The 56,438-nt window shown below is 73.2% G+C and carries 49 protein-coding genes, 2 tRNA genes and 2 pseudogenes (2 of these 53 cut by a window edge); 24 read left to right on the top strand and 29 right to left on the bottom strand.

Annotated features, from left to right (window positions below; translation table 11 throughout):
• Together OG617_RS23270 and OG617_RS23265 are read right to left on the bottom strand one after the other, a co-directional pair.
• Positions 1 to 1,185, bottom strand: partial view of a helix-turn-helix domain-containing protein gene (locus OG617_RS23270; protein ID WP_405095104.1) — the 5' portion only. It extends 18 nt beyond the left edge of the window; 1,185 of the gene's 1,203 nt are visible here — the first part of the coding sequence; its start codon is at positions 1,183 to 1,185; the stop codon falls past the left edge of the window.
• 336 nt (positions 1,186 to 1,521) lie between these two features.
• A complete protein-coding gene (locus tag OG617_RS23265) occupies positions 1,522 to 2,670 on the bottom strand; it encodes a helix-turn-helix domain-containing protein (RefSeq protein ID WP_405103916.1) in 1,149 nt (382 codons plus the stop codon).
• Positions 2,671 to 3,621: 951 nt separating this feature from the next.
• Between OG617_RS23265 and OG617_RS23260 the strand changes: the two genes are divergently transcribed.
• From OG617_RS23260 to OG617_RS23245, 4 genes and pseudogenes are all read left to right on the top strand, one after another.
• Positions 3,622 to 4,833, top strand: a complete 1,212-nt coding sequence (locus tag OG617_RS23260; RefSeq protein ID WP_405095103.1) for a low temperature requirement protein A — start codon at positions 3,622 to 3,624, stop codon at positions 4,831 to 4,833.
• Between the two features lie 1,172 nt (positions 4,834 to 6,005).
• A pseudogene (locus tag OG617_RS23255) lies at positions 6,006 to 7,567 on the top strand (replication initiator).
• On the top strand, positions 7,564 to 7,761 hold the full coding sequence (locus OG617_RS23250; RefSeq protein ID WP_405095102.1) for an excisionase family DNA-binding protein: 198 nt from the start codon (positions 7,564 to 7,566) through the stop codon (positions 7,759 to 7,761). The pseudogene OG617_RS23255 and the gene OG617_RS23250 overlap by 4 nt, the downstream one beginning before the upstream one ends.
• Complete coding sequence (locus OG617_RS23245; RefSeq protein ID WP_405095101.1) at positions 7,761 to 8,981, top strand: tyrosine-type recombinase/integrase; 1,221 nt, start codon at positions 7,761 to 7,763, stop codon at positions 8,979 to 8,981. Before OG617_RS23250 ends, OG617_RS23245 begins: the two co-directional genes overlap by 1 nt.
• Positions 8,982 to 9,058: 77 nt before the next feature.
• Here OG617_RS23245 and OG617_RS23240 read toward each other — a convergent pair.
• Both OG617_RS23240 and OG617_RS23235 read right to left on the bottom strand, forming a co-directional pair.
• Positions 9,059 to 9,130, bottom strand: a tRNA-Val gene (locus OG617_RS23240).
• Positions 9,131 to 9,180: 50 nt separating this feature from the next.
• The gene (locus tag OG617_RS23235; RefSeq protein ID WP_405095100.1) at positions 9,181 to 9,756 is read right to left on the bottom strand and encodes a TIGR02611 family protein; all 576 of its coding nucleotides are present in this window, start codon (positions 9,754 to 9,756) and stop codon (positions 9,181 to 9,183) included.
• Positions 9,757 to 10,030: 274 nt separating this feature from the next.
• Between OG617_RS23235 and OG617_RS23230 the strand changes: the two genes are divergently transcribed.
• A complete protein-coding gene (locus OG617_RS23230) occupies positions 10,031 to 10,462 on the top strand; it encodes an SsgA family sporulation/cell division regulator (protein WP_007457244.1) in 432 nt (143 codons plus the stop codon).
• Positions 10,463 to 10,531: 69 nt separating this feature from the next.
• Here OG617_RS23230 and OG617_RS23225 read toward each other — a convergent pair whose 3' ends face one another.
• The gene (locus OG617_RS23225; protein ID WP_405095099.1) at positions 10,532 to 11,308 is read right to left on the bottom strand and encodes a glucose 1-dehydrogenase; all 777 of its coding nucleotides are present in this window, start codon (positions 11,306 to 11,308) and stop codon (positions 10,532 to 10,534) included.
• A gap of 134 nt (positions 11,309 to 11,442) precedes the next feature.
• On the opposite strand from OG617_RS23225, the pseudogene OG617_RS23220 reads away from it, so the two are divergent.
• Together OG617_RS23220 and OG617_RS23215 are read left to right on the top strand one after the other, a co-directional pair.
• Positions 11,443 to 12,465 (top strand): annotated as a pseudogene (locus OG617_RS23220) (helix-turn-helix transcriptional regulator); the annotation flags it as partial.
• A gap of 277 nt (positions 12,466 to 12,742) precedes the next feature.
• Positions 12,743 to 13,198 (top strand): RrF2 family transcriptional regulator, encoded by a 456-nt coding sequence (locus OG617_RS23215; protein ID WP_405095098.1) that lies wholly within the window; start codon positions 12,743 to 12,745, stop codon positions 13,196 to 13,198.
• 85 nt (positions 13,199 to 13,283) lie between these two features.
• Here OG617_RS23215 and OG617_RS23210 read toward each other — a convergent pair whose 3' ends face one another.
• Positions 13,284 to 13,838: a flavin reductase family protein gene (locus OG617_RS23210; protein ID WP_405103915.1), complete on the bottom strand. Its 555-nt coding sequence runs from the start codon at positions 13,836 to 13,838 to the stop codon at positions 13,284 to 13,286.
• 206 nt (positions 13,839 to 14,044) lie between these two features.
• Positions 14,045 to 14,122, bottom strand: a complete 78-nt coding sequence (locus tag OG617_RS23205; RefSeq protein WP_405103913.1) for a putative leader peptide — start codon at positions 14,120 to 14,122, stop codon at positions 14,045 to 14,047.
• A gap of 249 nt (positions 14,123 to 14,371) precedes the next feature.
• On the opposite strand from OG617_RS23205, the gene OG617_RS23200 reads away from it, so the two are divergent.
• The gene (locus OG617_RS23200; RefSeq protein ID WP_007075522.1) at positions 14,372 to 14,551 is read left to right on the top strand and encodes a DUF4236 domain-containing protein; all 180 of its coding nucleotides are present in this window, start codon (positions 14,372 to 14,374) and stop codon (positions 14,549 to 14,551) included.
• Between the two features lie 248 nt (positions 14,552 to 14,799).
• On the opposite strand, the gene OG617_RS23195 is transcribed toward OG617_RS23200, so the two are convergent.
• Together OG617_RS23195 and OG617_RS23190 are read right to left on the bottom strand one after the other, a co-directional pair.
• On the bottom strand, positions 14,800 to 15,813 hold the full coding sequence (locus OG617_RS23195; protein ID WP_405095097.1) for a hypothetical protein: 1,014 nt from the start codon (positions 15,811 to 15,813) through the stop codon (positions 14,800 to 14,802).
• A 49-nt stretch (positions 15,814 to 15,862) separates the two neighbouring features.
• Entirely contained in the window at positions 15,863 to 16,384 is a 522-nt protein-coding gene (locus OG617_RS23190; RefSeq protein WP_405095096.1) for a VOC family protein, read from the bottom strand.
• A 58-nt stretch (positions 16,385 to 16,442) separates the two neighbouring features.
• On the opposite strand from OG617_RS23190, the gene OG617_RS23185 reads away from it, so the two are divergent.
• Positions 16,443 to 16,892, top strand: coding sequence for a MarR family winged helix-turn-helix transcriptional regulator (locus OG617_RS23185; RefSeq protein WP_405095095.1), 450 nt, complete (start codon positions 16,443 to 16,445; stop codon positions 16,890 to 16,892).
• A 60-nt stretch (positions 16,893 to 16,952) separates the two neighbouring features.
• The gene (locus OG617_RS23180) at positions 16,953 to 18,782 is read left to right on the top strand and encodes a tetratricopeptide repeat protein (protein ID WP_405095094.1); all 1,830 of its coding nucleotides are present in this window, start codon (positions 16,953 to 16,955) and stop codon (positions 18,780 to 18,782) included.
• A gap of 65 nt (positions 18,783 to 18,847) precedes the next feature.
• Here the strand turns inward: OG617_RS23180 and OG617_RS23175 are convergent, their stop codons facing one another.
• Positions 18,848 to 19,474 (bottom strand): SGNH/GDSL hydrolase family protein, encoded by a 627-nt coding sequence (locus OG617_RS23175; RefSeq protein WP_405095093.1) that lies wholly within the window; start codon positions 19,472 to 19,474, stop codon positions 18,848 to 18,850.
• A 224-nt stretch (positions 19,475 to 19,698) separates the two neighbouring features.
• On the opposite strand from OG617_RS23175, the gene OG617_RS23170 reads away from it, so the two are divergent.
• A complete protein-coding gene (locus tag OG617_RS23170; protein WP_405103911.1) occupies positions 19,699 to 21,915 on the top strand; it encodes a HelD family protein in 2,217 nt (738 codons plus the stop codon).
• 102 nt (positions 21,916 to 22,017) lie between these two features.
• Here the strand turns inward: OG617_RS23170 and OG617_RS23165 are convergent, their stop codons facing one another.
• Complete coding sequence (locus OG617_RS23165; protein ID WP_405095092.1) at positions 22,018 to 22,425, bottom strand: hypothetical protein; 408 nt, start codon at positions 22,423 to 22,425, stop codon at positions 22,018 to 22,020.
• A 367-nt stretch (positions 22,426 to 22,792) separates the two neighbouring features.
• Between OG617_RS23165 and OG617_RS23160 the strand changes: the two genes are divergently transcribed.
• Positions 22,793 to 23,188: a hypothetical protein gene (locus tag OG617_RS23160; protein ID WP_405095091.1), complete on the top strand. Its 396-nt coding sequence runs from the start codon at positions 22,793 to 22,795 to the stop codon at positions 23,186 to 23,188.
• Positions 23,189 to 23,259: 71 nt separating this feature from the next.
• On the opposite strand, the gene OG617_RS23155 is transcribed toward OG617_RS23160, so the two are convergent.
• Positions 23,260 to 24,276 carry a sporulation protein gene (locus OG617_RS23155; protein ID WP_405095090.1) on the bottom strand — a complete coding sequence of 339 codons (1,017 nt, stop codon included), beginning with the start codon at positions 24,274 to 24,276 and terminating at the stop codon, positions 23,260 to 23,262.
• A 191-nt stretch (positions 24,277 to 24,467) separates the two neighbouring features.
• Between OG617_RS23155 and OG617_RS23150 the strand changes: the two genes are divergently transcribed.
• The gene (locus OG617_RS23150; RefSeq protein WP_405095089.1) at positions 24,468 to 24,641 is read left to right on the top strand and encodes a hypothetical protein; all 174 of its coding nucleotides are present in this window, start codon (positions 24,468 to 24,470) and stop codon (positions 24,639 to 24,641) included.
• A gap of 646 nt (positions 24,642 to 25,287) precedes the next feature.
• Here the strand turns inward: OG617_RS23150 and OG617_RS23145 are convergent.
• Both OG617_RS23145 and OG617_RS23140 read right to left on the bottom strand, forming a co-directional pair.
• On the bottom strand, positions 25,288 to 25,506 hold the full coding sequence (locus OG617_RS23145; protein WP_405095088.1) for a DUF397 domain-containing protein: 219 nt from the start codon (positions 25,504 to 25,506) through the stop codon (positions 25,288 to 25,290).
• Positions 25,503 to 26,189 (bottom strand): DUF5753 domain-containing protein, encoded by a 687-nt coding sequence (locus OG617_RS23140; protein ID WP_405095087.1) that lies wholly within the window; start codon positions 26,187 to 26,189, stop codon positions 25,503 to 25,505. The genes OG617_RS23145 and OG617_RS23140 overlap by 4 nt, the downstream gene beginning before the upstream one ends.
• Positions 26,190 to 26,544: 355 nt before the next feature.
• Here OG617_RS23140 and OG617_RS23135 point away from each other — a divergent pair, with 355 nt between their 5' ends.
• Entirely contained in the window at positions 26,545 to 28,683 is a 2,139-nt protein-coding gene (locus OG617_RS23135) for an alpha-galactosidase (protein ID WP_405095086.1), read from the top strand.
• A gap of 81 nt (positions 28,684 to 28,764) precedes the next feature.
• On the opposite strand, the gene OG617_RS23130 is transcribed toward OG617_RS23135, so the two are convergent.
• Together OG617_RS23130 and OG617_RS23125 are read right to left on the bottom strand one after the other, a co-directional pair.
• A complete protein-coding gene (locus OG617_RS23130) occupies positions 28,765 to 29,523 on the bottom strand; it encodes an SDR family NAD(P)-dependent oxidoreductase (RefSeq protein WP_405095085.1) in 759 nt (252 codons plus the stop codon).
• Positions 29,524 to 29,689: 166 nt separating this feature from the next.
• Positions 29,690 to 29,839, bottom strand: coding sequence for a hypothetical protein (locus OG617_RS23125; protein WP_405095084.1), 150 nt, complete (start codon positions 29,837 to 29,839; stop codon positions 29,690 to 29,692).
• A 158-nt stretch (positions 29,840 to 29,997) separates the two neighbouring features.
• On the opposite strand from OG617_RS23125, the gene OG617_RS23120 reads away from it, so the two are divergent.
• Both OG617_RS23120 and OG617_RS23115 read left to right on the top strand, forming a co-directional pair.
• Complete coding sequence (locus OG617_RS23120) at positions 29,998 to 30,390, top strand: YciI family protein (RefSeq protein ID WP_405103909.1); 393 nt, start codon at positions 29,998 to 30,000, stop codon at positions 30,388 to 30,390.
• A gap of 3 nt (positions 30,391 to 30,393) precedes the next feature.
• On the top strand, positions 30,394 to 31,650 hold the full coding sequence (locus OG617_RS23115; protein WP_405103907.1) for an RNA polymerase sigma factor: 1,257 nt from the start codon (positions 30,394 to 30,396) through the stop codon (positions 31,648 to 31,650).
• A 75-nt stretch (positions 31,651 to 31,725) separates the two neighbouring features.
• On the opposite strand, the gene OG617_RS23110 is transcribed toward OG617_RS23115, so the two are convergent.
• Positions 31,726 to 33,099 (bottom strand): cellulase family glycosylhydrolase, encoded by a 1,374-nt coding sequence (locus OG617_RS23110; RefSeq protein ID WP_405095083.1) that lies wholly within the window; start codon positions 33,097 to 33,099, stop codon positions 31,726 to 31,728.
• A 544-nt stretch (positions 33,100 to 33,643) separates the two neighbouring features.
• Between OG617_RS23110 and OG617_RS23105 the strand changes: the two genes are divergently transcribed.
• Positions 33,644 to 34,606 carry a TIGR03557 family F420-dependent LLM class oxidoreductase gene (locus OG617_RS23105; protein WP_405095082.1) on the top strand — a complete coding sequence of 321 codons (963 nt, stop codon included), beginning with the start codon at positions 33,644 to 33,646 and terminating at the stop codon, positions 34,604 to 34,606.
• A 612-nt stretch (positions 34,607 to 35,218) separates the two neighbouring features.
• Here OG617_RS23105 and OG617_RS23100 read toward each other — a convergent pair.
• The 7 genes from OG617_RS23100 to OG617_RS23070 all read right to left on the bottom strand — a co-directional run bounded on the left by OG617_RS23100 (position 35,219) and on the right by OG617_RS23070 (position 41,367).
• A complete protein-coding gene (locus OG617_RS23100) occupies positions 35,219 to 35,947 on the bottom strand; it encodes a hypothetical protein (RefSeq protein WP_405095081.1) in 729 nt (242 codons plus the stop codon).
• Positions 35,948 to 36,035: 88 nt separating this feature from the next.
• Positions 36,036 to 36,839, bottom strand: a complete 804-nt coding sequence (locus OG617_RS23095) for an endonuclease/exonuclease/phosphatase family protein (protein WP_405095080.1) — start codon at positions 36,837 to 36,839, stop codon at positions 36,036 to 36,038.
• An 8-nt stretch (positions 36,840 to 36,847) separates the two neighbouring features.
• A complete protein-coding gene (locus OG617_RS23090; protein WP_405095079.1) occupies positions 36,848 to 38,338 on the bottom strand; it encodes a phosphatase PAP2 family protein in 1,491 nt (496 codons plus the stop codon).
• An 80-nt stretch (positions 38,339 to 38,418) separates the two neighbouring features.
• Positions 38,419 to 39,420 carry a YihY/virulence factor BrkB family protein gene (locus tag OG617_RS23085; protein WP_405095078.1) on the bottom strand — a complete coding sequence of 334 codons (1,002 nt, stop codon included), beginning with the start codon at positions 39,418 to 39,420 and terminating at the stop codon, positions 38,419 to 38,421.
• A complete protein-coding gene (locus OG617_RS23080; protein ID WP_405095077.1) occupies positions 39,417 to 40,418 on the bottom strand; it encodes a diacylglycerol/lipid kinase family protein in 1,002 nt (333 codons plus the stop codon). The genes OG617_RS23085 and OG617_RS23080 overlap by 4 nt, the downstream gene beginning before the upstream one ends.
• 134 nt (positions 40,419 to 40,552) lie before the next feature.
• Entirely contained in the window at positions 40,553 to 41,131 is a 579-nt protein-coding gene (locus tag OG617_RS23075) for a Clp protease N-terminal domain-containing protein (RefSeq protein ID WP_405095076.1), read from the bottom strand.
• Positions 41,131 to 41,367, bottom strand: a complete 237-nt coding sequence (locus tag OG617_RS23070) for a helix-turn-helix domain-containing protein (protein ID WP_387024892.1) — start codon at positions 41,365 to 41,367, stop codon at positions 41,131 to 41,133. The genes OG617_RS23075 and OG617_RS23070 overlap by 1 nt, the downstream gene beginning before the upstream one ends.
• A gap of 73 nt (positions 41,368 to 41,440) precedes the next feature.
• Between OG617_RS23070 and OG617_RS23065 the strand changes: the two genes are divergently transcribed.
• From OG617_RS23065 to OG617_RS23050, 4 genes are all read left to right on the top strand, one after another.
• Positions 41,441 to 41,635, top strand: a complete 195-nt coding sequence (locus OG617_RS23065) for a hypothetical protein (RefSeq protein WP_405095075.1) — start codon at positions 41,441 to 41,443, stop codon at positions 41,633 to 41,635.
• 6 nt (positions 41,636 to 41,641) lie between these two features.
• The gene (locus OG617_RS23060; protein ID WP_405095074.1) at positions 41,642 to 42,502 is read left to right on the top strand and encodes a universal stress protein; all 861 of its coding nucleotides are present in this window, start codon (positions 41,642 to 41,644) and stop codon (positions 42,500 to 42,502) included.
• 121 nt (positions 42,503 to 42,623) lie between these two features.
• Positions 42,624 to 45,044, top strand: a complete 2,421-nt coding sequence (locus OG617_RS23055; RefSeq protein ID WP_405095073.1) for a phosphoketolase — start codon at positions 42,624 to 42,626, stop codon at positions 45,042 to 45,044.
• A gap of 39 nt (positions 45,045 to 45,083) precedes the next feature.
• Positions 45,084 to 45,959, top strand: coding sequence for a universal stress protein (locus OG617_RS23050; RefSeq protein WP_405095072.1), 876 nt, complete (start codon positions 45,084 to 45,086; stop codon positions 45,957 to 45,959).
• Here OG617_RS23050 and OG617_RS23045 read toward each other — a convergent pair.
• A complete protein-coding gene (locus OG617_RS23045; RefSeq protein WP_405095071.1) occupies positions 45,938 to 48,259 on the bottom strand; it encodes a heavy metal translocating P-type ATPase in 2,322 nt (773 codons plus the stop codon). The genes OG617_RS23050 and OG617_RS23045 overlap by 22 nt on opposite strands.
• Before the next feature lie 211 nt (positions 48,260 to 48,470).
• Here OG617_RS23045 and OG617_RS23040 point away from each other — a divergent pair, with 211 nt between their 5' ends.
• Together OG617_RS23040 and OG617_RS23035 are read left to right on the top strand one after the other, a co-directional pair.
• Complete coding sequence (locus OG617_RS23040) at positions 48,471 to 49,475, top strand: Acg family FMN-binding oxidoreductase (protein ID WP_405095070.1); 1,005 nt, start codon at positions 48,471 to 48,473, stop codon at positions 49,473 to 49,475.
• Between the two features lie 76 nt (positions 49,476 to 49,551).
• Positions 49,552 to 51,255: a GAF domain-containing protein gene (locus OG617_RS23035; protein WP_405103905.1), complete on the top strand. Its 1,704-nt coding sequence runs from the start codon at positions 49,552 to 49,554 to the stop codon at positions 51,253 to 51,255.
• A 202-nt stretch (positions 51,256 to 51,457) separates the two neighbouring features.
• Here OG617_RS23035 and OG617_RS23030 read toward each other — a convergent pair whose 3' ends face one another.
• Positions 51,458 to 52,096: a response regulator gene (locus OG617_RS23030; RefSeq protein WP_405095069.1), complete on the bottom strand. Its 639-nt coding sequence runs from the start codon at positions 52,094 to 52,096 to the stop codon at positions 51,458 to 51,460.
• Positions 52,097 to 52,283: 187 nt separating this feature from the next.
• On the opposite strand from OG617_RS23030, the gene OG617_RS23025 reads away from it, so the two are divergent.
• Complete coding sequence (locus OG617_RS23025) at positions 52,284 to 53,258, top strand: Acg family FMN-binding oxidoreductase (protein WP_405095068.1); 975 nt, start codon at positions 52,284 to 52,286, stop codon at positions 53,256 to 53,258.
• Positions 53,259 to 53,317: 59 nt separating this feature from the next.
• Here the strand turns inward: OG617_RS23025 and OG617_RS23020 are convergent, their stop codons facing one another.
• The 3 genes from OG617_RS23020 to OG617_RS23010 all read right to left on the bottom strand — a co-directional run.
• Entirely contained in the window at positions 53,318 to 54,316 is a 999-nt protein-coding gene (locus OG617_RS23020; RefSeq protein ID WP_405095067.1) for an NAD-dependent epimerase/dehydratase family protein, read from the bottom strand.
• A 98-nt stretch (positions 54,317 to 54,414) separates the two neighbouring features.
• Complete coding sequence (gene recQ, locus OG617_RS23015; protein ID WP_405095066.1) at positions 54,415 to 56,250, bottom strand: DNA helicase RecQ; 1,836 nt, start codon at positions 56,248 to 56,250, stop codon at positions 54,415 to 54,417.
• 132 nt (positions 56,251 to 56,382) lie between these two features.
• Positions 56,383 to 56,438: transfer RNA gene (locus tag OG617_RS23010), tRNA-Val, on the bottom strand (it continues 19 nt past the right edge of the window).

The raw sequence follows: 56,438 nt of genomic DNA, 5'->3' as shown, positions 1-56,438 counted from the left end.
GGCTGCGAGTTGGATGATCGTGGCTGAGGCGTGCGGGTCGCGGGCCACCTGGGCGAGCACCTCCCGGCCGGCGGGGCGCTGGCGTACCTCGGCCGGTGCCGTGCGGTCGGCGTCGACCAGGACCCGGCCGGCGTTGATCGGGTCGTCGGCTTGGAGGTAGGCGCGGGCGGCGTCGAGCAGGTGGGCGGCGCGGTGTCCGGCGGGCAGCCACCGCCAGGCGTTCCGCTCGGTGGCCTTCTCGTGCCAGGCGACCGCGTCGCTGGCGTTGCCCAGGTCGAGGGCTGCGGCGACCCGGGCCAGGCCCACCGCTGTCGGCCCGAACGCGGTGTGGTGGTGGTCGTGGCCGTCTCCTACCCGGGTCGCCATGTCGGCGGCCTCGCCGATGAGTTCGGCGGTGGCGTGGTCGTCGCCGTGGCGGGCTGCCGCCAGAGCGGCCTGGATGAGCAGGGTCCCGCACAGCGACAGCTCGGGTGCTCGCCCTTCGTCGGGGTCAGGCGGGGCGATCCGGTAGGCAGCGGCCAGTGTCGCCGACATGGCGGCCCGCGCCCGCCCGCAGGCGCGGAGCGCCTGGCCGAGTTGCACGGTGGCGGCGGCCACCAACATGGGGTCGCCGGTGGCGGTGGCCATGGCCCGGTCGGCGGCCAGCCAGCCCAGGTCGGCCTCGCCGAGCTTCACCAGCAGCGACGCGGTCACCCGGTACGCCTCCACCAGCAGTGGACGGCCCCACCCGGGATCGTCGGCGTGGACGCGCTGCGCGCCGGCCAGCAGGTCCGGCACCAGGGCGATCACCTGCGGGTACCGGGCGTGCTCGAACATGATCCACGCGTGTTCGACGTTGCGGACCAACCGGTCGGCCGGCAGCAGGACGCGGCGGGCCGCCGGCCGGCACAGGGCGATCTCGTACGCCGACAGGGCCTCCCCAATCCGCTCGACACCCTCGACCCGCTCGGTCACCGCAGCGGGGCGGGCGTCCCGGCCGAGCAGCACGGTGGTGTCGATGCGCAGGACGGCGGCGATGCCCTGGAGCGTGGACACCTTGTCGAGGGACCGGACTCCCCGCTCGACCTTGTCGACCCAACTCTTCGACTTACCGAGCCGGTCGGCGAACACCTGCTGCGACAGCTTCCGCCGCCCCCGCCAGTACGCCACCCGCCGACCGACCGGCAACAGCTCAAGGCTGTTCACGACGCCATCGCCGGTCCGGCACCGCTCGGGTCGTCTCCTCGACCGGTATCCGCTCTGCCTCGGCCTGCGCGAGAAGCCGCCGCCTGGCCGCTTCCCGCTCCTCCGCTTCCGCCTGCTCGCCCCGGCTCGGCCCTGGATCGCGCTGCGTATCGCCCACCTGCAACCCCTTCAGAAAGGGGCGCGGCGGTGGGCTCTGGGAAGGACCGCCACCGCCGCGCCGGCTCAGGGCTGCGGCGGCAGTCGTACCCGTACAGATTCGTGCAGCCGCGCCCGTGATCAGGACACTACGGACAGCACATGTGATCGCTGGAACGCTTACGCACCACTACCAACCGACTACTGCACGGTCATGCTCATCCGCTCGCAAAGGCCACGCAGCTCTGCCGAGGTCGCACCCCCGCGCAGCAGCGACCGCACCGTCTCCCGGGCCGACGTCGACGACCGGGCATGCTGCGGGCCGACCCGTTCCGCCGCGAGCAACATCCGCACCGCGTCCCGGCCCCGACCAACAGCCTCAGCGGCCCGGCCCATGTCGAGCCAGAAGTACACCTGCCGCACCGCCGGCAGCCCGGTCAGCTCCACACCCGCGGCCGTCTGCATCGCCGCCTCCGGACGACCCGTGTCGAGCTGAAAAGCCATCCGCCACAGCGCCACGTTCCGTGGACCCCAGGCAAGATCCCAGCTCTCCGTCTCCCCGGTGTGCGCGGCGATCCGCGCCGCCTCGGCAAGATGCTCCTCGGCGCTCGCCTGGTCACGTAGGCCGGCAAGATGATGCGCCCGCGCCAGATGCAGGAAGCCGAGCACGTCCAGAGCGCCATCCGCCCCGCTGCCCGCGAGGTCGGCACCCGCCGCGTCACACAGCGCCCGCGCCGGCCCGTACGCCCCCGAGTAGGCAGACGCCCGGGCCCGGTTGGCCGCCGCCACCCCCGCCGCCACCGAATCGTCGAGCAACCCGGCCGCCTCCGCACAGCGCTCCGCCGCGAGCCACGCGTGAGCCGGATAACTGACGTTGAGCAGGGAACCCATCGCCACGCCGTACACCGGCACCATCTCCACCAACGCCGCACGCCGGTCGGTCAAACTGTGCAACGCCGGCACCAGGTCGACGAGCCGACGCAGGGCACCCGCGTAGTCACACCGCCCGTACAGAACGCGCACGAGCCCGGCCTCCCGACGCACCTGCTCGACGGTGGCCGGCACCTCCCGCCGGGCAGCCATCGGCGTGTCCATCATGATCCGCCACACCCGCTCCGCGTCGATCCGAGCAGCATCGAGCTGCCGATCGGCAGGCGTGTACGGCTGCCCGGTCAGATCGACCACCGAGCACTCAAGAGCAGCGGCCAGGTCCACGACCATGTACCGGTCCGTACGCTGCTGGCCGCGCTCGATACGCGACCAGGACGTGTGGGAGATGCCGGCGCGACTGGCGGCATGCCGGATGCTCCAACCGCGCAGTTCACGACGAGCCCGAATGCGCTCACCGATCGACGGGTCAGCAGGTATGGGGCGACGAGACATCAGCAGCGCTCCCAGGTAGAGGGCTGGTTGGCGTCCTCGTCGACCTCTACCCGACGAGCCGCCAGTTCGGACGGTACACCTGGGCCCACTCACAGTAGTAACCGCTACGCCTGCAAGCGGTATTGCTACCAAGAGCGTCCCTACCCTCGACCCCTCGCTTGTAAGTTCTGGGCGCCCTGTCCGGGCGCGTCCGTGTACGTCTATGACGTCGGGCGCTGATCCATAGCCCTCCGTCGCTGGCCCCTGACGTCCGGCCCTGTTGCTGTCACCGTTGCTGTCGACAGCAACAGGGCCACTTGCGTCCGGGGACGCACTGTCAGCTTGGGAATCGGATTGATCACGGTGGTGCGTGTTCGTGCCACCTGGCTGTCGAGCATGGGAGGGACCGGTCGATGTCATGCGACAGGCCGTTGTTGCCCCCTGCTGACCGCTCCATCGGGCACGGCTCGGGCACGGCGGCGCGTGGACTTGAACCCCTAAGCCGCCAGCCGGTTGGCAAATCCACCGAAAGTGGACCCGTCAGCCCTCTGGTCTGGCTCGCGCTCCTCGGTGTCTCTCGACCGTTCGCATACGTTTTCGGTGTCGACTGTGCCGGATCTGTGCCCGATGATCTTCGGACGCCCACGTACCTCCGACGGCCGATCGTTAGCTTGCGGGCAGCCCTGGGCGCATCGCGCGTACGAGTCAGGGTGCTGCCGGAAGAGGCGACGGCAGCTTCGATCGCTTCACCGGCCGCGCTGATGCGCCGGTCCAGGCGTCGGATCTCGGCGACGACGTCGGCCGCGATCAGTGATTCAAGCATTTTCGGTGTGGCCGGCTGGCACACTTTGTCCTGTGGAGGACGGGGCGTCCGATGGCAGGTCAGCGCGAGCGCCGCGCGGCGTTCGACCGCTACGCGAGGGCATCGGCGTAACCAGCGTGGAGCTCTTCTTCGATCTGGTGTTCGTCCTCGCGTTCATCCAGGTCGTTGCGTTGATGGAAGACGACTTCACCAGTCACGGCGTGCTGAACGGAATGCTTGCGCTGGCCCTGTTGTGGTCGACGTGGTCCATCTATGCCTGGTTGGGCAACAGCCTCCAAGCTCGGGTCGGGCTGATCCGGATCGCGCTGCTGTTTGTAACGATGGTCACCCTTGTAATGGCGGTAGCGGTCCGGCAGGCATTCACCGACCTCCGGGGCGCGGCTCTCTCCGGCCCGATGGTGTTCGTCGCATGCTTCGTGGTCGTTCGGCTGGTGCATCTGGCGCTGCGCTGGTACGCCATTCCAGACACGAGGCCGCGCATCGTCCTGCTGATCGCCGCGCCACTGTTTGTCGCCTCCGTCCTTCTGTTCTCCGCCGCCGTCCTGCCGCAGCGACTGTTCCACGACCCGTGGCTGGTCAAGGCGAGCCAGACCGGGCTCTGGATGCTTGCCATCATCATCGACTACGGACGCGCCCTGGTGATGCGGTCGTGGGGGTGGCACATCATCTCGGCCCGACACTGGGCGGAGCGGCATGGCCTCATCGTGCTCGTCGCCCTTGGCGAGTCGCTCACAGCGGTTGGCCTGATCAGTAGCAGCGTGCCGATGACTGGATCGCTCATCGCGGCCCTCGTCTTCGCCATCGTCATCGCCGCCGCATTGGGCTGGACCTATTTCGACGTCGTCGCGATCGCCGCCGAGCGGACGCTGAACCAGAACCCCGCCCAGCGCCGGGTTGCCTACGCCCGCGACGCCTACAGCTATCTGCACCTGCCGATGATCGCCGGCATCATGCTGCTCGCCCTCGGGCTGCACAAAGTGGTGACGATCATCAAAGACAACGAACTGCACCATTCGGCCGCGCGACTGGAGAGCCTGGGCCTCCACGCCCTCTACGGTGGAGCAGCCCTGTTCCTGCTCTCCCACGTCGGCTTCCAACTGCGGATCACGCGCCTGCTCAGACGGGTCATCTGGCCGCGACTGATTACCGCAGCGCTGCTGGTGGCGCTCATCCCGGCCGCCGGCCAACTTTCGGCGGTGGTAGCGCTCGGCCTGCTGGCGGCTGTCTGTGTCAGCCTGGTCATCACGGAGGTCCTCGTCGCCAGCGGGCAGCGTAAAGAACTGCGCGAGGCCGCTCTAGCCGGGGGCTTTCGGCCAGAGGGCCCCTAGACCAGGCCGGCGGGCACGCCCACAAGCTGCGCGCTGTTGCCATCCCGTCTGCCGCCGACCCGCCCGTCTGGGGAGCGGGCCGCCGCCCGGCTGCCACGTCAAGCGGACCTTGACGGCTCGTGCGGGCGCTGCCGAAACAGACTGAGTCGGCTCTCGTGTTACGGACCGCGCCCACGGCGGACACCGCCACAGTGGCGCAGTTGACCCAACCTCGCCCGGCAAGGACCCGGCTCCCGGGGTCGGAGCTGGCCACCGGCGACCACCCCTCCCCCTCCCAGGTGAGCGGTTGACCTGACCCTGAGTGGCGGTGGAGCCGGCTCCTGGACGACCGGCATGCCGCCCCGTGCGGACACCGCCCCCATGCTTGGGGCTTGCCGCGCGGACCCGGCGCGCCCTCCCTGCGCCGCGCTGCTCAGGCGCGGCCGGCTGCCGGCGGCGGACCTCCACCACTCTCTGAACTACCCCGTCTGCGGCGGCCCCTCCGGGCTTTCCGCTCTCCGCGCCAGCCGCCGGGCGTGTTGCGTGGCCGGAGTCGGAGCGCCAGCGCAGCGACGGACGCGCGCCCAGGCGGCGGCGCGTGCGGCCCGTTCAGGGCCGCCTTGATAGACGTACAGAAAGTCCTCCCACACCGGCCGGCAGCCGGCCCGGATCAGCCCGGCACCGGGATCACGGCGGGTTGACGTGTCGGTACCCGGTGCTACTCTGGCCTTCGTCGAACACGCCAGCGCGGCCTTCCTGCCGGATCGCTGGACTCGACTCCGGAGATGCTGAGCGGCCTTCCCGCCGCTGATGCGGGCCACGTCCCGCCGGCTCTCGATCGCACCGGCCGCTGTGTAGCCGGCCACCAGAATCCGCTGAGCGGCCCAGCACGGCCTTCCCTGCCGTCCACGATGGCCCGGATTCGTTTCCCTCGACGGGTGGGGATCGCCTGCGGCAACTTCCCGGATGCCGACGACCAGGCACCCCACCCGTCCCGGCATCACACACCGTCCAGCAACCGGAAAGACGCATCCCAGCGGCGGTCGGTGGCCGATAGCCATGCTTCCGCCCTCCGGCGTCAGCCGCCCTCTCCGGCGGTGCCAGGAGACACCACGAACACCACCGACGGACACCGCTCCGGCGTCCGGTGGCAGTTCGTCGTCCGTCCCTGCCACCCGCCTTGAGGAGAATCCGTGTCCGCCCTGCCCACCCTGCACCGCCCCGGCGTCGCCGCCGGCCGTGACGCCCAGGCCCTGTACCGGGCCACCGCGCCGGACTTCTTCGGCTGGCTGGAGCACACCCGCGCCGCCGGAGGCTGCACCCGCCCGATCCGCCTGACCGGCACCCTCACCGCCGTCGAGACCGACACCGGCCGCGTCGTGGAGCAGCGGCACACCGACGAACTGCCCGACCGGACGCTGTACAAGGCGTGCGGCAACCGACGTGCCGCCCAGTGCCCCGACTGCGCCTGGGTCTACGCCGGAGATGCCTTCCAAGTCGTCCGCTGCGGCCTCACCGGCGGCAAGACCGTCCCCGCCGCCGTCGCCACGCATCCGGTCGTCTTCGCCACCTTCACCGCCCCGTCCTTCGGCCCGGTCCACCACCGGCACATCCCCCGCCACACCTGCACCGACCGGCGACGCTGCGACTGCCGCCCGGCACCCTGCCACGCCCGCCGCACCGCCGTCACCTGCCCACACGGGCAGGCCGCGGCCTGCTTCACCCGCCACGACAGCGATGATCCGCAGCTCGGCCGGCCGCTGTGCCTCGACTGCTACGACCACGACCACCAGGTCGTCTGGAACGCCTTCTCCGGCGAGCTGTGGCGACGCACCAAACAGGCCATCGAACGCCACCTCACCGCCCTGTGCCGCCAACGCGGCATCGGTCACGTCCAGGTCGCCACGGACACCGGCCGAATCCGCCGGGTGCCTCCGGTGCGGGTGTCACACGGCAAGGTAGCCGAGATGCAGCGCCGGGGCGCGGTGCACTTTCACGCCCTGCTGCGCCTCGACGGCGTCGACCCCCACGACCGGCACGCCCTGGTGCCGCCGCCGGCCGGCATCACCGCCGACGACCTCGACGCCGCCGTCCACGCCGCCGCCCGGCAGATCACGATCACCACCCCGCCGCACCCGACCGGCCGCAAGGCTGGCCGATCGCCTGGGGTGAGCAGGTCGACGTACGCCGCATCGGCACCAGCGACGGGGACGTGACCGACGGGAAGGTCGCCGCCTACCTCGCCAAGTACGCCACCAAGGCCACCGAGGTCACCGGCCACTGCTCCACCCGCCTCACCCCCGACACCATCGACGCCTACGCCGACCCGCAAGGCGACCACCTCGCCCGCCTCATCGACGCCTGCTGGCGACTCGGACGCCCCACCCACCGCCACACCACCCGCACCGCCACCCCGGCCGGCGAGCGTCAAGGCGACCTTGACACCACACCCAACGCCTACGCCGGGCTGCGTCGATGGGCGCACATGCTCGGCTACGGCGGTCATCTCCTCACCAAGGGCCGCCGCTACTCGGTCACCTTCGGCATGCTCCGCGACACCCGCGCCACCTACCGCCGAGCCGAGGAAGACACCGCCGACACCATCACCGTCGGCACTCTCACCTTTACCGGCTCCGGCTGGCTGACCGACGGGGATGCCCTGCTCGCCAACACCGCCGCCGCCCAACACCGGGAACGCAGACGCATCGGCCGGGAGGAACTCGCCCACGAGGCGTGGTCGGGGGTGGCGGCTTGAGCAGGAACCTCACCCCGCGCTGGTACTCCCCCGCCGAGGTCGCCGTACTGCTCGGCTTCGGCCTGTCCAAGGTCAAGATGAAGATCGCCACCGGCGAGCTGCGCTCCATCAAGGACGGCAAGTACCGCCGCATCCTCCCCGAATGGGTCGACGACTACATCCGCGAACAGGTCGAACGGCAGGAGGCCGCCTGATGCCCGCCCGCGCACGAGCCAACGGCGAAGGCTCGATCTACGCCTACCGCAACGGCTTCGCCGCGTACGTCTGGGTCACCAAGCCCGACGGCAAGCGCACCCGCAAGTACGTCTACGGCCCCACCCGCGAGATCGTCCACGACAAGTGGATCAAGCTGCACCAGCAGGCCAAGGCCGGGCCGGTGGCGACCACCGTCCCGACGGTCGGCAGCTTCCTCACCTACTGGCTGACCGAGATCATCGAGCCGAACAGGGCACCGCTGACCTACGCGACCTACGAGACGTTCGTCCGCCGCTACATCGCCCCCGGCCTCGGGGCCAAGCGGCTCGACCGGCTCCAGCCGCGGGACGTGCAGACCTGGATCAACCAGGTGGCCCGCACCTGCCAGTGCTGCGCCCAGGGCAAGGACGCCGCCCGCCGCAAGGACAAGCGCCGCTGCTGCGCCGTCGGCCGCTGCTGCCAGGCCGTCCCCTCGACGCGGACGGTCAGCGACATCCGGGCCGCGCTACGGGCCGCCCTCACCCACGCTCAGGCCGAAGACCTCATCACCAAGAACCCGGCCGTGCCGGTCACCCTCGCCACGGTCCGCCGCCGACGCGGCAAGTCCTGGTCGAGCGACGAGGCCCGCAGGTTCCTCGAATCGGCTCGCGCCGACCAGGACCCGCTCTACGCCGCCTACGCCCTGGTCCTCGTCACCGGCCTCCGCAAGGGCGAGGCGCTGGGACTCACCTGGGATGACATCGACCTCGATTCCGGAGAGCTGACCATCGGCCGGCAACTGCAACGCGTACGGGGAAAGCTGCTCCACCGCGACACCAAGACTCAGGCGTCCGACGCCACTCTCCCGCTCCCGGACATCTGCGTGACCGCACTCAGGCTGCGGAGCGAACAACGCGACGAAACGCGATCAGCCGCCGGAAAGGCGTGGCAGGAATCCGGCCTCGTATTCACCACCCGCCATGGCACACCCATCGAGCCGCGCAACTTCCAACGCTCCTGGCAGAACCGGTGCGACAAGGCGGGAGTCAAGCCGATCACCGTCCACGACGCCCGCCGCACCTGCGCCACCCTGCTCGCCGACCTCGACGTACACCCGAGAGTCGCCATGCAGATCCTCCGGCACGCCCGTTTCTCCGTGACAATGGAGATCTACACGCAGGTCTCGTCGAAGGCGACCCGGGAAGCTCTCAAGCGTCTCGGCGACTCCCTCGGCCGCTGACGCCGTTGCTGTACTTCGCTGCTGTACGACAGCAGAAAGGCCACCTCCCGTTTCCGGGAAGTGGCCTTTGACCTGCGTGGGCGATGCTGGTATCGAACCAGCGACCTCTTCGGTGTGAACGAAGCGCTCTCCCACTGAGCTAATCGCCCTCAGCGGCGTTGACTCTACCCGATCGAGGGACCGGACCGCGAATCCGGGGTCAGTGCGTCGCGAGGTAGTGCAGCAGCCGGGCCAGCAGGTCGATGCCGAGGCTGTACTTGAGCGAGAGCCAGACCACCACGGCGACGAAGACCAGCCCCACGGACCCGAGCACGAACCGCACCGCCAGGGACCGGCTGGTGACCCAACGGGTCCAGCCCTGCACGTGCCGGCGGGTGAAGTCGAGCAGCCGGCGGGCCCAGTGGAACTCCACGGCCCAGATGCCCAGCCCGGCGATCACCAGCAGCCAGCCGGGGCCGGGCAGCGGGATCAGGGCGATACCGAGGGTGACGACGAGGGCGCCGGCGACGGAGATGAATATCTTGAGGGTGACCCGGCCGGTGGGGTTGGCGCGGATCAGGTCGAGGGTGGTGCCCACCCGCCGCCGGAAGCGCCCACGGCGCCGCTCGGCGACCGCCGTCCCGCCCCCGGATTCCGGGCCGTCGGGGCCACCCCGGCCGCGCCGGTCGCGCTGATCCTTCGGCACTGCGTACCCCCGCCTTTCGGCTGCTCGGACCCCTCCTTTCGGGGGGCCGGACCAAGCCGGCACATCCACTGAGGATCGGTTCGTGGCCATTTCGCCCTCCAGTGTCGCTCCGGCCCGTCACTCCATCGGACCACTGGACGTTACCGGAGTAAGTCGACGTCTGAACCACCCCGATGCCGGGCGGGATCACGCACTGGGCAGAACCGGATATCGTACAAGAATTTTCACATTCTAGCGGCGTTTCCGACCCCCTTCCCACCACTGGGTGAAGTCAGCGTATGGCGGAGCGTAGCCAGGAGTAGCACCTGAGTATGGGAAAAGCGGGACACGCGCGTTCCGCAGCGGTGCCGGGGGGAGAACGTCCATGAGTGTCATCCGACCGACGACCGTAGAGGTCGAGACGTCGCTAAGGCTCGTCGCGCCTGACGCCACCGCATTGCCGGTGCGTGCCAGCCTGCGTTACGACCCTGCTGATCCGTATGCGGTCCATGTCCTGTTCCATGCCGAATCCGCCGGCGGTGAGGCGGTGAGCTGGTCGTTCGCCCGCGAACTGCTGGTCACCGGCCTGGACGAGCCGGCCGGCATCGGTGACGTGCGGGTCTGGCCGTGGGCCACCCCGCGCGGCGACTTCGTCGCGCTGGCGCTGTCGTCGCCGGACGGCAACGCCCTGTTCGAGGTGCCGCGCAGCGTCCTGGTGCGCTTCCTGCGGCGGACCTACGTCGTCGTCCCGCGCGGCCGGGAGGCCGAGCACCTGGACGTCGACACGGCGGTGAACCGGCTCCTCGCCGGTCGCTGACACGACGCCGGCCGGGGCCGCGCGGATCTGCCGAGTCCGCGCGGCCCCGGCCGCTGTGTGGGTACGCGCTCAGCCGTGCGTCGTGATCCCGCCGTCGACGGGGATGACCGCGCCGGTCAGGTACGCCCCCGCCCGCGACGACAGGTAGATCGCGGTGCCGGCCATGTCCTCCGGGCGCCCGATCCGGCCGAGCGGGACCTGCTGCTCGATCGCCGACCGGGCCGCCGGGTCCTCCAGCGCGAAGGCCAACATCTTGGTCTCGAACGGCCCCGGCGCGATCGCGTTCACGGTGATCCGCTCGCCGGCGAGCTGGTGGGCGAGGCCACGGGTGAGCATGTGCACGGCCGCCTTGGTGGCCGAGTACGCGTACACCTCCATGGACGGCACCCGGATGCCGTCGATCGAGCCGATGTTGATCACCCGGGCCGGGTCGTCGTCGGTGGCCGCGGCGCGCAGCGCCGGCAGCAGGGCGGTGGTGAGCCGGAAGACGGCCTTGACGTTGACCGCCCAGAGCTTGTCGAACGCGCTCTCCGGGTACGACTCCAGCGGCGCTCCCCAGGTGGCCCCGGCGTTGTTGACCAGCACGTCGAGCCGGTCCACCCGCTCCCGGACGGCTGCGGCCAGGCCCTCGGCCCCCGCGTCGTGGCCCAGGTCGGCGGGGATCGCCGCGCAGCGCCCCTCGGCGGACAGTTCCTCGGCGACCGCCTCGCAGACGTCCGCCTTGCGGGAAGAGATGATCACGTCTGCGCCGGCCCGCACGAAGCCCTGGGCGATCATCAGCCCGATGCCCCGTGAGCCGCCCGTGACCAGGACCGTCTTGCCTTCGACCGAGAACAGATCCGTCATGCCCATCCCATCGCCGTTCGGGGCCGCCGGTGGTCCGCCGGACCCGGCGCTACCGATCGGTAACCTATCCGGGTCGCCGTGCCCCGACAAGCCGCCGGGCCGGCGTGGGACAGGGTGACCCGGGCCGTGTCGGGATGCGGCCTGCTCGGCCCCGGGTTACCGTCGCAGCGATGGTCCCCTCCGGTCAGCCCTCCCCGGCACCCCCCACCGACCAGGCGTCGACCCGCCCCGACCTGGCGTCGACCCGCCCCGCCCCGGCGACGGCCCGTCCCGCCCCCGCGCCCCGCGCCGAGGCCGCCGCCCGGTCCGCCGGCATCGCCGCCCTCTCCCTCGGCGACCTCGCCCCGGACCCCGAGTGGCGGCGCCCCGTCCTGCTCGACGCGGACCTCGTGGTCCTCGTCACCGGCGGCCACGGCACCGCCGAGCTGGACTTCCGGCCGCTGCCCTGCCGCACCGGAACCCTGCTGCGGGTACGCCCCGGCCAGGCGCTGCGCTGCACCGGGAGGCAGCTCGACGCCGTGGTGCTGCGCTGGACGCCCGCCGCCCTGCTGCGGGACCCGGACCTCGACGGCGACGACGTGCCGGCGCACCGGCAGCTCACCGGGGAGGACGAGGACGCGGTGCTCAACGAGGTCACCCAGCTCGTGGTGGACCTGCGGCGGCAACCTGACGTGCCCGCCGCCCGCGCACTGCTCCGTCACCAGCTCGCCGTGCTGCTGCTGCGGCTCACGCTGCTGGCCACCGACCCGGCGGACCCGGCGCAGGCCGGGCGGCACGCCGAGAGCCCCACGTTCGGGCGGCTCCGCCAGGAGGTCGAGCGCGGCTACCAGCACACCCGCCGGGTGGAGGACTACGCGGCCCGGATCGGCTGCTCGGTGCGTACCCTCACCCGGGCCTGCCTCGCGGTGACCGGGCGCAGCGCGAAGCAGGTGATCGACGAGCGGGTGGCCCTCCAGGCCAGCCGGCTGCTCGCCGCCACCGACGAGCCGATCGCCCGGATCGGCCACCGGCTCGGCTTCCCGGAGCCGACCAACTTCGGCCGGTTCTTCACCCGCGAGGCGGGGGTGAGCCCCGGCGCGTTCCGGGCGGCCCGTGGCCGGCCGACGCCCGCCGGGCCATCGCAGCCGGGCCCTGAGGGCCGCGAGCCGGCGCCGCCCCATCGAGACCGGGAGCAGGCGTCGTACCACAACGGCCGGGAGCAGCCGCCGGCCGCGCGCGCGGGCGGCGGCCGGCGGCCGGACGCCCCGAGCGGGTCGAGCGGGTCGAGCGGGTCGAGCGGGTCGGCGCGAAACAGCCGGGAGCGTGCGGCGGCGGGCGGGCGGGAGCGTCCAACGGGCCACGGCGGCGGGCGGGACGGGGCGGCGGCGGGTCGGATCGTCCGGCCTCGGCCGCCCACCGATCCGACCGGCCGGGCGGGGCGGGCATGATGAGGGGGTGCAGATCTCCGCGCGCGGTGACTACGCGGTACGGGCGGCGCTGAGCCTCGCCACCGCGTACCCCTCCCTGCTGTCCACCCAGGCCATCGCGACGGAACAGGACATGCCGCGCAAGTTCCTGGAGGCGGTCCTGGCCGACCTGCGCCGAGCCGGGCTGGTTCGGGCCCAGCGCGGCGCCGAGGGCGGCTACACGCTGGCCCGGCCGCCGAAGGAGGTCACCATCGGGGCGATCCTGCGGGCCGTCGACGGCCCGCTGGCCGGAGTGCGCGGGATGCGCCCCGAGGAGACCAGCTACGAGGGGGCGGCGGAGAACCTGCCCCGGCTCTGGGTGGCCGTCCGGGCGGCGGTGCGGCAGGTGGTCGACGAGGTGAGCCTGTCCGAGCTGACCAGCGGCCGGCTGCCGGGCCACGTGCGGCGGCTGATCGCCCGGCCGGACGCCTGGGAACCCCGCTGACCGCCGCCCGCAGGCGGCAACGACGCGGGCCGGGCAGGCGGTTGGTCGGCCCGGGCGCCTGACCCCTCGGTACGGGCCGGCGCGCTCAGCCGGAGATGTCCCACGGGTCGACGGTGGTGGTGAAGCCGGCCCGGTGGTGCACCAACGGGTTGCTGTCCTCCCCTGACCCGAGAGCCAGTGGCTCGGCGATGACGATGGTGTGGTCGCCTGCGGTCACCCGGTGCACCACCCGGCAGAGCAGCACCGCGAGCGCCCCGTCGACCAGCGGCACCCCGAACGGACCGGCCGTCCATCCCCGGTGCTCAGCGAAGCGGTCGATGCCGCTGGTGGCAAAGGTGCGGGCCACCTGCTGCTGCCCGGCCGCGAGCAGATTCACGGCCACGTGCTCCGCGCGTTCGAGGGTCGGCCAGCTCGACGACGCCCGGGCGAGGCAGAACGACACCAGCGGCGGCTCCAGCGACACCGAGGTGAACGAGGTGGCGGTGAACCCGGCGGGCGGCAGCGGCGGGCGTCCCCGGCCGGCGGAGGCTCCCGGCGCGGTGACCACGGTGACCGTGGCCGCCTGCCGGCGCAGCAGGGCGCGGAGCAGGTTGGTGTCGACGGGGCACAGCTCGACGGTGCCGGCCCCGGGCCGGTCCACGGTGGGTGCGGCGGGCGCGACGGGGGTGGTCGGCAGCGGTCGCGGGGATGGGGACACGGTTGTCTCCTGATCTGTCCACGGAGGAGGTGGGTCCACGATCGGTGGGGCGCGCCCCGGCGGGCGGGACGCGGCGGAACGCCGCCCCGCGGTGAGCGGACGGGCGTGCGGGACGTGGTGACGGGGGCCGGGCCGGCCGACCGGTCAGCTCAACAGAGCGCGCTCGCGTGCCGGACCAGGTCGACGTGCACGCGGGCGGTGAGGAGAGGCTCGTCCCGCTGCGACATGTGCTCATCGTGCCGTCGTCCCGCGCCGCCGGTCAACGCCCTTCCACACGTTGAGATCAGCGTCTCCCGAGCCGACGCCCATCGCTTCCACCAGCACTTGTCACCTCGAAACACCCATCCGTTGAGTAGAGATTGTCGCGCCGGGCGGTGACGCGGTCCAGTAGGGACCCGGGGAGGTTTCGCGAATCGTCGTTTCGGGCATGTTCGATCTCGACACGGCAGACGATTGGTGACGAAGGGAGCCCCGCGATGGGCCTCATGTTCCGTAAGCGCAAGAAGTACGGCCCGATCATCCTGAACTTCACCGAGAACGGCTTCTCCTCGTGGAGCATCAAGATCGGCCGATGGTCCTGGAACTCGCGGGCCAAGGCGCACCGCGTCGACCTGCCCGGTCCGCTGTCGTGGAAGCAGGACAAGTCCCGGGCCTGACCTCCCGGATTCGAGCGGGGCGCCGACGATATCGTCGGCGCCCCGCTCGACGTCCCGGCCACGCTCCGGTGACGTCACCGGCTACGCCCCGGCCTTGCTCCGGCAACGTCCCGAGCACGCCCCGGCCGGTGACGTTTCGGCAGCGTTCCGGCCCTCGACGTTTCGGCGGGGTTCCCGGCCGGCCCGTCACCCGGCACCGTCCGCCTCCGGGACGGTGCTCCGCGGCTACGGCAGGGCGTCCGGCGTGCTCAGGCAGCCGGGCGGCCACCCGGCGCTGCGGTGATCAGCACGTCCCCGCCGAGCCGGCCGTGTTCCGGGTCGCGGGTCGCCGCCCCCGAGTCGAGCAGGCCCGTCACCGCCCGGGTCGCGTCGGCAGCCCGGTAGGGCGTGGCGGTGAGTGCGTGCCGGCGCAGCTCGGTGACCGTACCCGGGCCGTGGCGGTCGAGCTCGGCGAGCAGTTCCCGGGCCAGCGGGTCAGGGTCCGGCTCCGCGACGACGTCGAGGGGCCGCCCCCGGGGGTCGGCCGGGTCGCACAGGCTCATCCCGGAGGCGACCGCCCAGAGCGCGTCCTTGAACGCCTGGAGGCTGCGGTCCGACGAGGTCGCGAACGCCACCCGCCACCCGTCGGACGGCGGCACGCCGACCACCGCACCGGCCGCGCCCGCCGGCTCCCCGGCCCCACCCACCGGCTGCGCCGGGATGGTGGCCGGCCGAGCCTCCCCCGCGCCCGTCGTCGGTCCCGTCGGGGCGGTCGCCGCGACCAGGTCGACCTCGGTGACCAGCGGGAAACCGGCCGCGTCCAGCGCCGGCCGCAGGGGCGCTCCGGGGCCGGTGACCAGCAGCAGGTCTGCCGGGCGGCCGGCCCGCGCGGCGGCCAGCAGGGCCGGCGTCGGGTCCGCGCCGTGGGCCACGGTCAGCAGCGGGGCGCCCACCGCCCCGGCCGCCTTGAGCGCCACCGGCAGCCGCCCCGGGTCGCCGGGCATGACGTGCACGGCCACCTCGGCGGGCAGGGTCGCCTCGATCGCGCCCAACCGGGCCGGCAGCGCCTGGTCGCCGTCGGCCAGCACCAGGATGGTCAGCCGGAACCCGCGCAGCCGGTCGGCGAGGTCCGCCACCGCCCGCAGCGCGGCGTCCGCGCCCCCTGCGTCGGTCCCGGCGTACGCCAGGGCGAGGGTGGCCCGCCGGGCGCGTTGCAGCGCCGCGGGCAACCAGGCTTCGAGCTGTCGGGCGAGCAGCTCGCGCAGTACGGTGTCGGTCGGCATGCTGTCGTTCTACCCCACCGGCCCGGGACGCGGCTCCCCACCCCGGCGGTCAGGCCGGAACGGAGATGCCCACCCCACCGCGGGTCTGACCGCCGTAGCGCTGCCGCTCGCGGTCCAGGTCGAGGCGGCCGATCCGCTTGCGGGCGGCCAGGGCGTCGTCGTCGAGTTGGTCGGCCGGGATCAGCCAGACGATCTCGAACTCCAGCCCGTCCGGGTCCTGCCCGTAGAGGCTCTTGGTGGTGCCGTGGTCGGAGCTGCCGACCAGGGCGCCGGCGGCGGCCAGCCGCTCGGCGGTGACGGCCAGCTCGTCGAGGGTGTCGACCTCCCAGGCCAGGTGGTAGAGGCCGACGGTGGCCCGGCCTGCGGTGGAGCGGCCGGCGGCCCGGCCGAGCTCGAACAGGCCGAGGTCGTGGTCGTTGGTGGAGCCGGAGGCCTGGAGGAAGGCCGCGCCCCGGAACCCGTCGGGGGTCATCGGGATGACCCGGAAGCCCAGCACGTCGCGGTAGAAGGCGACGCTGCGGGCCAGGTCGGAGACGTAGAGGACGGCGTGGTTGAGGCGGTGGATTCCCATGCCGCCCAGGCTAGCGCGATTTGGTTGAGCGTTCAACAAGTTCGGTTATGCTGGGGCCATGACCCGCTGGCTGGACCCTGACGAGCAACGCACCTGGCGGGCGTACCTCGCCGCCTCCCGGGCGCTGATGGACACGCTCGACCGCGAGCTGCAACGCGACGCGGGCATGCCGCACGCGTACTACGAGATCCTGGTCCGGCTCTCCGAGGCGCCCGACCGGCGGCTGCGGATGGGCGACCTGGCCGACGCGACCGGCTCCTCGCGCAGCCGGCTTTCGCACGCCGCCGCGCGGCTGGAGGCGTCCGGCTGGATCCGGCGGGAGGACTGCCCGACCGACCGGCGCGGGCAGGTCGCCACGCTCACCGCCGCCGGGCACGCCGCGCTCGCCGCCGCCGCGCCCGGCCACGTCGAGGGGGTGCGCCGGCACCTCTTCGACGCGCTCAGCCCCGCCCAGGTGGACCAGCTTCGCCGGATCAGCGAGACGCTATCCGACCACCTGACCGGATGATGACCGAATCGCGATAGTCGGGGGGTTGTACATATTGTCGCGGGACGGCCACGATGGGGCGTGTCCTCCGCCTTCGGTGATTTGACCGGCCAGGCGCACCACCTGGTGTCCGCCGGCGACCTGGCCGGCGCGCAACAGCTGCTCTCCGACGCGCTGAGCGACGCCGATCCGCGCCCCGACCACGCCTCCCCCGAGCTGGCCGACGCCGCCGGCCTCCAGGCTCGGGTGCTGGTCGCGCTAGGCGAGCCCCATTCGGCACGCGGCTGGGCCGCTTTCGCGTACGCGGCCACGAGCCGGCTGTACAGCCCCTCCGACCCGCGTACGGTCTCGGCGGCGGCGACCCTCGCCGCGGTGCTGCACCGGGTCGGCAGCTACGCCCGCGCCGCCCGGCTCTACTCCGACGTCATCATCGAGCTGACCGCCTCCGACGGCCCGGAGTCGCTGCGGGTGTTGGCCGCCCACGCCGACCTGGCCACCGTCGAGTACGCCCGCGGCCAGTGCGAGGTGGCCCGGGAACGCCTGCAGGACGCCTGGGAGCTGCACCGGGAGGTGTACGGGGACGGCCACCCCAGCGGCATCAAGATGCTGGCCCGGCTCGGGGCGATGCAGCGCGACTGCGGGGAGTTCGCCGAGGCGCACGACCACCTGGCCCTGGCCCGGGAGCTGTGCCGGCAGCACCTCGCCGTGGACGACCCGCTCGCCGTCCAGGTGGCGGGCCTGGCCCGGGCCGCTGCCAACCCCGACCACGTCTGCGCGCGGACGCCCCCAGCCGACCGGGAGGGGCCGGCGGAGGCACCCGTGGTCCCGGCGGCCCGCGTCCCGCCGGCCGCCGAGGGGCCACCGACGTACCAGACGGCGTGGCCGCCGGACGACGACCCGCACCCGCCGGCCGTGCCCGCACCCCGGACGCCCCCGGACGGAACGACCCACCACGCCGACGCAGGGACCCCCGCGCACGCCGGGCGCGACGACGGCTGGCCCCGTGAGGTCACCGGCCTCCCGGTCGACAGCGACCCGTGGATCCGGGAACACGTCGACCCCGAGACTGCCGGGGACGATCCGTGGGTCAGGGAACACGCCGCACCCGGCGCCCCGGCCCGCGCCGCCGACGACGACCGGTGGGTCCCGGACGGCGACGCGCGGGACATCCGGCCGTACCCGGAGGACGACCGGCGGGTCCCGGACGGCGACGCGCGGGGCGCCCGGCCGTACCCGGAGGACGACGACCGGTGGCCGGACGAGCCGGGATGGCCGGCCGCGAGTTCGCTGCCCCCGACGGTCGTCGGCCTGGCCGGTGCCGCCGACGAGCCGGCCGGGGTGCGGGCCGTGCGCCCGCCCGTGACCCGGGAGGACCGGTCCCGGCTGCTCCCGGTGCTGGTCCCCCGCCCGCCCGCGCCCCCGCCGCGCCGGCTCACCCCGCTCGTGGTGCTCGGCGGGGTGACCGTGGTGGTGCTCGGCACGGCGGCGGTGATCGCCGGGGTCGCCCGGGTGGGCGGCCCGGCACCCGGCCCGTCGCCCTCGGTCACCGCCCCGCCGGGCTCCGGCGCCCCGGGCGGCGGCCCGTCCGGCGCCGCGCCGTCCGCCGGAGCGTCGGCCAGCCCCCGGGCCGCCGCCTCACCCGGTACCCCGCCGGGCGGGTTCACCGTGCGGGACAACCGGGACAACATCGCGCTGCGCTGGACGTACCCGGCCGGCGCGAGCGGTCCGGTGGTGCTCGCCAGGGGCCAGTCCGGGCAACAGCCGCGCGCGTTCGAGACCCTCCCGCCGGGCAGCACGAGTTTGCTGGTCTACGACCTGGACCGGGCCAACGACTACTGCTTCACCGTCGCGGTGGTGTGGTCGGTGGAGACGGTCGGCCGGACCAGCCAGGTCTGCACGAACCGCCGCTGACCGGGATGCGCGGCCGGCGGACCGGGCGCCGGGGCCGGTACGTCGCCGGGCGGGGCCGGTGGGCCTCAGGCTGCCAGGGCGGTCAGGAAGGCGTCCGCGATGACCGCGTGGCCGGGCAGCCCCGGGTGCACCCGGTCGTCGGCCCAGCGGCTCGACGGGCTGTGCCGCAGCACCCGGTCGAAGGCGGCCTGGGTGGCCACGTGCACCGCCTCGAAGTCCTTGGCGAGGGCGGCCACCACGGCGGCGTACCGGTCGGTCTCGGCGCGCTGCGGCTCGTCGACGTCGGCCTCGATGAGGAACGGGTCGGCGAGGACCAGCCGGCATCCGGTGGCGTCCACGGCCCGGCGCAGCAGCGTGCGCAGGGTGCGCTCGTACTCGTCGATCGGCACCGCCTCGGCCTCCCGGCCCGGGGTGAACGCGCGCCAGATGTCGTTGATCCCGATCATCACGGAGAGCCAGTCGGGGCGCTCGCCGATCGCGTCGGCGTCCCAACGGGCCGCCAGGTCCCTGACGGTGTTGCCGCTGATCCCCCGGTTGACCCACGTCAGCTCGCGCTCCGGGTGCCGGGCGTCGACGAACGCGCGGACCAGGCTCGGGTACCCGACGCCGTAGGGGGCGGCGGCGTCACGCCGGCCACAGTCGGTGATGCTGTCCCCGATGAAGACGATCCGCTGACCGGCACCCAGCAACATCGCGCGCGACTCCGCCCCCCGGCGGCGGTGTCCCGCCCGACCGCTTGGTGGGAGAGGTCGTCGCACGGTATCTTTTGCAGTTCAGGCACAAAAAAGGAACGGCTGATAATTGCCGTTCCGATTGGAATCCTAATCACTAGGGAGACGGCTTGTCAAGGCACTCGGCGGGTCCCGACGAGCTACGGCACGACGACGAGATCGGCCCCGAGCAGGAGTACGTCTCCATGCTCTACGGCCGGCTGGACGGCATGCGGGAACAGGCCGCCCGGCGGCTCGCCGAGGAACTGCACGCCACCGGCGGCACCCTCCAGGCCCGGTCTCAGCGGGACAGCTCCGTGCAGATGTACGCCGAACAGGTCGAGCAGTTCTCCGCCGTGGAGAACGGGCTCTGCTTCGGTCGGCTCGACACCGACGACGACGCGCGCCACTACATCGGCCGGATCGGCATCTTCGACACCAGCGGCGACTACGACCCGCTGTTGATCGACTGGCGGGCCCCCGCCGCCCGGGCCTTCTACCTGGCCACCGCCGCCAACCCGCAGGGCGTACGGCGGCGGCGGCACCTGCGGACCCGGCAACGGAAGGTGACCGCCCTCAACGACGAGGTGCTCGACCTGGCCGCCGCCTCTCCGACCGCGCACGAGGAGCTGACCGGGGAGGCGTCGCTGCTCGCCGCGCTCACCGCCGGCCGGACCGGCCGGATGCGCGACATCGTCGAGACCATCCAGGTAGAGCAGGACCGGATCATCCGCGCCGACCTGCCCGGCACGCTGGTGGTCCAGGGCGGCCCGGGCACCGGCAAGACCGCGGTCGCCCTGCACCGCGCGGCGTACCTGCTCTACACCCACCGGAGTGTGCTCTCCAGCCGGGGCGTGCTGCTGGTCGGCCCGAACGAGACGTTCCTACGCTACATCTCGCAGGTGCTCCCGGCGCTGGCCGAGACGGGCGTGCTGCTGCGTACCCCCGGCGACCTGTTCCCCGGGGTCGGTGCCCGCCGGAGCGAACCGGCGGAGGCTGCGGCGATCAAGGGCCGCGCGGAGATGGTGCAGGTGCTCGCCGAGGCCGTGCGGGACCGGCAGTGGGTGCCCGACGAACCGCTGGAGATCGAGGTCGAGCGGGAGGTGCTGCGGCTGGACCCGGAGACCGTCCGGGCCGCCCGGGACCGCGCCCGCCGCACCGGCCGGCCGCACAACCTGACCCGCGCGGTCTTCGACGTCGAGGTCGTGCACGCCCTGGCCGACCAGGTGGCCGAGCGGATCGGCACGGACCCGCTGGGCGGGGAGAACCTGCTCGACGAGGCCGACGTCGCGGAGATCCGCCGCGAGCTGCGCGAGGAGCCCGAGGTGCGGGCCGCGCTGGACCAGCTCTGGCCGGTGCTCACCCCGCAGCGGCTGCTCGCCGACCTGTACGCCGACCCCGCCCGGATCGCCGCCGCCGCGCCCGAACTGACCGACGACGAGCGGGCCCTGCTGCACCGCGAGCCGGGCGGCTGGACGCCGGCCGACGTGCCGCTGCTCGACGAGGCCGCCGAGCTGCTCGGCGAGGACGACCGGACCGCCGCCGCCCGCCGGCAACGCATCCGGGCTTTCCAACGCGAGTACGCCGAGGGCGTGCTGGAGATCGCCCGGGGCTCCCGCTCCATCGACGTGGAGGACGAGGCCGAGGGCGGCGAGATCCTCGGCGTCACCGACCTGCTGGACGCCGACCGGTTGTTGGAGCGCCAGGAGGAGTCCGACGGGCTGACCACCGCCCAGCGCGCCGCCGCCGACCGGGGCTGGGCGTTCGGGCACGTCATCGTCGACGAGGCGCAGGAGCTGTCGCCGATGGCCTGGCGGCTGCTGATGCGCCGCTGCCCGAGCCGATCGATGACGATCGTCGGGGACGTGGCGCAGACCGGCGCGCTCGCCGGCACGCCGTCCTGGGCGGACGCGCTGGAGCCGTACGTGGCGCAGCGGTGGCGGCTGGAGGAGCTGACCGTCAGCTACCGCACGCCCGCCGAGATCATGGCGGTGGCCGCCGAGGTGCTGACGAAGATCGACCCGCACCTGCGCCCGCCGCGCTCGGTGCGGGAGAGTGGGGTGCCGCCGTGGGACCGCCGGGTCGCCGAGGACCGGCTGGCCGCGGAGCTGACCGGGGCGGCGGTCGCCGAGGCGGCCGAGCTGGCCGACGGGCGGCTCGGGGTGATCGTCCCCGCCGGCCGGGTCGACGAGTTGGGCACCGCCCTGGTCGCGGCGCTGCCGGAGGCTGCCGTCGGCGAGCACCCGGAGCTGGAGAGCCGGGTGGTGATGCTGACCGTCGGGCAGGCCAAGGGGCTGGAGTTCGACTCCGTCCTGGTGGTCGACCCGGAGCGGATCGTGGCCGAGTCCCCGCGCGGGCACAGCGACCTGTACGTCGCCCTAACCCGCGCCACCCAGCGCCTAGGCATCCTCCACATCAACTGACCGCACGCCCGCCGCGCCCCAACGTGGATCTTGGACAGTTAGCGTCCGCCTGGAACGACAACTGTCCAAGTTCCACGCCCACGGGGCGGGGCGGGTGGGCGGTTACTCGTCGGTGAAGTCGCCGATCTGGCTGGCGCTGCTCGACTGGTCACTCGTCGAGCCACCCGCCGGGGTGCTCAGGCCGCCCGTGGTGGCGTCGCCGGTGGTGGTCGGGGCGACCTTCCCCGGGTGCCGCTCCGGCTGCCGGGCCACCCGCCGGACGCTCGCCGGGCCTGCGGTCCCGCCGGTCGTGGTCAGCGCGCCCTGTCCCCGGGTCGGGCCACCGTCGCGCAGCACCTCCGGGTCGATCCGGACATCCGCCGGATCGCCCGGGTCCTCCTCCTGGAGGACCCGCAGTTCGTCGGTCTGCGGCACGGTGACCTCGTCAAGGGCCCCCTCTCCGTACACACCGCCGGCGATCCGTTGCTCGGCCTTGCGGGCGGACTCCCGCATCATGTCGTCCTCACGCACGTCCATCACCTCGCAGAACTGTCGGATCGCCCTGCGTGCCCGGAGGCCGGCCGACCAAACCGGCGTCGACCGGGACGTGCGGGCCCAACCATCCCGGAACTGGCGGAAGACGGTCCCGGACGTCGCGGTCACGGGCGGAAGACGGGTCCCGGGCGCCCCGGTCACGGGCGGAAGGCAGGCCCGTACGGCGGGCAGTGCGCGGCGGTCAGTCGGGCGCTGCTATTCGCAGCCCGGCGGGTGTTACCTGGTCGAGCCCCCGGGTAGTCGGGGGGTGCCCCCGCCGAGAACACGAACCGTGCCGTGGCCGAAACGCGGTAGCGGGGCGAGGGAGCGCAGGTAGGACTCATCGCATCCTGAGGAGGACAAGATGAGCACGCAGGCTGCATCCACCAGGCCGACGAACCGGACCCAGGAAGCGCCGAACCGCGCGATGAACGACATGCCGAACCGCGCGATGAACGAAGCGCCGACCCGGCAGATGCCGATGATGCAGGACGGGCACCGCGAGCCGATGCGGGCGCCGGGTACGGAGACCAAGCAGGCCTTCATGACGACGGAGTTCTGGATCTACGTCGCCTCGGTGATCGGCGTGCTGGCCGCGTCGTACCTCGTCGGGAAGAACTCGGTCGGCGTGGACATCTTCCGCGCGCCGCAGGCATGGTTCTTCATCACGCTGCTGACCATCGGTTATCTCGGTAGCCGGGGTCTGGCCAAGGCCGGCAGCAGCTTCCGCAGCGGTGCGGAACGCAAGAACCGACACTGACCGCACCGATCAGCTCCAAGCAGCACGGTGGCCCGCCGGGGGAATCCCGGCGGGCCACCGTCGTACGTGTGTCACTCCTCGTCGCCGCCGAAGCCCCAGTCCTCGGCGAAGTCGCCCTCGACCGCGTCCTCGATCATCTCCCCGGCGACCATCCCGCCGACCGCGCCGAGGGCCGCGCCCGCGACGATGCCGCCCATCCCGACACCCCGGCCGTGGCCGCCGTGCCCGTGGCCGCCGTGCCCGTGCTGCGTCGGGTAGCCGTGCGGGGCCCCGTAGCCGGAAGGCGCCCCGAAGCCCTGCGCGCGCAGGCCGCCGTAGTGGGACGTGGTCTCCTGGAGCCAGCCGTCGACGACCTGCGCCCAGTCGACGCGGTCGGCGTCGGTGTGCGCGACGCCGTACCGGCCGAAGACGTCGTGGCCGGCGCTGAGAAAGCCGCCTCGCTTGTCGCACTCCAGCACCACGTCGATGCCGTGCGGGCTGGTCACGAAGGTCAGTTCGACCTCGTTGATGACCTGCGCGTACTGCGGCGCGGCGAGGAACTCGATCTCCTGGTAGAACGGCAGCGTCTGCTGCGTGCCACGGATGTGGCCGCGCTCCAGGTCGGCACCCTTGAACCGGAAGCCGAGCCGGGCGAAGGCGTCCAGGATGCGCTCCTGCACCGGCAGCGGGTGGACGTTGACCTGGTCGAGGTCGCTCTTGTCGACCGCCCGGGCCACCGCCACCTCGGTACGCAGACCCATCGTCATGCCGTGCAGGCGCTGGCCGTACACATCGGTGATCGGGGTTTCCCACGGCATCGGAAGCTGGAACGGGATCGAGAGCTGCTGCTTCGGGGCCAGCTCGAAGGCCCCGGCGACCGGCAGCCGGTGGAACTCCATCACGCCGGCGTACTCGCTGTCGCCGCTCTCCATCTCGACCCGGGTCACCAGGCCGACGACGATCTGCTCGATGGCCGCCGACGCGTCGCCGCCGACCAGGTTGACCTTGCCCTCAAGGGGAAGGCCCGGCCGGGTGTTCGGGTTGGTCAGGACGGTGTCCACCGTCGGACCGCCCACGCCGAACGCGCTCAACATCTTCTTGAAGACCATCGGACCCTCCGCGGAACGGACGCCACGCTCCACCTTGGAGCGCCGGCGGCTTGACCAGGGCAGGCTAGCGGTCACCGCTGAGAATTGTCTGAGAAGCCGGGACGCGGGCGTGTCGCCTGCCCCGGCTGCCGCGCCGGAGCGGCGTCGCCACCCAGCGAAGATCGTCGGCTCGTAAGCCGCGAGTCAGCCGGGTGAGGATTCGCAACTACAAGAGCATCAGAGAGTGCGACGTGCCCGTTGGGTCACTGACGCTGCTGGTCGGGGCGAACGGCACCGGTAAGAGCAACTTCGACTTGTACGCAGCGCGGGCCAACTCCCCGTCGTTCGACAAGCTCTGGCGCGAGGTGGAGAAGCTGCTCACGTGATCGAGGGGTGACACCTGAGCGGTAGCCGCCTCTCACCGGTGCCTGCCACCGCTGCTCACGAGCCCACTGATCGGCCCGATCGGGTCAGTAGGCTGGTAAGTTGCGCCGCGCCAGCCGCGCGAAGCTGATCGGCTCCAGCCACTCCGCCAGTGACAGGGACAGTCGGTCGGCCGTCGGCCGGCCTCCATTCTCACCTCGCCCCGTCGGGGTGGCTCTCTCCATGATCGTCTGCTGTTTATGGAGAGCTCGCCCGGCGGGTCGTCTCACAAATCAGCAGACGATCAAGATGCGACGCCCGGCACCTCAACCGCGGGCGTCGAAGGAGCACCCGACGTACTGCGACAGCTCCATGCCGGCGCCGAGGGCCACGTCCTGGAACCGGAGTCCGTCACGACGGCACCGATCGAAGCGGGCACCGACACCGGCCAGTCCCGTCAACCCCGGTGCGGAGTAGGTCGATGCCCACGATCTCCTCGTGCTCGACGACCAACCGGTTGCCCTGCTCACCTGCCACGATTGTGTTTCTCGTTCAGCCGGTCGCGCCGGTCAGCTTCGTCGGCTGACCGGCGCTGTTGTGCTTACGAGAGATGGTGCCGCTTACCGGCGTCCGCACGGAGCCGGGTACTGGTGAGGCAGCGGCTTTGGGTCAGCCGGCGAAGTCGAACTCGCCGTCCTTCACGCCGCCGACGAAGGCCGCCCACTCGTCGGCGGTGTAGACGATCGTCCCCGCGTCCCGCGCCTTGCTGTGCCGGACGGCCACGCGGCCGGACCCGTCGAGCACCGGCCCCGCCTCCACGCAACTCCCACCATTGCTGTTGCTCCTGGTGCTGATGTGCCAGGCCACTGCTGGCAGCTCGTGGCTCATGCCAGATCCTCCGCGATCTTCGCGATCAGCTTCGCCGACTCGCGTGGGTCGAGTGCGGCCTCCCGAAGCCGATCGTACGCAAGGCAGTAGCGCTTTGACTTGGGTGATTCCATGAAGCGGCGTCCGCCCAGCATCTCCGCGTAGGCCACCTCCGGGTACGGCTTGGGCATGTTGAATACGACAAAGGAGCCGTCCAGCCCGGCGTGCAGACCAACGCTTGACGGCAGGACCCGAACGTCGATGTTCGGTTTCAGCAGCAGGTCGCCGAGATGCTGGAGTTGATCACGGACCAGCGCAGGGCGTCCGACAGGACGGCGCAGCACGCTCTCGTCGATGACAGCCGAGATGCGCAGGGGCGGATCGCGGTCAAGCACGAGTTGCCGATCCAGTCGTAACTTCAGCCACTTGCCGACCGAGAAGTCCGTCGCCTTGGCTCCCTCGGCGTTGCGGATCACCGCGTCCGCGTATCCAGGTGTCTGCATGAGCCCTGGGATCAGCATGGCGTCCCACGAACAGATCTGCTCCGCTCTGGTCTCCAACCAGGGGAAATCGATGAAGGAAGCGTCCACCAGCTCGTCGTAGTCGTCGTCCCACCTGTCGGTGCGCCAGGCGTCCTCCGCGAGTTGGATGAAGCGATTCCGTTCACGCCCATCGTGCTCTCCGTAGAGGTCGAGAAGGGACACCACGGCTCCACGACGGAAGGGCCATTCGGCTCGCTCCCAGCGCACCACTGACGAGAAGTCCCGCTCAAGGAACTCGTCGCTGTCTTCGACGCCACGACCCCGAGTTCGTCAGGGCGATGGAGTACGAGCATCCCGTCGCCCGGCCACCCGCTCTCCTGTGCGTCCTCGACGGGAGCGGCTTGACAGCGCCGAACGGGCGGGTAGCTTGAGCTGCCTAAGATTTCATGTTGATCGATCTTTACCGAGAGTAACTCGTCTCGGCCGGCTCCGTGCTGGTCGCGATCCCCACCCTGGTGACCTTCTTCCTGTTGCAGAAGCAGTTCGTCCGGGGCCTCACGCTGGGAGCGTCCACGGGATGACGATCGTCCACCTGCGCCGGGCGCGGACCAGCCTGGTGCTCGACGCGCGCGGGCCGGGGCTGCCCCGGGTCGCGCACTGGGGCGCCGAGCTCGGCCCGCTCGCCGCCGACGAGCTGTCCGCTCTGGTCGACGCCGGCCTCGCGCCGGTGGTGCCGAGCAGCTTCGACGCGCCGACCGTGTTGTCCCTGCTGCCCGAGGCCAGCGCCGGCTGGAGCGGCCGGCCAGGGCTGGCCGGGCACCGCGACGGCGGCGCCTGGTCCACCGCGTTCCGGCTCGACGCCCTCGACGTGACCGACGACGACCCGACCGGCTCCGCCCGGGTCAGCGTGGCGGCGACGGACCCGGCCGCCGCGCTGGCGCTGACCGTCGAGGTCGAGCTGGACCCGACCGGGCTGGTGCTGCTGCGGCACACGCTGCGCAACGACGGCGACTCCCCGTACGAGTTGCGGGAACTGACCCCGGTGCTGCCGGTGCCGGCGGTCGCGGTCGAACTGCTCGACCTGACCGGCCGGTGGTGCCGGGAACGCAGCCCGCAGCGGCACCCGTGGCCGATGGGCGCGTGGGTCCGGGAGGGCCGACACGGCCGGACCGGGCACGACGCGACGCTGCTGCTGGCCTCCGGGACGGCCGGGTTCGGATTCCGCCACGGCGAGGTGTGGGCGGTGCACACCGCGTGGAGCGGCGACCACGTCACCGTCGCCGAGCGGCGGCCCACCGGCGAGGCGACACTCGGCGGCGGGGAGCTGCTCGCCCCGGGCGAGGTGCTGCTCGCCCCCGGCGGCTCGTACACCACTCCCCTGCTCTACGCAGCCTGGTCCGGCGCCGGGCTGGACGGGCTCAGCGACGCGCTGCACGCCCACCTGCGGGCCCGGCCGGGGCATCCCCGCTCGCCGCGCCCGGTGACCCTCAACGTGTGGGAGGCGGTCTACTTCGACCACGACCTGGACCGGTTGCGTGCCCTCGCCGACCACGCGGCGCGGGTCGGGGTGGAACGATTCGTGCTCGACGACGGGTGGTTCCGGGGCCGTCGGCACGACTGGGCCGGGCTCGGCGACTGGCACGTCGACGAGACCGTCTGGCCGAACGGGCTGCAACCGCTGATCGACCACGTGCGCGGCCACGGCATGCAGTTCGGCCTCTGGGTCGAGCCGGAGATGGTCAACCCGGACTCCGACCTGTTCCGCGCCCACCCGGACTGGGTGCTGTCCGCGCCCGGCCGGCTGCCGGCCGAGTGGCGACACCAGCAGGTCCTCGACCTGGCCCGCACCGACGCGTACGACCATCTACTCGGGCTGCTCGACGCGCTGCTGGCCGGGCACGACGGCATCGCGTACCTGAAGTGGGACCACAATCGGGACCTCACCGAGGCCGGCCACGCCGGGCGGCCGGGGGTGCACGCGCAGACCCTCGCCGTCTACCGGCTGCTCGACGAGCTGCGCCGCCGCCACCCGGGGGTGGAGATCGAGAGCTGCTCGTCCGGCGGCGCGCGGGTGGACCTGGAGATCCTGCGCCGCACCGACCGGGTCTGGGCCAGCGACTGCAACGACGCCCTGGAGCGGCTGGCCATCCAGCGCTGGACCGGGCTGCTGCTCCCGCCGGAGCTGGTCGGCAGCCACGTCGGGCCGGAGCGCTCGCACACCACCGGCCGGGTGCACGACCTGGGATTCCGGGCCGCCACCGCGCTCTTCGGCCACTTCGGGATCGAGTGGGACATCGGCGCGCTGGGCTACCAGGAGCGGACCGAGCTGGCCGCCTGGGTAGCGCTGTACAAGCGGCTGCGCCCGCTGCTGCACTCCGGGCGGGTGGTCCGGGTCGACCACCCGGACCCGGCCGTCTGGGCCCACGGCGTCGTCGCCGCCGACAACTCCCGGGCGGTGTACGCCGTGGCGCGGCTGGCCACCTCGGTCGCCCAGATTCCGGGCACAGTACGGCTGCCGGGGCTGGACCGGGCCCGCCGGTACGCGGTGCGGCCGGTGGCCGGCGTGCCGGAGCCGGCTGTGTTGCAGCTCGCCGAACCCGGCTGGCTGCCCGACGGGGTCACCCTGCCCGGCGCGGTGCTGGGGTCGGTCGGCCTCCAGCTTCCCGCCCTGCACCCCGCGCAGACCCTGCTGTTGGAGGTCGACGCGATCGGCTGAGGCCCGCCGCTTTGATATCGGCAGCCCGGCCTCGCGAGGCGTCCGTGGCCCACCACCGGCCGCTCGCGGTGCCGCGCCGACTCAAGAGGTCCAGCCTCCGTCGGAGGCGACGATGGCCCCGTTGACGTTGATCGCCTCGTCGGAGCCCAGCCAGCAGACCAGCGTGGAGACCTCGGCGGGCGTGGCCGTCCGGGTGACCCGTCCGAACGACCGCTCCAGACGCTCGTACGCCCACGGAACCTTCGGCGCGGAGCTGCGGCCGATGTTGGTCTGGACGCCGCCGGGGCAGACCGCGTTGGCCCGAACGCCGTCCTCGGCGTACAGGTTGGCGATCGAGCGGGTCAGGCCGACCAGCGCGTGCTTCGAGGAGACGTACGCGCTGCCGGCGACCGCTCCGGTGAGGCCACCGATGGATGCGACGTTGACGATCGCGCCCCGGCCCCGCGCTGTCATCGGCGGCAGCATGGCCCGGCACAGCCGCATGGGACCGGTGAGGTTGACCGCCAGGACACGGTCCCAGGTGGCGTCGTCCAGTTCCGTGACGGGGAGGAAGTGGTCCATGACCCCCGCCACGTTGGCCAACAGGTCGACGCGTTGGTCCGGCAGCGCGGCGACGATCCGGTCGACGTCGGCCTGCACCGTGATGTCGGCGACGATCATCGTCCCGGGTTGGCCGCCCTCCTCCACCAGCTCGGCGGTCGCGGCGAGACCCTCGGCATCGACGTCACAGCCGACGACCGTGGCTCCCTCCACCGCAAGCTGCCGGGCGACCGCCTGCCCGATACCCGATCCGGCTCCGGTCACGACCGCGACCCGTCCGGCGAAGCGCTGCTCGCTCATGATCATTCTCCATCCCCCGGCCCCCGCCGCGGGCTCATCCGTCCATGTCCCGTACGGGAAATCTCTCCTAACCATGCTGTCAGGAGAGGCTGGACCGCAGGGCCGAAAGCCCCGGGCGGGTGGAGGCGAAGGGCGCGATCGTGGCGGGTGGGGCCGGCCGCTGGAGCTAGCCGCCGTGCCGGCCGTCGAGCTGCTCACGCTGCTGGCCGGCGCGGTCGCCGAGGCGGACCGCGCCGTGCGCGAGGCGGCCGTGGCCGACCACCGGCCGGTCACCACCCTGACGGCGCTGCTGCGCTCCGGCTCCCAGTCGCGGCATAGCTCCGGTGTATCGGGCGGGCCAGCAGGGGACGCCCCGGCGGGAAATCTCCGCGGAAATCTCCGCCGCCGATGTCGAGAACCGGAGTGGCGGCTTCTACCTCGGGGTGCGAGCACCGAGAATCGGTGCGCAGGCATGAGGAGCGAACCGTGAAGTACATGCTGTTGATGCAGTTCAGCGCCCAGAACACCGACTTCCCGTCGATCGACACCTGGACGCCGGAGGAGATCCAGGCGCACATCGGGTTCATGGTGGACACCAACGGCAAGCTCGCCGCCGACGGTGAACTGGTCGACGGCCAGGGCCTGGCCGGCCCGCAGCAGGCCCGGATCGTCCGGGCGGGCGCGGGCGGGGCGCCGGTGGTCACCGAGGGTCCGTTCGCCGAGACCAAGGAGTTCCTCGCCGGCTACTGGATCGTCGACTGCGAGACCCCCGAGCGGGCGGTGGAGATCGCCGCGCACATCTCCACCGCCCCCGGCCCCGGCGGCCGCCCGTTGAACATGCCGATCGAGGTGCACCCGATCATGTCGGGCCCGCCCCAGGAGATGTGACGCCTGACCGCACCGGACCGGACCGTCGAGGACCTGCTGCGCGAGCTGGCGCCGCAGGTCCTCGGCGTACTCGCCCGCCGGTTCGGCGACTTCGCCACCGCCGAGGACGCCGTCCAGGAGGCGCTGCTCGCGGCGGCGACGCAGTGGCCGGCCGAGGGGCTGCCGGACCACCCCCGGGGCTGGCTCGTGCAGGTCGCGTACCGCCGGATGGTCGAGCTGGTGCGCGCCGAGGCGGCCCGGCGCGACCGGGAGGACCGCGCGGCCCGCCGGGAGCCGGACGATTGGCGCGTGGCCCCGGCCGTCGACACGCGGCCCGCTGCGGACCGGGACGACACCCTGGTCCTGCTGTTCCTGTGCTGCCACCCCACCCTCTCGACCGCTTCCGCGATCGCGCTGACCCTACGGGCGGTGGGTGGGCTGCGCACCGCCGAGATCGCCCGCGCGTTCCTGGTCCCGGAGGCCACCATGGCGCAGCGGATCAGCCGCGCGAAGCAGCGCATCCGCGACTCCGGGATTCCGTTCCGGCTGCCCGACCCGGGTGAGCGGGAGCAGCGGCTCGCCACCGTGCTGCACGTGCTCTACCTCGTCTTCACCGAGGGCCACACCGCGAGCCTCGGCTCCGAGCTGCGCCGGGTCGACCTGTCCGAGGAGGCGATCCGACTGACCCGGGCGATGCGCGCGCTGCTGCCCGACGACAGCGAGATCGCCGGACTGCTCGCCCTGATGCTGCTCACCGACGCCCGCGCCGCCGCCCGAACCGGCCCGTCCGGCGAGTTGATCTCCCTGGCGGACCAGGACCGTGGTCGGTGGGACGTGTCGGCGATCGCCGAGGGGGTCGCGCTGGTCACCCGGGCGATGGCGCGGGGGCCGGTCGGCCCGTACCAGCTCCAGGCCGCCGTCGCCGCGCTGCACGACGAGGCACCCAGCGCCGAGGCGACCGACTGGCCGCAGATCCTCGCCCTGTACGGGGTGCTGGAGCGCCTGTCCGGCAACCCGGTGGTCGCGCTGAACCAGGCGGTGGCCACCGCGATGGTGCACGGCCCGACCGTCGGGCTCGACGCCCTCTCCGCCCTGGACGCCGACCCCCGGCTGGCCGGGCACCACCGGCTGCACGCGGCCCGGGCCCACCTGTACGAGCTGGCCGGCGACGCGCCGCGCGCCGTCACCCACTACCGGGCCGCCGCCGACCGGACCACGAGCCAGCCGGAGCAGCACTACCTGCGGATGCGGGCCGCCCGCCTCGCCGGATCGGCCGACTGAGCCCGGGCGCGCACACGCGTACGGAAGGGGAGGTGGCCGGGTCCGTGCGGACCCGGCCACCGGTGGTGTGGTCCGTCAGCTCGCGGTGCAGGTGACGGCGGGGACGGCGTTGGTGCCGCCCACGCTGCCGAGGAAGCCGAAGCTGGTGCTGGCCCCGGCGCCGAGCCTGCCGTTGTAGCCGACGTTGGTGGCGGTCACGCTCGACCCGCTGCTGGTCACCGTGGCGTTCCAGGACTGGCTGACGGTCTGGCCGTTGGCGTACGTCCACCTCGTCGTCCAGCCGTTGATCGCGGCGGAGCCGGCGGTGACCTTGACCTCGCCCTGGAAACCACCCTGCCACTGGTTGACGATCGTGTACGTCGCCGTGCAGCCGCCGTTCGGCGGGGGCGTGGTGGGCGGCGGAGTCGTCGGGGGCGGGGTGGTGGGCGGCGGCGTCGTGGGCGGCGGCGTGGTCGGGGTGACCCCGCCGTACACCGACGCCTCCTTCGCGGTCGCCCTGATCCCGTTGGCGCCGTTGAAGATCCGCTGACCCCAGGTGGTCAGGGCCGCCGGATTGAAGTTGGTGGCCATGTCGAGGTACTCGACGCCGCCGCCGTTGCCGCTCCACGACCAGCCGAGGTAGCCGATCCCGTTGGCCTGGCTGTAGGACAGGATGGTGTCCTCGTCCGGGTTGCCGTCGGAGTGGTCGAAGCCGAACTCGCCGACCACGATCGGCAGCTCCGCGGTGCGGAACCGACCGAGGTAGTCGCTGATCTCCGCAGCGGTGTCGAAGACGCCGTACATGTGGATCGAGAAGACGGTGTTCTTCTGCGGGTCGGCCGCGAAGACCGACGCGGCGTTGTCGCGCATGGTGAACGACCAGTCCTGGCCCCAGTTCGGGGCGTCGACCATGATGGTGTGCGTCAGACCGGCGGTGCGCAGCCGCTTGATCGCGTTGGCCGAGTCGGTCGCCCAGGTGCCGTAGCCCTGGTTGCCGTACGGCTCGTTGCCGATGTTGACGATGACGTACTTCTCCTGGCCGGCGAGGGCGCTGGAGATGCTCAGCCAGTAGTCGACCGCCCGGTCCAGGGTGATCGCGCCGCTCTGCTCGCCGTAACCGGTGGTGTCGTGCACCTCCAACACGCAGATCAGCTTGTTGGCCTTGCACAGCGAGATGACGTTGGCGACGTCTGCGGCGTCGTTCTTGGCCCAGCGGTCGCCGCTGGCCAGCACCACCCGCACGGTGTTCGCGCCGAGCGCCTTGATGTTGGCGAAGGAGCTGGTCTGCTGCTGGTACCAGGTGTGGGCGTGGTTGACGCCGCGCATGACGAACTCGGTGCCGTTGGCGTCGTACAGCTTGCCGTTGGCGACCGAGAAGCCGGCGGCGGCGTGCGCCGGCTGCCCGAAGGCGAACACGGCGGCGAGGACCGTCAGCAGGGCGACGCCCGCGACGGAGAGACGTTTTCTCATGGCCTTCCTCAGGGAGGGTCACCCCCGTGCCCAGGCGGGGGTGCGGTGGTGGTGACGTAGGAAGGCGACTGGCCCGTCAGCCGCCCGTCCGGCTCCCGACGGCGCAGGGATCAGCGTAGGCCGATGACCCGTCCGGAGCAACCGGTTCAGTGAATGGCCGATCGAGTCGAGTCCCGTTGGCGGCCCGCACGCCTACGACACCGGCCTGGGCCCGGCTGTACCTCCCCGGGACACCCTGATCCCCATCGCGGACCGCCGCCCCTCCCCACCGGAGGAGACGGCACCGCCACCTGAACCGGTTAAGCCCCGCCCCTCCGTACGACCCGCTCGTTCACGGAAAGAGTGGCTATTCCCGCCGGAATGACCACTCTTTCCCAGAAAGTGCGGGCGCAGGCGGGGGTGAGCGTGGCATGCGTGCGCGGGGCGGGGCGGGTAGGCGGAGGCGGTGGGTGGGGGCGGGGCGGTGGGGCGGGGCGGATCCGAGGGTTGGTGAGCGGCGGCCGGGGTATCCGGTAACGATCGGAAGAGCGAAGGAGATACCGCGATGGTCAACGTCGGTTACACCCTGATGTGCGAGCAGGCCGGCCCCAAGGAACTGGTGGACCACGCGGTACGCGCCGAGGCTGCCGGCTTCGACCAGCTCGTGATCTCCGACCACTACTACCCCTGGCTGGACTCCCAGGGCCACGCCCCGTACGCCTGGTCCGTGCTCGGCGCGGTCGCCCACGCCACCAGCCGGGCCGAGCTGATGTCCTTCGTGACCTGCCCGATCCGCCGCTACCACCCCGCCGTCGTGGCGCAGAAGGCCAGCACGATCGGGGTGCTCTCGGACGGCCGGTTCACCCTCGGCCTGGGCGCCGGGGAGAACCTCAATGAGCACGTCGTCGGCGGCTGGCCGCACGTGCAGCAGCGGCACGAGATGTTCGAGGAGGCGTTGCAGATCATCCGGCCGCTGCTCAACGGCGAGACGCTGACCTTCTCCGGTAACCACTACGACGTACCCGACGCGTACGTCTGGGACCGGCCCGGCCGCCCGGTGCCGATGGCCGTCGCCGCGTCCGGCCGGCAGTCGGCGACGCTGGCGGCCGACTACGCGGACGGGGTCGTCGCCACCGAACCGGACCCGCACATCATCCAGATGTACGACGACGCGGGCGGCGCGGGCCGGCCCCGGTACGGCCAGGTGGCAATCTGCTACGGCCCGGACGAGGCGGAGTGCCGCAAGGTCGTGCACGACCAGTTCCGCTGGTTCGGGATGGGCTGGAAGGTCAACGCGGACCTGCCCGGCCCGGACTCGTTCGCCGCCGCGACCCAGTTCGTCCGCGAGGAGGACGTCGCCGAGGGGATCTCCTGCGGCCCGGACACCGACCGGCACGTGGAGGCGTTCAAGAAATTCGTCGACGCCGGCTTCACCCACGTCGCGCTCGTCCAGGTCGGCGGCGACACCCAGCCGATGTTCCTGGACTGGGCCCGGGAAGAGTTGCTCCCCCGGCTCCGCGAGCTCTGACGGCGCCGGCCCGCCCGACGGGTCCGTCCGCTGCGGTCGCGGCGGTGGGGTTCTCCCCCGCGCAGCTGCGGCGTGCCGGACCTACCCGACTTCGGACCCAGCGCCCACCCGTCCGGCGCCTACGACGTCACCCGGCACGCCGGGTACCTGGCTGCGAGGCTGATACGTACTCGTTCGGCGCGGAGGTGGCCGCCCCGCTGGCCGCCCGCCACCCCGGGCGGTTCCGGGCTCTGGTGCTGGCCACATCGCACCAACCGCCCCGGCCGAGGTCGCCCCAGCGGTACGCGCCCTGCTCGCCCCGCACTAGGACAAGGACCGCCATGCGCATCGGCAACACAGAGATCCGCCCGCTCGGCGGTGGCCTCGGCTGCCTCCTGATGATCCTCTTCTCGGTCCTGACCTCGATCGCCCTGACCGTCCTCCTCAACCTCCTCCTCTAACCCCCCTCCCTCCCCACCCTCCCCCTCCCGCGATCTTGCACTTCCGGCCCCCGCAGTGAGGCTTTTACCCCTTTAGTCAGGGCCCGAAGTGCATGATCGACGGGGTTCGGGGTCGGTCGGGGCCCGAAGGGCAAGGTCGACCGGGGTCCGGGGTGGAGAGGGGTCCGGGGGGTTAGCGGCGGAGGCCGAGGGCGGTCAGGAGGTCGCGGGTGGCTTGGCGGATCGGGGTCAGGATCGAGTCGCGGAGCCAGCGGACTGTCGGGGTGACCGTGGCTCGCCAGGCAGCGCGCAGGGCCAGACCGACCGGGACGGCGGTGTGCCGCCACACCCAGCGCAGGGCCCGTCCGACCGGGACGGCGGTGTGCCGCCACACCCAGCGCAGGGCCAGGCCGATCGGACGCAGCAACAGCCGGTAGAGGAAGTTGACGATGCGGCCCGCGAGCTGCCAGGCGTACCCGAGGGCATCGGCCACCAGCCGCAGCAGCCACCACAGCCCGCGCCCGACAGCGGCCAGCGCCGGGCCGAAGGCCCGCTTCAGCAGCCGTACCAGGGGCACCAGCACGTTCCGGATCAGCCAGTCGGCCGCCTCCACGAGCAAACGCGCCACGGGCCGGACCAGCGTCCGGAAGACCCAGACCAGCGGGTGCCAGAGCAGGTGCTTGGTCACCCACACCAGCGGCATCCAGACCAGCCGGACCAGGAGCCAGGCGAGCGGGCGCAGCACCCAGGCCCGCAGGGCCCGACCGAGCGGGCTGAGCAGCCAGCGGGCCAGCCAGCGGGCGGAGCCGGCCAGCAGCTCCCAGACCAGCCGCACGGGCAGCACCACGACCAGGGCCACGCCCCGGGCGATCACGGCGAGTAACGGATGCGGTTCCGGTTGCCCGGTCGGGGCGGCGTTCACGGGCCGAGCGTAGAAAGCTCCGGCAACGGTGATCCGTCGACGGTGCCCCGGAAGGGCACGCCGGGCCGGGGCACGGGGCACGCGCCGGTCAGGCCGGGTGCAGGGCGAGTTCGGCGAGTAGGGGGTAGTGGTCGGAGGCGTACTCGGTGTCGCCGCCCCGCCGCACTCCGCAGGAGCGCGCCAGTCGGGCCAGTGCCGGGGTGGCGAAGAGGTAGTCCAGCCGCATCCCGGAGAACTCGGCGCCACCGCCGTGCCGGGTGGGCGCGGTCAGGCCCTCATCTGCGAGCCCGAGCGCGTCATGCAGGTCGACCAGGCCGGCGGCGGCGAGCCGGGCCACCGCCCGGGTCTCCACCGTCCGGCCGTCCCGGCGCAGGTGACGGCGGCGGTACGCGGGTGGCAGCCGGGCGACCCGGGCGGTGTGGTCGGTGCCCGGGTCGAGGGTGTTCAGGTCCCCGGCCAGCAGCGCCAGCTCCCCGGGTGCCCGGCGGACGGCGGCGGCCAGCCAGCCGGCCTCGACCCGCCGCCGCAGCCCGGTGTACGGGTCGAGGTGGGCGGCGAACACGGTGAACGGCCCGGCGTCGGTGGCCACGGTGACCCGTACGGCGGCGTGGTGGAACGGCCGGCGGACCAGGCCCGCCGTGAGCACCCGCAGCGGCGGGCGGACCAGCACGGCCACCGGCTGGCCGAGGCAGGAACGGGCCAGGTACGGCCGCATGCCCACCTCGGCGGCGAAGCCGGCCAGCACGTCGCCGGAGTCGAAGCCCCGCAGCTCCTGCGCGGCCAGCAGGTCCGGCCGCTGCGCGGCGACGACCCGGGCCACCCGGTCCAGCCGGCCGGGACCGGTCCGGTCCCGGCCGCCCGTTCTGATGTTCCAGGTCATCACCCGCAGCATGACGCGGGTCAGCCCGGCCGGCCGGCCTTGGCCAGCTCGTCGTCCAGCTCGTCGACCTGCTCGGAGTTGATGGCCGGCTGGTTGCCCTCGGCCAGGTCGGCGTTGGGGCGGATCGCCCAGTAGAGCACGCCGATCCACAGGGCGCTGAGCAGGATCGCGCCCATGAAGTCGGTGGGGTGGTGCATGCCCCGGTACATCCGGGAGGTGGCCACGCCGACCGGCATGATCACGGCCAGGGCCACGAAGATCCACCGCCACCAGCGGTCGGTACGGGGAAACACGATGACCGCGATCGCGAGCCAGACGCAGATGGTGGCGGCGATGTGCCCGGACGGGAACGACGAGGTGGGCATCTGCCCGTCCAGGTTCTCCACGGGCGGGCGGGGCCGGTCGACGACGTGGGCGGAGGCGAGGAAGAGGGTCAGCTCGCCGAACATCGCCAGCGCCACGAAGAGCACCGGCCGCCAGCGCCGCCACACGGCGAGCACCAGCGGGCAGAACACCAGCGAGACGATCAGGATCGCGTGGGTGTCGCCGAGCTTGCTCCACCACCAGCTCACGTCGGTCAGCGTGTCGGTGTGCCGCTCGGCGAACCAGCGCGGGATCTCGGTGTCGAGGGTGCCGAAGAAGGTGTCCTTGGCGTGGTAGCTGACGAACTGGCCGAAGGCGTACAACGCGCCGAACACCAGCACCCAGCCGACCAGCAGTTCGGCGACGGCGGAGCGGGGGTGATCCAGCACGTGCTCCTCGGCCGGGGCGGGGGCGATGTCGTGCCCCGCCTCGGGCTCCAGTCCCTCGGTCAGCGGCGGGACCGGCCGGCCGCGCTCGCGCCGCCACAGCCGGAAGGCGTACGCGGTGACGCCCAACCAGGCCGCGCCGAGCAGCCAGCCGCCGATCACGTCCGAGACGTAGTGCACGCCCAGCGCGATCCGGGTCAGCCCGATCAGCGCCACCAGCACCGCGCCGATCGCGATCGCCGGCTTGCGCCAGCGGGGCGCCATGGCCGGCAGGAACACCAGCAGCAGCGCCCCGTACGCGACGAACGAGCCGAGGGCGTGACCGCTGGGGAAGCTGTTGCCGGGGGCACTGGCGATCGGCACGTCCACCACCGGGCGGAGTCGACCGACCAGGGTCTTCAGCGAAGGGTCGAGGATCAGCCCGCCGACCCCGGTGATGATCAGGTAGACCGCCAGCCGGGCCTGGCGCCGGATCAGCAGCCCGATGACGGCGACGCTGACCAGCCAGATCAGCACCGGCCGCCCGCCGAGGTCGGTGATCGCCTGGAGCACGGTCACCAGGGCGCCATGCGGCGCGACGAGCCCGTTGAACCACTCCGCGACCTCGTGGTCGGCGTCGTTCAGCGGGCTCCAATGGAAGCGTACGAGCATCAGCAGCAGGCCGAACGCGACCCCCGCGCCGGCGACGGCCGCCAACCCGGCGATGCTCCGCTCGGCGAAATGGCCGAGTGGTCGCCGCACCACCTCTTTGACCGCGGTCACCCCGCACCTCCCTTGTCTGTCCTGGCGAGGCGGTTTACCCGATCCGGGTCGCGCGTACACCGGGGGTTGTCGCCGACCGGTCAGGGCATGGTCAGCTCACCGGTGTCGTAGGTCTCCTCGCGCTCGGCCTCGGGCTGCCACCGGTCCGGCTGGGCCGGCTCCTGCACGCCGATCCGCATCGCCTCGAGCTGGGCGGCGAAGGCCAGCCCGCCGAACAGCGCCATCCCGGTGAGGTTTGCCCAGAGCAGCAACGCCATCATCCCGGTCAGCGCGCCGTACGTCTGGCCGAACCCTTCGCTGACCTGCACATACGCGGCGAGCAGCAGGCTGGCCAGCCACCACAGCGCGGTGGCGATGCCGGCGCCGAAGAACAGCCAGGACAGGCCTGGCTGGTTGCGCCGGGGCGCGTGCCGGAACAGCAGGGCCACGGCGAGCACGGTCAGCCCGAGGCTCAGCGGCCAGCGGACCACGTCCCAGGCGCCGATGGCGAACTCGCCCCAGGCGTAGTTCCGGCGAACCGAGTCGCCCATCGCCCCGCCGCCGACGAGGATCAGGAAGCCGGTCAGCGCCGGGACGCCCGCGACGACCGCGAGCACGGCGGCGCGCAGGTACTTCCACAGCGCCGGACGGTCCCGCTCGACGCCGTAGATCCGGTTCGCGCCCCGCTCGATCTGCGCCATGGTGGTGGTGAGCGCGAAGAGGCCGGTGAGCAGGCCGAGGGTCAGCGCCAGCTCGCCGGCGTCCTCGGTGCGCTCGCTGTCGACCAGCAGGTCCTGCACCATCGCCTCGCTCTGCCCGGGGGTCAGTGCGAGCAGGGTGTCGGCGACCACCCGGCCACCCTCGTCGGCGCCCAGGTCGGTGATCAGGCCGGTGAGGGCGATCATGAACGGCACCACGGCGAGGCAGAGCTGCAACGCGAACGCCCGGGAGTGGCTGAACCCGTCGCCGTAGCGGAACCGGACGAACGCGTCCCGCAGCAGGCACCAGCCGCCCTGCCGGCGCAGGGTGTGCCAGGCGTCGTCGGCCGACAGCTCCTGGTCCGACATCATCCGGGTCTCCGGCACCATCTTGGTGCTACTCACGGACGCGCCTCCTCGACCAGCTCCTCGCCCCGCTTTCCGGCTGCGGACGCGTCGACGGCCAGGTCAGGCGTCTCCTCCGGCTGCGGCACGCAGAGCCACAGGGCGCGGGGACGGATCTCCGCCACGAGCCGCCGCCCGGGGGAGATGAGATCACCGTCCAGCTCGCGCGGCTGGGCCCGGTTGCTGGTGATCTCCACCTTGCGGGCGCGGAAGACCTCCATCCGGGGGACGCTGCCCCGGCGGCGGGCCAGCGCCCAGCCCATGGCCAGCCAGTGCCGCAGCGTGCGCGGGGTGAGCACGGCGACGTCGAGCCAGCCGTCGTCCGGTTCGGCGTCGGTGAGCAGGGTTACCCCGCCCTGGAGCCGGCCGACGTTGGCGACCAGCACCGAGCGGGCCCGGCGGCGCAACACTGGCCGGTCGTCGATGCGGATGGAGACCTTCATCGGCCGGTCCCGCAGGTGCCGGGCGGCCCCCACCACGTACGCGGGCCAGCCGATGCGGGCCTTGGTGGTCTCCGAGGTGGCGTCGAGCATCTGGGCGTCGAAGCCCATCCCGGCCATGACGGTGAAGTAGTTGTCCTCGACCGCGCCGACGTCGAGCTGCCGGCGACCCCGCTCGACGGCCACCTCCAGCCCGGCGGCCAGGTCGGTGGAGAGGCCGAGGTTCGCGGCGAGCAGGTTGCCGGTGCCCTGGGGCAGGATGGCCAGGGCCACGTCGGTGCCGACCAGACCGCTGACGCAGGACATCACGGTGCCGTCCCCGCCGCAGGCGAAGACCACGTCGACGCCCGCCTTGACGGCCTCCTCGGTCTGGCCTCGGCCCGGGTCTTCCGCCGTGGTCTCGAACCACAGCGGCTCGGGCCAGCCGGCGGCGGTGAGGGCGGCGTCGACGGTCTCGCGCAGCTCGTCGAGATCGGTCACCTTCACCGGGTTGACCACCACCGCGGAGCGCAACCCGCCGACGGCGGCGGTCGAACGCGTGTCCTGCTCAGCATCCACGGCGCCAGTGTGCAGCAACTCCGACCGGGCGGCGAGCCGGCGACCCGTGAGGTTGCGCGCACCGAAAACAGGTTTGCGGGGAGGGAGGAGCCGCTTCTGCCCACCGGAGGCAGAGAAGGGACCTCCCTCCCTTTCTAGGCCGCCATCCGCAGGGCGTTCTCCACCCGGCGTCGTAGGTCGGCCAGGTCGAGCCCGGCCTCGGTGAGCACCAGGGCGGCCGTCCCGCCGGGCTCGCGGAGCAGGCCCAGCAGGATGTGCTCGGTGCCGATGTGCCGGTGCCTCAGCCCGAGCGCCTCCCGCAGCGCCAGCTCCAGCACCTTCTTCGCCCGTGGCGAGAACACTCCGCCGGGCTGCTGCCGGCGACCCCAGCGGCGGCGCGGGCCGGGGTTGGCCTCGCGCAGCGCGGCGGGGCCGAAGGACTCCTCGACCCGGGCGACGACGGCGGAGAGGTCGATGCCGATCTCGCGCAGCGCGGCGACGTCGGCCTCGGCGAGCCCCGCCCCGCCGTCAGCGGTGTGCCGGGCGACGGCGGCCCGCAGGTCGTCGACGCGGACGCCGGCGTCGCGCAGCAACCGTGCCGCGAGGCTGTCGGCGTCGGCGAGGACGGCGAGCAGCAGGTGCTCGGTGTCGATCGGGCCTTGGCCAGCGGCCCGTGCCTCGTCACGGGCCGCCCGGACCACCTCGCGGGCCCGGTCGGTGAACCGTTCGAACATCACGCCTCCCAGGAGCTCGGGGCCGCCGGTCGCCCGGCGTGCTTCTTGTGGACCGCCTGCCGGCTGACCTCGAGGGCATCGGCGATCTCCTGCCAGGACCAGCCCTGTCGTCGGGCGTTGTCCACCTGGACCACCTCCAGCCGTTCGAGGAGCCGGCGCAGGGCGCGCACGGCGCGCAGACCAACCCGGGGATCGGTGCTGCCGGCCGCCGCCGCCAGTTCCGTTGCCTGACTCATGTCGTCAACTTACATTGACAACGCTCGCGTGTCAACGAAAGTTGACGCCCTGGCGCACGATCGCGGCCCTCGCATGGCAACAACACGCATCGACGGCATCCGGGGGGACGCCGTCGATGCGTGGCGCAGGGGCACCGACCGGATCGGCACCTGGGGCGTGGCCAACGAGTGCTCGACGTTCTCGCCCGCCGATCCGGCCCCGCCGGCGCACCCACGCGACTACGCTCGGTCAGGAGAGCGCGGCGGCGCCGGGCACGGCGGGAGGTGAGGCCGGATGGGCACACCCGCGGACGCGCCGGTGGTGGCCGCGATCGGTTCGTCGGACGACACCCTCCAGGTCGTCCGGCTGGCGGCCCGCGAGGCCGCGGGCCACGACCGCCCGCTCAGCCTGCTGCACGCGTTCAACTGGGCGGCGGCTTTGGAGGCCCCCTCGGAGGCCGGCCCGCGCGCCGAGGCCGAGGACCTGATCGAGCGGGCCACCGCCGTGGCCGGCGAGGTGGAGCCGGCGCTGTCCGTGAGCGGGGAGATCGTCGAGGGCTCCCCGCTGGCCGCGCTGATCCGTCGCTCCGATTCGGCGTTCCTGGTCGCCGTCGGTGACGGCGGGATGACCCGCTGCAAGGACTGCATCCCCGCCGACGCGCTGGCGGTGCAGCTCGCCGCCCAGGCCGGCTGCCCGGTGCTGGTGGTGCGCCCCGAGCCGCCGCCGCCGGGCCCGGTGCTGGTCGGCGTTGACGGGTCGGCGAGCTCCCAGGCGGCGCTGGGGTTCGCCTTCGACTGCGCCGCCAGCCGGTCGGCCCCGCTGCTCGCCGTCCGGGTCACCGAGCCGGCGCGAACGGCCGGGGGCGGCGACACGGCCGGGTCCGCCGAGGACGCCCGCGCCGAGCTGGCCGAGGCGGTGGCCCGGTACGGGCGGCGGCACCCCTCGGTGCCGGCCGAGTGCCACAGCGTCGTCGGCGACCCCGGCGACGTCCTGGTCGACCGGTCCCGCTCGGCGCAGCTCGCGATCGTCGCCGGCAGGGGGGACGAACCGCTGCGCGGCATGCTCGGCGCGGTCAGCCAGTCGCTGCTCTACCACTCTCCCGCCCCGGTCATCGTCGTCCGTGGACTCGTTCCCACCACGCCGGACGGGGCATGACGCCCGCAGGTCCCGGGACCAACGGCCCTGCCCGCTTCCTGGGTGGGCGACGAGGCTGGACGTGCCGGGTAGCCGGGACACCGGATGCGAAAATCCCCGATCCGCGAGAGGGTAACGCAGCATGGACACCGCTGTAGACCTGCACAGTCCCCTGACCGAAGACGAGCTACGCCGGCTGGACGCGTACTGGCGGGCGGCCAACTACCTGACCGTCGGGCAGATCTACCTGCTGGACAACCCACTGCTGCGGGAACCGTTGCGACCCGAGCACGTCAAGCCGCGGCTGCTCGGCCACTGGGGCACCAGCCCCGGTTTGAACCTGCTCTACGCCCACCTCAACCGGATCATCGTCGACCGGAAGCTACCGACGATCTTCATCACCGGCCCCGGGCACGGCGGCCCCGCCCTGGTGGCGAACACCTGGCTGGAAGGCACCTACAGCGAGCGGTACCACTCGGTCGGCCGCGACGAGACGGGCATGCAGCGGCTGTTCCGCCAGTTCTCCTTCCCCGGCGGAATCCCGAGCCACGTCGCCCCGGAGGTGCCGGGCTCGATCCACGAGGGCGGCGAGCTGGGGTACGCCCTGAGCCACGCGTACGGCGCCGCGTTCGACAACCCGGACCTGCTGGTCGCCTGCGTGATCGGCGACGGCGAGGCGGAGACCGGCCCGCTCGCGGGGAGCTGGCTGTCCAACGTCTTCCTCAACCCGGCCCGGGACGGGGCGGTACTGCCCATCCTGCACCTGAACGGGTACAAGATCGCCAACCCGGCGGTGCTGGACCGGATCCCCACCGACGACCTGCTGAACATGATGCGCGGCTTCGGCTACCAGCCGTACGTCGTCGCCGGTGACGACCCGGCGACCGTGCACCAGCTCCTCGCCGCCACCCTGGACCGGGCGGTCGACGAGATCGCCGACATCCAACGCCGGGCCCGCTCCGGCGGCGCGGTCGAGCGCCCCCGCTGGCCGATGATCATCCTGCGTACGCCGAAGGGCTGGACCGGCCCGGACAAGGTCGACGGCAAGCAGGTGCAGGGGACGTTCCGCGCCCACCAGGTGCCGATCTCCGAGGTGCGCGACAACCCGGAGCACCTGGCCGAGCTGGAGCGCTGGCTGCGCAGCTACCGGCCGGAGGAGCTGTTCGACGCCACCGGCGCCCCGGCAGCCGAGCTGGCCGCGCTCCCCCCGAAGGGCGACCTGCGGATGAGCGCCAACCCGGTCACCAACGGCGGCACGGTGCTGCGCGACCTGACCCTGCCGGACTTCCGGGAGTACGCGGTCGACGTCGAGCGGCCCGGCGAACCGATGGCCGGGGCCACCGGGGTGCTCGGCAAGTGGGTCCGCGACGTGATCGCCGCCAACCCGCAGACGTTCCGCCTGTTCGGCCCCGACGAGGTGGCCTCCAACCGGCTCGGCGCGGCCTTCGAGGTCACCGACCGGGCGTTCGTCGCCGAGACCATGGCCGGCGACGACCACCTCTCCCCCGACGGCCGGGTGATGGAGGTGCTCTCCGAGCACCTGTGCCAGGGCTGGCTGGAGGGGTACCTGCTGACCGGCCGGCACGGCATCTTCACCAGCTACGAGGCGTTCATCCACATCGTCGACTCGATGGTCAACCAGCACGCCAAGTGGCTGAAGGTGACCCGGGCCATCCCGTGGCGGCAGCCGGTGGCGTCGCTGAACTACCTGCTCTCCAGCCACGTCTGGCGGCAGGACCACAACGGCTTCTCCCACCAGGACCCGGGCTTCATCGACCACGTGATGAACAAGAAGGCCGAGGTTGTCCGGGTCTACCTGCCGCCGGACGGCAACACCCTGCTGTCCACGATGGACCACTGCCTGCGCAGCCGGCACTACATCAACGTGGTGGTGGCCGGCAAGCAGCCCGCGCCGAACTGGCTGACCATGGACGAGGCGATCCAGCACTGCCGGCGCGGCCTGGGCATCTGGGACTGGGCCAGCACCGACGACGGCGACGAACCGGACGTGGTGCTCGGCTGCGCCGGGGACGTGCCGACGCTGGAGACCGTGGCCGCCGCCGAGCTGCTCCGCCAGCACCTGCCCGGGCTGAAGGTGCGGGTGGTCAACGTCGTCGACCTGATGCGCCTCCAGCCGCCGTCGGAACATCCCCACGGCCTGCCGGACAGCGAGTTCGACACCATCTTCACCCGCGACAAGCCGATCATCTTCGCGTACCACGGCTACCCGTGGTTGATCCACCGGCTCACCTACCGCCGGGCCAACCACGACAACCTGCACGTGCGCGGGTACAAGGAGGAGGGCACCACCACCACGCCGTTCGACATGGTGATGCTCAACGACCTGGACCGGTTCCACCTGGTGATCGACGTGATCGACCGGACGCCGGGCCTGGCCTCCCGGGCCGCGCGCCTGCGCCAGGAGATGGTGGACGTCCGGCAGGCCTGCCGCGACCACACCCGCCGCTTCGGCGAGGACGACCCGCGGGTGGCCGAGTGGCGCTGGATCCGGGAGACGGCCCCCGAGGCAACGAAAGGCGGACCCGGTGAGCGCGAGGAGTGAGCTTGCGAGCCCCGCAGTCGCGAACGAAAGGCGGACCCGGTGAGTGACGAGATCCTGGTCGGCTACGACGGTTCCGCCGACGCCACCGTCGCCCTGAACTGGGCGCTGGACGAGGCGGAGCGCACCGGACGGGCGGTCCGCCTGGCGTACGTCTTCGAGTGGGTGACCGTGGCCGGGTGGATCGGCCCCGGGGTGGCCCCCGGCATCTGGCCCGACGAGACCGCCCGGCGGCAGGTGGAGGAGCTGGTCGGCACGGCCGCCTCCGACGCCGCCGCCGCGCGGCCCGGGTTGACTGTGCACGGCGAGGTGTTCGACGGGCCGCCGGCACTGGTGCTGGAGGAACGCTCCGCCGAGGCCGGCCTGCTGGTGCTCGGCAGCCGGGGCCACGGCGGATTCGGCGGGCTGCTCGTCGGCTCCACCGCCGTGTCGGTGACCGCACACGCCCACTGCCCGGTGGTGGTGGTCCGTGACGCCGCCGCCGCAGGCCGCGCCGGGCGGGTGGTGGTCGGGGTCGACGGGTCGCCGACGTCGCTGCTGGCCCTCGGGTTCGCCGTCGAGCGGGCGGCCCAGCGGGACGTACCGCTGCACGTGGTGCGGGCCTGGGAGCCGGCGGCGGGCGGCGGCCCCGCCCCCGACGGCGCGGTGGCGGCGGAGCGGGCGGCGCTGGGGGAGCCGCTGGCCGAGTGGCGGGAGACGTTCCCCGAGGTCGAGGTGACCGTCGACGTGGTGACCGGCCGCCCGGCCCGCGCGCTGGTCGAGGCGAGCCGGGACGCCCAGCTCGTGGTGGTCGGCACCCGGGGCCGAGGCGGGCTGCGCGGCATGCTGCTCGGCTCGGTCGGCCAACAGCTCATCCAGCACGCCCACTGCCCGGTCGCGGTGGTCCGCGAGCGCCGTCAGTCGCGCAGCGAGAAGTAGTCCTCCTCCTCCTGGGCCAGGTGCAGGCGCAGGACGGCGTCGAGGCCGTACAGGGTGGCGAGCAGGTCGGTGACCTGGTCGGGACGCGGCGGCCCGGCGCCGGCCTGCGCCAGGTGCCCGCCGATCCCGTCGACCAGGCGGCGGATCTCCACGTGCCCACGGCTCATCGTCGAGGTCGCCTCGTCGCCGCCGAGCGGCCCGGCCAACGCCGGATAGAGGTGCTGCTCCTCGGCCGCCTCGTGCGGCAGCACCTGCCCGACGAGCCGCCGATGGACCTCCCGGAGGGCGGGCACGCAGTCGGGCGAGTCCGGGTGGGTCGCGACCAGATCGGCGGTGTCCCGCAGGCCGGCCAGCACGTCCCGGACCCCGCCGTGCTCGCCCGCGTACCGGTCCAGCAGCTCGCCGGTGGCCGCCGGGACGTCCCGGCGGCGCAGCCCCCCGCCGAGGGCGCGCAGCGCGTTGAGGATCACCACCACGTCGATGCCCTCCTGGAGGAACGCGCCGGCCACCGGGGGCAGTTTCCCGGCCGCCGCCACCAGCATCGCCGCCACGGCCAGCCCCATCCCGACGACGGCGCTCTGGGTGGCGATCCGGCGGGCGTGCCGGGCGATCTCCACGGCGTCGGCGAGCCGGTCGAGCCGGTCGACGGTGAGCACCGCGTCGGCGACGCCGGCGGACGCGGTCGCCCCGGTGGCCCCCATCGCCACCCCGACGTGCGCCTCGGCCAGCGCCGGGGCGTCGTTCACCCCGTCGCCGACCATCACGGTGACGGCCCGCTCCGCCTCCTGGCGGACCCGGGCGGCCTTCTCCTGCGGGGAGCACCTGGCCAGCAGGTCGTCGACGCCGACGGCCCGGGCGACCTGCTCGGCGGTCGCCTGGCGGTCTCCGGTGACCATGACCAGCCGGGTCAGGCCGGCCTCGCGCAGCCGTCGGACGGTCCGACGGGCGTCAGGGCGCACCGGGTCCTCCAGCAGGATCGCCCCCAGCGGCCCCCGCTCGTCGCTGACCCAGACCACGGACCGCCCGGCCAGCTCGGCGCGTTCGGCGGCCCCGGCCGCCCACTGCGGCAGTTCCCCGTCGAGCTGGCCGACCCGGACCAGCCGCCCGTCGATCCGGCCGCTGACGCCGCGCCCCGGCTCCTCGGTCACCCCGGTCGGCTCGGCCAGCGGCAGGCCCCGGTCCCGGGCCTGCCGCACCAGGGCGGCGGCCAGCACGTGCGGGGAGAGCTGCTCCACCGAGGCCGCCAGCCGCAGCACCTCGTCCCGGTCGCCGCCGGGCGCGACCACCGTCTCGGCGGCGTGGGGCCGGCCTGAGGTGAGCGTGCCGGTCTTGTCGACCAGCAGGGTCCGGGCCCGGCCAAGCAGCTCCAGCGAGCCGCCGTCGCGGACCAACACCCCGCGCCGGGCCGCCCGGGACAGCCCGGAGACGATCGCGATCGGGGTGGCCAGCAGCAGCGGGCAGGGGGTGGCCACCACCAGCACCGCCACGGCCCGCACGAACTCACCGGACAGTAGCCAGCCCAGGCCGGCCACGACCAGGGTGAACGGCACGAACGCCGCCGCGTACCGGTCGGCCATCCGGACCATCGGGGCCTTGTGCGCGGTGGCCTCCTCGGCGAGCCGGACGATCCCCGCGTACGTGCTGGCCGCCGCGCTCTTCGTGGCCCGCAGCCCGAAGCCGGCCCCGGCGTTGACCACGCCGCTGGCCACCGGCTCCCCCGCCGCCCGCGCGACCAGTTGGGACTCGCCGGTCACCACCGACTCGTCGAGGGTGGCCGCCTCCTCGACGGCCCCGTCAACGGGCACCACGTCCCCGGGGCCGACCACCAGCCGGTCGCCCACCGTCACCCGGTCCAGCGGGACCGTCTCGATGCCGCCGCCGGGCCGACGCCGCCGCGCCGAGCGCGGGGCCCGCTCCAGCAGGGCGCGCAGGTCGCGGGTCGCCCGGCGCTGGGCGTACGCCTCCAGTGAGCGGCCGGTGGCCAGCATCAGCGCGATCACCGCGCCGGCCAGGTACTCGCGGACGACGAGCGCACCGGCCAGCGCGAGGACGGCGATCACGTCCACCCCGAACTGCCGGTGCCACAGCCGGCGCAGCGTCGACCAGGCGGCCGGGGCCAGCGCGGCCACCGTCGCCGCCGCCCACAGCCAGTCCGCCGCGGTGGGCCGGCCGGCGAGCCACAGCCCCGCCCCGACCAGCACGCCCACGGTCAGCGCGGTCAGCGGCCCCCACTCGCGCCCCCGCGCCCAGCGCCGCCGCACCGGCTGCTCCGGCACGCACTCCCGCGCCTCGGTGCCCACCTGCGGATCCTCTCAACGACGGGTACCGGCGAGGATGCCAACGGACGAATCATCCGTCCGACCTGCCATGATCGGCGGAGGCGAAGTGCCCGGGCGGGACGAGATCCGCGTCCCGTGCGTCCGGGCGGCCCGTGCCGCAGGATGGAGCGGCAACCCCGCCCGGAGCACCGCCGGGCTGGGGCACGATGGGCAGAGACGAAAGGTCGTGACGATGAGCCACGAGACGCCGGACCGTGCGTTGACCACCGCCCTCGCGGAGGCCGCCGCGATGGCCGGTCACGCCCCCTCGGTGCACAACACGCAGCCGTGGCGCTGGCGAGTCCTGCCCGACGCCCTGGAGCTGCGCGTCGTGCGGGAACGCCAGCTGAGCGCCGCCGATCCGGAGGGCCGGCTGGTCGCCCTGAGCTGCGGCGCGGCCCTGCACCACGCCCGGGTGGCACTGGCGGCCGAGGGCTGGGCCTTCGTGGTCGAGCGGGTCTCCGACCCGACCGATCCGGAGCTGCTGGCCCGGCTCACCGGCTTCAAGCGCGCCGGGGCGGACCCGGACGCCATGCACACGGTGCAGTGCATGCAGGTCCGGCACACCGACCGGCGGCCCGTCAGCGACGAGCCCGTGCCGACCCCGGCTGTCGACGACATCACGAAGGCGGCCGCCGCCGAGGGCGCCCGGTTGCAGATCCTCAACGCCGACCAGGTGATGGAGCTGGCCGCCGCGGCATCGCGCGCCGGGTCGGTCGAGGCGGAGGACCCCCAGCTGCGCGAGGAGCTGGCCTATTGGACGACCCGCACCGGCACCGGCACCGGCCTGCCGCCCGAGGTGCTGCCCGAGCAGGCGCCGCAGACCACCGTGCCGGGCCGGGACTTCGGCCGCCCCGGCATCCTGCCGGTCGGCCAGGGCCACGACCGGACGGCGGTGTACGGGCTGCTCTTCGGCGACGAGGACGAGCGGGACAGCTGGCTGCGGGCCGGTGAGGCGCTCTCCGCGGCGTGGCTGACCGCCACCCGGCTGGGCGTGTCGATGGTGCCGCTGTCCGGCGTGGTGGAGGTGGAGGGCACCCGGCAGGCCCTGCGCCAGGTGCTCGCCGGGATGGCGTACCCGTACCTGGTGCTGCGGATGGGGATCGCGGACCCGACGCACGCCGGCCCGCCGCACACCCCGCGGCTGCCCACCGAGCAGGTCGTGGACACCTCCGCGGTGCGCTCCACGGGCGCGTGACGGCCAGGCCCCGCCCGGTAACCGGGGCCATGACCCGCGCGGCACCGGGCGATAGCATCGGCCGGTGGCCAGCCCGATGCACGAACACGTCACCCCGTCGCTGGGGCTGAGCCCGCTGTCGCGGGTCCGGCTCGACGAACTGCTCCAGGAGATGCTGGACCGGGTGGGCGAGGTGGTCACCAGCCGGGAACGGCTGCGCGCCCTGCTCGACGCGGTGGTCGGCATCGGCACCGACCTGGACCTGCGCAGCACGCTGCAACGGATCGTGCAGTCCGCCTGCGAGCTGGCCGGCGCCCGGTACGGCGCGCTCGGGGTGATCGGCTCCGACCGGCTGCTGCACGACTTCATCGTGCACGGCATCGACCCCGAGCTGCACGCGAGCATCGGCGACCTGCCGCACGGCCGGGGCGTGCTCGGGCTGCTCATCGACGACCCGCACCCGGTGCGGATGCCGGACATCACCAAGCACCCGCTGTCGTACGGTTTCCCACCGAACCACCCGCCGATGCACAGCTTCCTGGGCGTGCCGGTGCGCATCCGCGACCAGGTGTTCGGCAACCTTTACCTGGCCGAGAAGCAGGGCGCCGTCGAGTTCACCGAGGACGACGAGGAGATCGTGGTGGCGCTGGCCGCCGCGGCCGGCGTGGCGATCGAGAACGCCCGGCTGTACGCGCTGGCCCACCGGCGGGAACGCTGGCTGGCCGCCACCGCCGAGATCACCTCGGTGCTGCTCGGCGAGGTGCGACGCACCGACGCGCTGACGCTGGTGGCCCGCCGCGCCCGGGAGGTCGCCGAGGCGGAGCTGGCCGTGGTGCTGCTCTACGACGAGGACGCCGGCGAGTTCACCGTGGAGGTGGTCGACGGTGCCGACGAGCGGGCCCGGGAGTTGGTCGGGTCGGTGCTGCCGGCCGCCGAGACCGCCTTCGCCGGGTCGGTCACCGGGCGGCGGCACGAGCTGGTGGAGAACCTGGCCGAGGCGGCGCCCTGGCCGGCCCCGGTGACCGCCGGGCCGGCGGTGGTCTCCCCACTGGCCGCCGCCGACACCCTGCACGGCGTCCTGGTGATCGCGTACGGGCCGGACCGGGGCGGCGCCACCGACGACGACGTGGCGCTGCTGGGCAGCTTCGCCGGGCAGGCCGCGCTGGCCATGGAGCGGGCCCGGGGGCAGGAGGAGCGGGAGCTGCTGGTGGTCCTGGAGGACCGCGAGCGCATCGCCCGTGACCTGCACGACGTGGTGATCCAGCGGCTGTTCGCCACCGGCCTGCAGTTGCAGAGCGGCGCGATGAACGCCCGCCCCGACGTGGCCAAGCGGATCAACGCGGCCGTCGACGACCTGGACGCCACCATCCGGGACATCCGGCGGACCATCTTCGAGCTGCGTACCCCGATGAGCGCGGCACTGCGCACCGAGATCCGCGAGGCGGTCGACGTGGCCGCCGGGTCGCTGGGCTTCCGGCCGACGCTGGAGCTGACCGGGCCGATCGACAGCGCCGTCCCCGAGCCGATCCGCCCCGACCTGACCGCCGTGCTGCGCGAGGCGCTGTCGAACGCGGTCCGCCACGCCGAGGCCAACCGGGTCGCGGTGGCGGTCCGGGTCGACGGCGGCTGGGTCACGGTCACCGTCACCGACGACGGCCGGGGCTGCGATCCGGCCGCCGCCCGGGGCGGCCTGGTCAACCTCCGCGAGCGCGCCGAGCGCCACGGCGGCGAGTTCGCGGTACGCCCGGCCATCCCCCGCGGCACCGAACTGCACTGGACGGTCCCACTCCGCGACGACTGACCACCACCCTGCCGCCCGCCCCGCCCCGCCCTGCCCTGCCCTGCCCTGTGCCCCGCCCTGCCTCGCCCCGCCCGGCCTCGCGATCTTGCACTTGCGGCCCTCGACATGCCCCTTTCGCACCCTTTGCCGGGGCCGCAAGTGCAAGATCGACGCGGGCTGTGGGGTGGGGGCGGGGTGGTGGGGGTGGGGTGGGGGTGGTGGGTCAGTGGTGCTGGCCGAGGAGGCGGGTGGCCAGGACTGCGGCCTGGGTGCGGCGCTCCAGGCCCAGCTTGGCCAGCACGCTGGAGACGTAGTTCTTCACCGTCTTCTCGGCCAGGAACATCTTGCCGGCGATCTCCCGGTTGGTCAGCCCCTCGGCGACGTACTCCAGGATGCGGCGCTCCTGCTCGGTGAGGGACTTCAGCTCGCTGGGCTGCTCCACGCCGCTACGGATGCGCTCCAGCACCCGGGTCGTGATCGCCGGGTCGAGCAGCGACTGCCCGGCGGCCACCCGGTGCACCGCGTCGACCAGGTCGGTGCCGCGGATCTGCTTGAGCACGTAGCCGGACGCGCCGGCCATGATCGCCGCGAACAGCGCCTCGTCGTCCTCGTACGAGGTGAGGATCAGGCCCTTGATCGACGAGTCCACTGCGCGGACGTCCCGGCACACGTCGATGCCGTTGCCGTCGGGCAGCCGGGCGTCGAGGATCGCCACGTCGGGCCGCAGCGCGGGGATGCGGCGGGCCGCCTCCTGGGCGGAGCCCGACTCACCCACCACCTCGATGTCGCCACTGCTGGTGAGCAGGTCGGCAAGGCCACGACGGACGACCTCGTGGTCGTCGAGAAGGAACACCCGGATCATCCCCCATTTCTACCCCCTCGCGCCGCCACCCGCACGGGCCGAAGGTCCCGACGCGACCGCAGGCCGCCTGGGCAGGGGGTCCCGGGGCAGAGGGGACATCCGGCCCTGCCCGCACACCGCCCCTGTCACGCACCGTGGAGGTAGACCGAACGGGGCGGCAGGAACTGCCACGGGAAGGAGCATCACCATGGAAACCGACTTCACCGTCGAGCAGCTCAGGGCCGCCGCGGCGGACGCCGTCCGAGCGCCGTCGATGCACAACACCCAGCCGTGGCGGTTCCGGCTGCGCGACGGCGGGATCGAGGTGGCGGTGGACCGCGAGCGCCAACTGCCGGCCACCGACCCCAGCGGCTGGGGCGCCCGGATCGCCTGCGGGGCGGCCCTGTTCAACCTGCGGCTGTCCCTTGCCGTGGCGGGCACCCCCGCGAAGGTGCGGCTGCGCCCGTACCCGACGAAGACCGACGTGCTCGCCCGGCTCACCCCCGACGTGCCACGCCGACCCACCCCGGTCGAGCAGAGCCTGTACGCGGCCATCCCGCACCGGTTCAGCCACCGCACCCCGTTCTGGCCCGACCCGGTGCCCGCCGACGCCCGCTGGCGGCTCGGCGAGGCGGCCCGGGCCGAGCAGGGCTGGCTGGAACTGGTGATCGGGGTCAGCGCCGTGAACGCGTTCGCCGAGATCGCCCGAAGCGCCAACCGGGTCTTGGAGCGCGACCCCACCTACCGCGCCGAACTGGCCGACTGGGTACGCACCGCGCCCGCCCCCGACGGGATCCCGGCCGCCGCCGGCGGCCCGCTCGGCGAACCGCAGGACCTGCTGCCCAGTCGCGGCTTCGGCGGGCGCGACCGGGCTCCCGGGCGGGACTTCGAGCCGGAGCCTCTGGTCGCCGTGCTCGGCGCGACGGGCAACACCACCACCGACCAGGTCATCGCCGGCCAGGCCCTGCAACGGGTGCTGCTCACCGCCACCGACGCCGGGCTGGGCGTGTCGATGCTCTCCCAGCCGATCGAGGTGCCGGGGGCGCGGGAGGCGCTGCGGTTGTCCCTGGGCCGGTTCGGCACCCCGCAGATGGTGATGCGCATCGGGTACGGCCAGCCGGGATCGCCGACCCCGCGCCGCAGCGTCGACGAGGTGCTGGACCTGCCGGTAGCCCGGGCCTGAGCCGCCGGGCCGCCGCTGTTCACCGTCCGTGCTATGTGACGGGCGGCGCCAGAGAGGACTCAGTTGGCCGCTGCGAGCAGCTCCGCCTCCCGCTGCGGGTCCAGGCCCACGGCCTGCCGGGGCGGGCGGCCGGCGCGCGGCGGCACCGTCCCCACCTCGCGCAGCCAGGCCCAGGTGTCGGCGACGGTCTCGGCCGCCGGCCGGCAGGTCAGCCCCGTCGCGTACGCCCGCTCGACGGCCCGCTCGTGCAGCATGCGGTACTCGTGCCCGACGGGGATCCAGATCGGCAGGTCGTTCCAGGGCTCCACGCCGGCGGCGAGGATCGGCTCCGGCGCGGTCCAGCGCAGCCGGGCCGCCGACCCGGTGGCCGCGACGCAGGCGTCGAGCAGCTCACCCATCGTCGCGTGCCCGGTCCGCGACACCACGTTGTACGCCCCGCCGTCGCCCGCCACGCCCCGGTCCAGCAGCCAGATCGCCAGGTCGCGGACGTCGACGTACTGCACCGGCAGGTCGGTGGGGCCGGGGGCGAGCACGTCGCCGCCCCGGGAGATCCGGGTCAGCCACCAGGGCAGCCGCCCGATGTCCTCGCCCGGCCCGAGGATCAACCCAGCCCGGGCCAGCAGCGCCCGGTCGCCGAACACCTCCACCGCGGCCCGCTCGCCGCCGGCCTTCAGCTCCGGGTACCCGCCGCCGGTGGCGTCCGGCTCGGCGGCCACGACGGGCGCGTCCTCGGCCGCACCGAGCGAGAACGGCGGCGCGTAGACGGAGCCGCTGGAGACGTAGCCGTACCAGCCCACCGAGCCGTGCAGCGCCCGGGCCGCGTCCCGCACCGCGCGCGGCGCGCCGTCCCAGGTGTCGACCACCAGGTCCCACTCGCCGCCGGCCAGCGCGGCCAGGCCGTCGGGCGCCGTCCGGTCACCCCGCAACAGGTGTACGCCCGCCGGGGGCGCGCCGTGCAGCCCTCGGTTGAACACCGTCACCGACCAGCCTCGGCGCACCGCCTCGCCGACCGTCGCCCCGCCCACGAAGCCCGTGCCACCCAGCATCAGAAGTCTCATCCGCCCACCGTGCCGGCCCACCGGCCGGGGCGGCAACGGTGTTCACCGGAAGCGGATCTGCCGATGGCAGAACCGCCCGACCGGCCCGCTCGCGGAGGTCAGCCGGCGAGGGCGACGAGGATCTGCTCGCCGTACCGGGCGAGCTTGGCCTCCCCCACCCCGTTGACCCGAGCCAGGTCGTCGAGCGTCGACGGCGGGTCGACGGCGATCTGACGCAGCGTCGCGTCGTGGAACACCACGTACGCGGGCACCCCCTGCTCCTTCGCGGTTGCCGCCCGCCAGGCGCGCAGCCGCTCGAACACCGGCTCGGCCGCCGGGGACAGCTCGACAGCCGGAGTCGCGCCGGGGCGGGTCTTCGCCGCCTTGGTCCGCGCCGGCTTGGCCGCCTCGCGGCGCATCGGCACCGACCGGCGCCGGCCCAGCACCTCGGCGCTGGTGTCGGTGAGGACCAGGGTGCCGTAGTCGCCCTCGACGGCGAGCAGGCCCTGGGCGAGCAGTTGCCGGACCACGCCCCGCCACTCGGCCTCGCTCAACTCCTCGCCGATGCCGAACACGGTCAGCGCGTCGTGGCGGTGCTGGGTCACCTTCTCGGTGCGCCGGCCGAGCAGGATGTCGACGCACTGCCCCGCGCCGAACTTCTGGTTGCGTTCCCGGTGCAGCCGCAGCACCGTCGACAGCAGCTTCTGCGCGGCGACCGTGCCGTCCCAGGACTCGGGCGGCTCCAGGCAGGTGTCGCAGTTGCCGCACGGCCCGCTGTCCTGGCCGAAGTAGCTCAGCAGCCGCACCCGGCGGCACTCCACGGTCTCGCAGAGGGCCAGCATCGCGTCGAGGTGGGCGGCGAGCACCCGCCGGTGGGCGAGGTCGCCCTCCGAGGAGTCGATCATCTTGCGCTGCTGCACGACGTCCTGGAGCCCGTACGCCAGCCAGGCGTTCGACGGCAGGCCGTCCCGGCCGGCGCGGCCGGTCTCCTGGTAGTAGCCCTCCACCGAGCGGGGCAGGTCGAGGTGGGCCACGAACCGCACGTCCGGCTTGTCGATGCCCATCCCGAAGGCGATGGTGGCGACCATGACGAGGCCGTCCTCGCGCAGGAACCGCTTCTGGTTCCCGGCCCGGGTGGCCGCGTCCAGGCCCGCGTGGTACGGCAGCGCGGAGACGCCGTTGGCGACCAGGAACTCGGCCGTCTTGTCGACCGAGGCCCGGGACAGGCAGTAGACGATGCCGGCGTCGCCGGGGTGCTCGGTGCGGATCAGGTCGAGCAGTTGCTTGCGGGGCTCGCGCTTGGGGGCGATCCGGTACTGGATGTTGGGCCGGTCGAAGCTGGCCACGAAGTGCCGGGCGCCGGTGAGATCGAGCCGGGTGGCGATCTCGGCGGCGGTCGAGGCGGTGGCCGTGGCGGTCAGTGCGATCCGGGGCACGGCGGGCCAGCGCTCGTGCAGCATCGAAAGCGCCAGGTAGTCGGGGCGGAAGTCGTGGCCCCACTGCGCCACGCAGTGCGCCTCGTCGATGGCGAACAGCCCGATCCGGCCGCGCTCCAGCAGCCCGACGGTGGCCCGGCTGCCCAGCGCCTCCGGGGCGAGGTAGAGCAGGTCCAGCTCGCCGGCGAGGAACGCCGCCTCGACCCGCCGCCGGGCGTCGAAATCGAGGGTGGAGTTGAGGAAGCCGGCCCGCACCCCGACGGCGGTGAGCGCGTCGACCTGGTCCTGCATGAGAGCGATCAGCGGGGAGACGACCACCGCGACGCCGTCGCGCACCAGCGCGGGGATCTGGTAGCACAGCGACTTGCCGCCGCCGGTCGGCATCAGGACCAGGGCGTCTCCGCCGCCGACCACGTGGTCGATGATCTCCTGCTGCTCGCCGCGGAAGGCGTCGTAGCCGAAGACCCGGCGGAGCACGCCCAGCGGAGTCTCGGTGAGCGTGTCGCTGGGGGAAGTCATCGGGCGAGTCTACGAGGACTCCCCGACACCGTCCCGACCCACGCCGACCCACCCGCCGACCTGGGCGTGGACGCCCTCATGACGAGTGCGGCCGGCCGGCGGCCGAGAGAGCGAAGGAAGAACCGTGCGTTCTGGTGGGCGATACTGGGTTTGAACCAGTGACCTCTTCCGTGTCAAGGAAGCGCGCT

The sequence above is a fragment of the Micromonospora sp. NBC_01412 genome (genome assembly GCF_045040215.1).
Lineage (GTDB): Bacteria > Actinomycetota > Actinomycetes > Mycobacteriales > Micromonosporaceae > Micromonospora > Micromonospora rubida.
Note: the sequence above shows the minus strand (reverse complement) of the source record. Positions and strands in the feature narration are given on the sequence as shown.

Excerpts from the sequence above, each read along its gene's own strand:
- OG617_RS23235 (WP_405095100.1), bottom strand. The coding sequence starts at position 9,756 with ATGGCCACGAACCGATCCTCAGTGGATGTGCCGGCTTGGTCCGGCCCC.
- OG617_RS23195 (WP_405095097.1), bottom strand. The coding sequence starts at position 15,813 with ATGCCGACCGACACCGTACTGCGCGAGCTGCTCGCCCGACAGCTCGAA.
- OG617_RS23120 (WP_405103909.1), top strand. The coding sequence starts at position 29,998 with ATGCTGTTGATGCAGTTCAGCGCCCAGAACACCGACTTCCCGTCGATC.
- OG617_RS23175 (WP_405095093.1), bottom strand. The coding sequence starts at position 19,474 with ATGTTGCTGGGTGCCGGTCAGCGGATCGTCTTCATCGGGGACAGCATC.
- OG617_RS23040 (WP_405095070.1), top strand. The coding sequence starts at position 48,471 with ATGAGCCACGAGACGCCGGACCGTGCGTTGACCACCGCCCTCGCGGAG.
- OG617_RS23130 (WP_405095085.1), bottom strand. The coding sequence starts at position 29,523 with ATGAGCGAGCAGCGCTTCGCCGGACGGGTCGCGGTCGTGACCGGAGCC.
- OG617_RS23135 (WP_405095086.1), top strand. The coding sequence starts at position 26,545 with ATGACGATCGTCCACCTGCGCCGGGCGCGGACCAGCCTGGTGCTCGAC.
- recQ (WP_405095066.1), bottom strand. The coding sequence starts at position 56,250 with ATGACTTCCCCCAGCGACACGCTCACCGAGACTCCGCTGGGCGTGCTC.
- OG617_RS23065 (WP_405095075.1), top strand. The coding sequence starts at position 41,441 with ATGGCAACAACACGCATCGACGGCATCCGGGGGGACGCCGTCGATGCG.
- OG617_RS23110 (WP_405095083.1), bottom strand. The coding sequence starts at position 33,099 with ATGAGAAAACGTCTCTCCGTCGCGGGCGTCGCCCTGCTGACGGTCCTC.
- OG617_RS23245 (WP_405095101.1), top strand. The coding sequence starts at position 7,761 with ATGCCCGCCCGCGCACGAGCCAACGGCGAAGGCTCGATCTACGCCTAC.
- OG617_RS23145 (WP_405095088.1), bottom strand. The coding sequence starts at position 25,506 with ATGAGCCACGAGCTGCCAGCAGTGGCCTGGCACATCAGCACCAGGAGC.
- OG617_RS23105 (WP_405095082.1), top strand. The coding sequence starts at position 33,644 with ATGGTCAACGTCGGTTACACCCTGATGTGCGAGCAGGCCGGCCCCAAG.
- OG617_RS23070 (WP_387024892.1), bottom strand. The coding sequence starts at position 41,367 with ATGAGTCAGGCAACGGAACTGGCGGCGGCGGCCGGCAGCACCGATCCC.
- OG617_RS23205 (WP_405103913.1), bottom strand. The coding sequence starts at position 14,122 with ATGTCGCAGCGGGACGAGCCTCTCCTCACCGCCCGCGTGCACGTCGAC.
- OG617_RS23170 (WP_405103911.1), top strand. The coding sequence starts at position 19,699 with ATGCTCTACGGCCGGCTGGACGGCATGCGGGAACAGGCCGCCCGGCGG.
- OG617_RS23055 (WP_405095073.1), top strand. The coding sequence starts at position 42,624 with ATGGACACCGCTGTAGACCTGCACAGTCCCCTGACCGAAGACGAGCTA.
- OG617_RS23230 (WP_007457244.1), top strand. The coding sequence starts at position 10,031 with ATGAGTGTCATCCGACCGACGACCGTAGAGGTCGAGACGTCGCTAAGG.
- OG617_RS23035 (WP_405103905.1), top strand. The coding sequence starts at position 49,552 with ATGCACGAACACGTCACCCCGTCGCTGGGGCTGAGCCCGCTGTCGCGG.
- OG617_RS23125 (WP_405095084.1), bottom strand. The coding sequence starts at position 29,839 with ATGCCGCGACTGGGAGCCGGAGCGCAGCAGCGCCGTCAGGGTGGTGAC.
- OG617_RS23225 (WP_405095099.1), bottom strand. The coding sequence starts at position 11,308 with ATGACGGATCTGTTCTCGGTCGAAGGCAAGACGGTCCTGGTCACGGGC.
- OG617_RS23060 (WP_405095074.1), top strand. The coding sequence starts at position 41,642 with ATGGGCACACCCGCGGACGCGCCGGTGGTGGCCGCGATCGGTTCGTCG.
- OG617_RS23160 (WP_405095091.1), top strand. The coding sequence starts at position 22,793 with ATGAGCACGCAGGCTGCATCCACCAGGCCGACGAACCGGACCCAGGAA.
- OG617_RS23200 (WP_007075522.1), top strand. The coding sequence starts at position 14,372 with ATGGGCCTCATGTTCCGTAAGCGCAAGAAGTACGGCCCGATCATCCTG.
- OG617_RS23185 (WP_405095095.1), top strand. The coding sequence starts at position 16,443 with ATGACCCGCTGGCTGGACCCTGACGAGCAACGCACCTGGCGGGCGTAC.
- OG617_RS23095 (WP_405095080.1), bottom strand. The coding sequence starts at position 36,839 with ATGCTGCGGGTGATGACCTGGAACATCAGAACGGGCGGCCGGGACCGG.
- OG617_RS23075 (WP_405095076.1), bottom strand. The coding sequence starts at position 41,131 with ATGTTCGAACGGTTCACCGACCGGGCCCGCGAGGTGGTCCGGGCGGCC.
- OG617_RS23020 (WP_405095067.1), bottom strand. The coding sequence starts at position 54,316 with ATGAGACTTCTGATGCTGGGTGGCACGGGCTTCGTGGGCGGGGCGACG.
- OG617_RS23190 (WP_405095096.1), bottom strand. The coding sequence starts at position 16,384 with ATGGGAATCCACCGCCTCAACCACGCCGTCCTCTACGTCTCCGACCTG.
- OG617_RS23030 (WP_405095069.1), bottom strand. The coding sequence starts at position 52,096 with ATGATCCGGGTGTTCCTTCTCGACGACCACGAGGTCGTCCGTCGTGGC.
- OG617_RS23025 (WP_405095068.1), top strand. The coding sequence starts at position 52,284 with ATGGAAACCGACTTCACCGTCGAGCAGCTCAGGGCCGCCGCGGCGGAC.
- OG617_RS23155 (WP_405095090.1), bottom strand. The coding sequence starts at position 24,276 with ATGGTCTTCAAGAAGATGTTGAGCGCGTTCGGCGTGGGCGGTCCGACG.